This window comes from Mycobacterium sp. IDUB_19 (assembly GCF_055419445.1).
The window spans coordinates 1-47,211 of sequence record NZ_JBVAXR010000037.1 but is presented as its reverse complement, the minus strand read 5'-3'; the positions used below and the strand labels follow the sequence as shown (position 1 = coordinate 47,211).

The 47,211-nt window shown below is 66.6% G+C and carries 45 protein-coding genes; 29 read left to right on the top strand and 16 right to left on the bottom strand.

Annotated features, from left to right (window positions below; translation table 11 throughout):
- The 12 genes from ACZY0B_RS22495 to eccE form a co-directional block, all read left to right on the top strand.
- Positions 1-388 (top strand): PPW family C-terminal domain-containing PPE protein (locus ACZY0B_RS22495; protein ID WP_463766442.1); only part of this gene is annotated, 388 nt, incomplete at its 5' end.
- Between the two features lie 463 nt (positions 389-851).
- A complete protein-coding gene (eccA, locus tag ACZY0B_RS22490) occupies positions 852-2,705 on the top strand; it encodes a type VII secretion AAA-ATPase EccA (protein WP_463766441.1) in 1,854 nt (617 codons plus the stop codon).
- The gene (gene eccB, locus ACZY0B_RS22485) at positions 2,702-4,309 is read left to right on the top strand and encodes a type VII secretion protein EccB (protein ID WP_463766440.1); all 1,608 of its coding nucleotides are present in this window, start codon (positions 2,702-2,704) and stop codon (positions 4,307-4,309) included. The genes eccA and eccB overlap by 4 nt, the downstream gene beginning before the upstream one ends.
- Positions 4,306-8,310 (top strand): type VII secretion protein EccCa, encoded by a 4,005-nt coding sequence (gene eccCa / locus ACZY0B_RS22480; RefSeq protein ID WP_463766439.1) that lies wholly within the window; start codon positions 4,306-4,308, stop codon positions 8,308-8,310. Before eccB ends, eccCa begins: the two co-directional genes overlap by 4 nt.
- 46 nt (positions 8,311-8,356) lie before the next feature.
- Complete coding sequence (locus tag ACZY0B_RS22475; protein WP_463766438.1) at positions 8,357-8,665, top strand: PE family protein; 309 nt, start codon at positions 8,357-8,359, stop codon at positions 8,663-8,665.
- A gap of 2 nt (positions 8,666-8,667) precedes the next feature.
- Positions 8,668-10,152 (top strand): PPE domain-containing protein, encoded by a 1,485-nt coding sequence (locus ACZY0B_RS22470; RefSeq protein WP_463766437.1) that lies wholly within the window; start codon positions 8,668-8,670, stop codon positions 10,150-10,152.
- Between the two features lie 66 nt (positions 10,153-10,218).
- A complete protein-coding gene (locus ACZY0B_RS22465; RefSeq protein ID WP_463766436.1) occupies positions 10,219-10,512 on the top strand; it encodes a WXG100 family type VII secretion target in 294 nt (97 codons plus the stop codon).
- A gap of 32 nt (positions 10,513-10,544) precedes the next feature.
- Positions 10,545-10,835: a WXG100 family type VII secretion target gene (locus tag ACZY0B_RS22460; RefSeq protein ID WP_061558056.1), complete on the top strand. Its 291-nt coding sequence runs from the start codon at positions 10,545-10,547 to the stop codon at positions 10,833-10,835.
- 10 nt (positions 10,836-10,845) lie between these two features.
- Positions 10,846-11,724: an ESX secretion-associated protein EspG gene (locus ACZY0B_RS22455; RefSeq protein WP_463766435.1), complete on the top strand. Its 879-nt coding sequence runs from the start codon at positions 10,846-10,848 to the stop codon at positions 11,722-11,724.
- A gap of 82 nt (positions 11,725-11,806) precedes the next feature.
- Positions 11,807-13,222 carry a type VII secretion integral membrane protein EccD gene (gene eccD / locus ACZY0B_RS22450; RefSeq protein ID WP_463766434.1) on the top strand — a complete coding sequence of 472 codons (1,416 nt, stop codon included), beginning with the start codon at positions 11,807-11,809 and terminating at the stop codon, positions 13,220-13,222.
- Positions 13,219-14,628 (top strand): type VII secretion-associated serine protease mycosin, encoded by a 1,410-nt coding sequence (mycP, locus tag ACZY0B_RS22445; RefSeq protein ID WP_463766433.1) that lies wholly within the window; start codon positions 13,219-13,221, stop codon positions 14,626-14,628. The genes eccD and mycP overlap by 4 nt, the downstream gene beginning before the upstream one ends.
- Complete coding sequence (gene eccE / locus ACZY0B_RS22440; protein WP_463766432.1) at positions 14,625-15,635, top strand: type VII secretion protein EccE; 1,011 nt, start codon at positions 14,625-14,627, stop codon at positions 15,633-15,635. The genes mycP and eccE overlap by 4 nt, the downstream gene beginning before the upstream one ends.
- Here eccE and ACZY0B_RS22435 read toward each other — a convergent pair.
- Positions 15,622-16,824, bottom strand: a complete 1,203-nt coding sequence (locus tag ACZY0B_RS22435; RefSeq protein WP_463766431.1) for an alpha/beta hydrolase family protein — start codon at positions 16,822-16,824, stop codon at positions 15,622-15,624. The genes eccE and ACZY0B_RS22435 overlap by 14 nt on opposite strands.
- A 156-nt stretch (positions 16,825-16,980) precedes the next feature.
- Here ACZY0B_RS22435 and ACZY0B_RS22430 point away from each other — a divergent pair, with 156 nt between their 5' ends.
- Entirely contained in the window at positions 16,981-17,766 is a 786-nt protein-coding gene (locus ACZY0B_RS22430; protein ID WP_463766430.1) for a trans-aconitate 2-methyltransferase, read from the top strand.
- Positions 17,767-17,769: 3 nt separating this feature from the next.
- Here the strand turns inward: ACZY0B_RS22430 and ACZY0B_RS22425 are convergent, their stop codons facing one another.
- Positions 17,770-19,131: a sulfatase family protein gene (locus tag ACZY0B_RS22425; RefSeq protein ID WP_463766429.1), complete on the bottom strand. Its 1,362-nt coding sequence runs from the start codon at positions 19,129-19,131 to the stop codon at positions 17,770-17,772.
- Positions 19,132-19,196: 65 nt separating this feature from the next.
- Here ACZY0B_RS22425 and ACZY0B_RS22420 point away from each other — a divergent pair, with 65 nt between their 5' ends.
- Positions 19,197-20,066 (top strand): SMP-30/gluconolactonase/LRE family protein, encoded by an 870-nt coding sequence (locus ACZY0B_RS22420; RefSeq protein WP_463766428.1) that lies wholly within the window; start codon positions 19,197-19,199, stop codon positions 20,064-20,066.
- Here ACZY0B_RS22420 and bluB read toward each other — a convergent pair.
- Positions 19,982-20,743, bottom strand: coding sequence for a 5,6-dimethylbenzimidazole synthase (gene bluB / locus ACZY0B_RS22415; protein ID WP_463766427.1), 762 nt, complete (start codon positions 20,741-20,743; stop codon positions 19,982-19,984). The two genes, ACZY0B_RS22420 and bluB, sit on opposite strands and share 85 nt — an antisense overlap.
- A gap of 40 nt (positions 20,744-20,783) precedes the next feature.
- Between bluB and ACZY0B_RS22410 the strand changes: the two genes are divergently transcribed.
- Positions 20,784-21,068 carry a hypothetical protein gene (locus ACZY0B_RS22410; protein ID WP_463766426.1) on the top strand — a complete coding sequence of 95 codons (285 nt, stop codon included), beginning with the start codon at positions 20,784-20,786 and terminating at the stop codon, positions 21,066-21,068.
- Here the strand turns inward: ACZY0B_RS22410 and ACZY0B_RS22405 are convergent.
- A complete protein-coding gene (locus ACZY0B_RS22405) occupies positions 21,052-21,534 on the bottom strand; it encodes a hypothetical protein (protein ID WP_463766425.1) in 483 nt (160 codons plus the stop codon). The genes ACZY0B_RS22410 and ACZY0B_RS22405 overlap by 17 nt on opposite strands.
- A 68-nt stretch (positions 21,535-21,602) precedes the next feature.
- Between ACZY0B_RS22405 and ACZY0B_RS22400 the strand changes: the two genes are divergently transcribed.
- Together ACZY0B_RS22400 and ACZY0B_RS22395 are read left to right on the top strand one after the other, a co-directional pair.
- Positions 21,603-22,286 (top strand): phosphatase PAP2 family protein, encoded by a 684-nt coding sequence (locus tag ACZY0B_RS22400; RefSeq protein ID WP_463766424.1) that lies wholly within the window; start codon positions 21,603-21,605, stop codon positions 22,284-22,286.
- A 38-nt stretch (positions 22,287-22,324) separates the two neighbouring features.
- Positions 22,325-23,005: a L,D-transpeptidase family protein gene (locus ACZY0B_RS22395; RefSeq protein WP_463766423.1), complete on the top strand. Its 681-nt coding sequence runs from the start codon at positions 22,325-22,327 to the stop codon at positions 23,003-23,005.
- Positions 23,006-23,008: 3 nt separating this feature from the next.
- Here the strand turns inward: ACZY0B_RS22395 and ACZY0B_RS22390 are convergent, their stop codons facing one another.
- Positions 23,009-23,488, bottom strand: coding sequence for a nuclear transport factor 2 family protein (locus ACZY0B_RS22390; RefSeq protein ID WP_463766422.1), 480 nt, complete (start codon positions 23,486-23,488; stop codon positions 23,009-23,011).
- A 4-nt stretch (positions 23,489-23,492) separates the two neighbouring features.
- Complete coding sequence (locus ACZY0B_RS22385) at positions 23,493-24,113, bottom strand: TetR/AcrR family transcriptional regulator (RefSeq protein WP_463766421.1); 621 nt, start codon at positions 24,111-24,113, stop codon at positions 23,493-23,495.
- 38 nt (positions 24,114-24,151) lie between these two features.
- Between ACZY0B_RS22385 and ACZY0B_RS22380 the strand changes: the two genes are divergently transcribed.
- The 3 genes from ACZY0B_RS22380 to ACZY0B_RS22370 all read left to right on the top strand — a co-directional run bounded on the left by ACZY0B_RS22380 (position 24,152) and on the right by ACZY0B_RS22370 (position 27,945).
- Positions 24,152-25,381 (top strand): hypothetical protein, encoded by a 1,230-nt coding sequence (locus tag ACZY0B_RS22380; RefSeq protein WP_463766420.1) that lies wholly within the window; start codon positions 24,152-24,154, stop codon positions 25,379-25,381.
- 154 nt (positions 25,382-25,535) lie between these two features.
- Positions 25,536-27,467: an Hsp70 family protein gene (locus ACZY0B_RS22375; RefSeq protein WP_463766419.1), complete on the top strand. Its 1,932-nt coding sequence runs from the start codon at positions 25,536-25,538 to the stop codon at positions 27,465-27,467.
- Between the two features lie 91 nt (positions 27,468-27,558).
- Positions 27,559-27,945 (top strand): hypothetical protein, encoded by a 387-nt coding sequence (locus ACZY0B_RS22370; protein WP_463766418.1) that lies wholly within the window; start codon positions 27,559-27,561, stop codon positions 27,943-27,945.
- A 15-nt stretch (positions 27,946-27,960) separates the two neighbouring features.
- On the opposite strand, the gene ACZY0B_RS22365 is transcribed toward ACZY0B_RS22370, so the two are convergent.
- Positions 27,961-28,665, bottom strand: coding sequence for a DUF3060 domain-containing protein (locus ACZY0B_RS22365; protein ID WP_463766417.1), 705 nt, complete (start codon positions 28,663-28,665; stop codon positions 27,961-27,963).
- Positions 28,666-28,712: 47 nt separating this feature from the next.
- On the opposite strand from ACZY0B_RS22365, the gene ACZY0B_RS22360 reads away from it, so the two are divergent.
- On the top strand, positions 28,713-29,732 hold the full coding sequence (locus ACZY0B_RS22360) for an NADP-dependent oxidoreductase (RefSeq protein ID WP_463766444.1): 1,020 nt from the start codon (positions 28,713-28,715) through the stop codon (positions 29,730-29,732).
- Between the two features lie 116 nt (positions 29,733-29,848).
- Here ACZY0B_RS22360 and ACZY0B_RS22355 read toward each other — a convergent pair whose 3' ends face one another.
- Positions 29,849-30,490, bottom strand: coding sequence for a hypothetical protein (locus ACZY0B_RS22355; protein ID WP_463766416.1), 642 nt, complete (start codon positions 30,488-30,490; stop codon positions 29,849-29,851).
- Between the two features lie 117 nt (positions 30,491-30,607).
- Between ACZY0B_RS22355 and ACZY0B_RS22350 the strand changes: the two genes are divergently transcribed.
- Together ACZY0B_RS22350 and ACZY0B_RS22345 are read left to right on the top strand one after the other, a co-directional pair.
- Positions 30,608-31,027, top strand: a complete 420-nt coding sequence (locus ACZY0B_RS22350; RefSeq protein WP_463766415.1) for a MarR family winged helix-turn-helix transcriptional regulator — start codon at positions 30,608-30,610, stop codon at positions 31,025-31,027.
- Between the two features lie 180 nt (positions 31,028-31,207).
- Positions 31,208-32,041 carry a glycoside hydrolase family 16 protein gene (locus ACZY0B_RS22345; protein ID WP_463766414.1) on the top strand — a complete coding sequence of 278 codons (834 nt, stop codon included), beginning with the start codon at positions 31,208-31,210 and terminating at the stop codon, positions 32,039-32,041.
- Here the strand turns inward: ACZY0B_RS22345 and ACZY0B_RS22340 are convergent, their stop codons facing one another.
- Complete coding sequence (locus tag ACZY0B_RS22340; protein WP_463766413.1) at positions 32,042-33,544, bottom strand: glycosyltransferase family 39 protein; 1,503 nt, start codon at positions 33,542-33,544, stop codon at positions 32,042-32,044.
- Positions 33,545-33,637: 93 nt separating this feature from the next.
- Between ACZY0B_RS22340 and ACZY0B_RS22335 the strand changes: the two genes are divergently transcribed.
- Positions 33,638-33,943 carry a hypothetical protein gene (locus ACZY0B_RS22335; RefSeq protein ID WP_463766412.1) on the top strand — a complete coding sequence of 102 codons (306 nt, stop codon included), beginning with the start codon at positions 33,638-33,640 and terminating at the stop codon, positions 33,941-33,943.
- 5 nt (positions 33,944-33,948) lie between these two features.
- Here the strand turns inward: ACZY0B_RS22335 and ACZY0B_RS22330 are convergent, their stop codons facing one another.
- Positions 33,949-35,343 (bottom strand): amidohydrolase family protein, encoded by a 1,395-nt coding sequence (locus ACZY0B_RS22330; protein WP_463766411.1) that lies wholly within the window; start codon positions 35,341-35,343, stop codon positions 33,949-33,951.
- A gap of 138 nt (positions 35,344-35,481) precedes the next feature.
- Here ACZY0B_RS22330 and ACZY0B_RS22325 point away from each other — a divergent pair, with 138 nt between their 5' ends.
- Entirely contained in the window at positions 35,482-36,153 is a 672-nt protein-coding gene (locus ACZY0B_RS22325) for a GAP family protein (RefSeq protein WP_463766410.1), read from the top strand.
- A 15-nt stretch (positions 36,154-36,168) separates the two neighbouring features.
- Here ACZY0B_RS22325 and ACZY0B_RS22320 read toward each other — a convergent pair whose 3' ends face one another.
- Positions 36,169-36,942: a hypothetical protein gene (locus ACZY0B_RS22320; protein WP_463766409.1), complete on the bottom strand. Its 774-nt coding sequence runs from the start codon at positions 36,940-36,942 to the stop codon at positions 36,169-36,171.
- A gap of 60 nt (positions 36,943-37,002) precedes the next feature.
- On the opposite strand from ACZY0B_RS22320, the gene ACZY0B_RS22315 reads away from it, so the two are divergent.
- A complete protein-coding gene (locus ACZY0B_RS22315) occupies positions 37,003-38,493 on the top strand; it encodes a diacylglycerol kinase family protein (protein ID WP_463766408.1) in 1,491 nt (496 codons plus the stop codon).
- A 30-nt stretch (positions 38,494-38,523) separates the two neighbouring features.
- Here ACZY0B_RS22315 and ACZY0B_RS22310 read toward each other — a convergent pair whose 3' ends face one another.
- The gene (locus ACZY0B_RS22310) at positions 38,524-39,294 is read right to left on the bottom strand and encodes an alpha/beta hydrolase family protein (protein ID WP_463766407.1); all 771 of its coding nucleotides are present in this window, start codon (positions 39,292-39,294) and stop codon (positions 38,524-38,526) included.
- A 77-nt stretch (positions 39,295-39,371) separates the two neighbouring features.
- Between ACZY0B_RS22310 and ACZY0B_RS22305 the strand changes: the two genes are divergently transcribed.
- Positions 39,372-40,211: a carotenoid biosynthesis protein gene (locus tag ACZY0B_RS22305; protein ID WP_463766406.1), complete on the top strand. Its 840-nt coding sequence runs from the start codon at positions 39,372-39,374 to the stop codon at positions 40,209-40,211.
- 198 nt (positions 40,212-40,409) lie between these two features.
- On the top strand, positions 40,410-40,994 hold the full coding sequence (locus ACZY0B_RS22300) for a hypothetical protein (RefSeq protein ID WP_463766405.1): 585 nt from the start codon (positions 40,410-40,412) through the stop codon (positions 40,992-40,994).
- Positions 40,995-41,192: 198 nt separating this feature from the next.
- Here the strand turns inward: ACZY0B_RS22300 and ACZY0B_RS22295 are convergent, their stop codons facing one another.
- On the bottom strand, positions 41,193-42,047 hold the full coding sequence (locus ACZY0B_RS22295; protein WP_463766404.1) for a L,D-transpeptidase: 855 nt from the start codon (positions 42,045-42,047) through the stop codon (positions 41,193-41,195).
- 227 nt (positions 42,048-42,274) lie between these two features.
- On the opposite strand from ACZY0B_RS22295, the gene ACZY0B_RS22290 reads away from it, so the two are divergent.
- Positions 42,275-42,868 carry a S1 family peptidase gene (locus ACZY0B_RS22290; RefSeq protein WP_463766443.1) on the top strand — a complete coding sequence of 198 codons (594 nt, stop codon included), beginning with the start codon at positions 42,275-42,277 and terminating at the stop codon, positions 42,866-42,868.
- Positions 42,869-42,907: 39 nt separating this feature from the next.
- On the opposite strand, the gene ACZY0B_RS22285 is transcribed toward ACZY0B_RS22290, so the two are convergent.
- The 3 genes from ACZY0B_RS22285 to ACZY0B_RS22275 all read right to left on the bottom strand — a co-directional run bounded on the left by ACZY0B_RS22285 (position 42,908) and on the right by ACZY0B_RS22275 (position 47,052).
- Complete coding sequence (locus ACZY0B_RS22285; RefSeq protein ID WP_463766403.1) at positions 42,908-44,008, bottom strand: ferritin-like domain-containing protein; 1,101 nt, start codon at positions 44,006-44,008, stop codon at positions 42,908-42,910.
- 117 nt (positions 44,009-44,125) lie between these two features.
- Positions 44,126-44,929: a mycofactocin-coupled SDR family oxidoreductase gene (locus ACZY0B_RS22280; protein WP_463766402.1), complete on the bottom strand. Its 804-nt coding sequence runs from the start codon at positions 44,927-44,929 to the stop codon at positions 44,126-44,128.
- Between the two features lie 152 nt (positions 44,930-45,081).
- Entirely contained in the window at positions 45,082-47,052 is a 1,971-nt protein-coding gene (locus ACZY0B_RS22275; protein WP_463766401.1) for a DUF7159 family protein, read from the bottom strand.
- Positions 47,053-47,211 lie beyond the last annotated feature (159 nt).

Here is a 47,211-nt window from a genome sequence, read left to right as displayed (position 1 = left end):
CAGCGGTGCGCAACGCAAGGCTCCGGAGCCCGATTCCGCCGCGGCGGCCGCGGCGGCCGCGGCGTCGGCGCGGGAGCAGCGGCAGGCGCGTCGGCGCCGGCATGCGGCGATGAACGACCATCACCGCGGCTACCGTTACGAATTCTTGGACTCCGATGATGAGGCCGGTCCGGTCGTTGACGAGCAAGTCAGGGCCGGCGCAACCGCGGCGTCTGAGCGGGGAGCGGGTGCTCTGGGTTTTGCCGGGACGATCCGCAAGGACGCCGTCGAGGCGGCGGGATTGGCCACGCTGGGCGGTGACGGGTTCGGGGGCGGTCCGTCGATGCCGATGATGCCGGGTACCTGGCGACCCGACGAGCAAGGGCCCGGCGGCGAGGAGCAGACGTGAGCCTTCCCGCAAACGGGGGCGATACCTGCGCTGCCGGGAACTTTTCCGGCCCGATGGCCGACTAGTACGTGCGTGCTCGCTGAGCCGCCCTATTCACGGCGGTCGTTAAGTCACCCGACTGGTAAGGAGTTGCTGCCATGGCCGCGCCGGATTGGCTGCCACCCCCTCGAGCGGGTGCCCAGGTCGGCGCCGAGCCGTCAGCCTCCCCGGGATGCCCACAGCCGGACACACCTACGTTTGATAATGAAAATCATTACCATTAAGCTTAGCCGCCAAGAAGGTGCGGCCAATGCCACAACTGGAGAGGTGGACCGGTGATTGCGCAGAATGCCGTGGTCAGCGGCCCTTTGGGAGCCGGCGGGCAGCGCGTAGGACGGGTCCGGGAACCTCGACAGTTAGCTTATGCAATGCTAACTTCAGCAAGTTAAGTTAGGGGAGACTATCTTCATGGAAAAACGCGGCCGTGGAACGCGGTGAGAGTGGTGTGCTCGCAGTCCAGCCGGGCACTTCTCGGTTGGACAGCAGAGTCGATGGCGACGTCGTCAGCCGATTTGCTACGTGTTGCCGGGCACTGGGCATCGCGGTCTACCAACGCCAGCGTCCTGCCGATCTGGCCGCCGCCCGCTCGGGTTTCACGGCGCTGACCCGCGTCGCCCATGACCAGTGCGACGCATGGACCGGGCTGGCCGCCGCCGGCGATGCGTCGTTCCGCGTTCTCGAGGCGGTTTCGCGTACCGCGGCCACCTCAGGCGTATTGCAGCGGCAGGTCGACCTGGACCCCGGCGCCTTGGGCTTCCGCTACGACAGCGGACTGTATCTACAGTTTCGCGCCAACAGCCCCGACGACTTTCATCTCGCCTATGCGGCCGCGCTGGCAACGGCCGGGCGGTTTGCCGACGCGGATGAGATCGTCAACGGGCTCAGCGAGCGCCGCCCGAGCTGGCGTGAGGCGCGGTGGGTCTCCGTCGTCATCAACTATCGCGCCGAGCGGTGGTCCGACGTCGTCAAGCTGCTGACCCCGATTGTCAACGACTCCGACCTCGACGAGGCCTATGCGCACGCGGCCAGGATCGCCCTGGGTACCGCGCTGGCCCGGCTGGGCATGTTCGCCCCCGCGCTGTCGTATCTCGAGGAGCCCGAAGGCCCGGTCACGGTGGCCGCCGTCGATGGGGCGCTGGCCAAGGCACTCGTCCTGCGCATGCACGTCGACGAAGAGTCGGCGAGCGAAGTCCTGCAGGACTTGTACGCGGCACACCCCGAGAACGAACAGGTCGAACAGGCCTTGTCCGACACCAGCTTTGGGATTGTGACCACCAATGCGGCCCGCATCGAGGCACGCAAAGATCCGTGGGATCCGGAGACCGAGCCCAGCGCGGAGGACTTCGTCGACCCCGCTGCCCACGAACGCAAGGCCGTGCTGCTGCACGAGGCCGAACGCCAGCTCACCGAGTTCATCGGACTGGAAGAGGTGAAAAACCAGGTATCGCGGCTCAAGAGTTCGGTGGCCATGGAACTGGTGCGTAAGCAGCGTGGGCTCCAGGTTGCGCAACGCGCCCACCACCTGGTGTTCGCCGGACCGCCCGGGACCGGTAAGACCACCATCGCGCGTGTGGTCGCCAAAATCTATTGCGGGCTGGGCTTGTTGAAGCGCGAGAACATCCGCGAGGTACACCGCGCCGACCTGATCGGTCAGCACATCGGCGAGACCGAGGCCAAGACCAATGCCATCATCGACAGCGCGCTGGACGGGGTGCTGTTCCTCGACGAGGCCTACGCCCTGGTGGCCACCGGCGCCAAGAACGACTTTGGGTTGGTCGCCATCGACACGCTGCTGGCCCGCATGGAAAACGACCGCGACCGGCTGGTGGTGATCATCGCCGGATACCGGGCGGACCTGGACAAGTTCCTGGACACCAACGAGGGTCTGCGGTCGCGGTTCACCCGCAACATCACCTTCCCGTCCTACAACTCGCACGAGCTGGTCGAGATCGCGCACACGATGGCCGAACAGCGCGACAGCATCTTCGAGCAATCCGCGCTCGACCACATGGATGCCCTGTTCGCGAAATTGGCGACATCCACGACACCAGACTCCAACGGAATCGAACGGCGCAGCCTCGACATTGCGGGTAACGGCCGCTTCGTCCGAAACATCGTCGAGCGCTCGGAGGAAGAGCGCGAATTCCGGTTGGACCATTCAGAACAGGCGGGAACCGGTGCGTTCACCGATGAGGAGCTGATGACGATCACCGACCGAGACGTCAGTAATTCGGTAGAGCCGCTGCTGCGCGGCCTCGGCCTCTCGGTGCCGTCATGACCAACCCGGAGCCTCAGGACGAACGACGCTCGTTTTCCTCACGGACCCCCGTCAACGACAATCCCGACAAGGTGGTCTACCGTCGCGGATTCGTCACCCGCCACCAAGTGACCGGCTGGCGCTTCGTGATGCGCCGCATCGCCTCCGGAATTGCCTTGCACGACACCAGGATGCTGGTCGACCCGCTGCGTACCCAGTCGCGCGCGGTGCTGATGGGCGCGCTCATTCTGGTCACCGGCCTGGCGGGTTGCTTCGTGTTTTCGATGATCCGGCCCAATGGTCAGGCGGGCAACAACGCGGTGCTCGCCGATCGGGAGACCTCCGCACTGTATGTGCGGGTCGGTGACGACCTGCACCCGGTGTTGAACCTGACCTCGGCGCGGCTGATCGTCGGCAAGCCGGTCAACCCCGCCACGGTGAAAAGCAGTGAGCTGGACCGGTTTCCGCGAGGGAACCTGATCGGCATACCGGGTGCGCCGGAGCGCATGGTGCAGAACGCATCGCATGACGCGAACTGGACGGTGTGCGATGCGGTCAATGCGGCTGCCCAGGGTTCGCACGCTGTGCACAGCACGGGTGTCACCGTGATCGCGGGTATGCCCGACAGCAGCGGCGCACGTGCCGCCACGATCGCGCCCGGCCAGGCGATCCTGGTCGAGTTCACCGGCGATAAGGGCACCAGCACCTGGCTGCTGTGGGATGGCAAACGCAGCCAGATCGACCTGGCCAACCACGCGGTCACCAACGCGTTGGGTCTGGGTGTCGACGTGCCCGCACCGCGACCGCTCGCTGCGGGGCTGTTCAATGCGATCCCCGAAGCGCCCGCGCTGGCGGCGCCGGGTATCCCGAACGCCGGCACCCCGGCGAACTACGCGGTCCCGGCACCGATCGGTGGCGTCGTGACGTCCTATGCCGTCGACCCGGGCAGCCTGCGGCACTACGCGGTGCTGCCCGATGGCCTGCAACCGATCTCGCCCGTGCTCGCCGCGATCCTGCGTAACACCAATTCCTATGGCCTGGAACAACCTCCGCGGCTCGGCGCCGACGAGGTGGCCAAGTTGCCGGTGTCGCGGATGCTGGACACCACGCGCTTTCCCGACCGCCAGGTCGCCCTGGTCGACGCGGCCAAAGATCCCGTCGCCTGTGCCTACTGGAGTAAGCCGGCCGGGGCCGCAAGCAGCTCGCTGAGCCTGCTGGCCGGTTCGGCGCTGCCGGTGCCCGACGCGGTTCGCACCGTGAACCTGATCGGTGCTGGGTCCCAGGGAATCGCCACCCGCGTCGCCCTGGCACCGGGCACCGGTTACTTCGCTCAGAGCGTCGGTGGTGGAGCGACTTCGCCCGGCACCGGGTCGCTGTTCTGGGTCTCCGACACCGGAGTCCGCTACGGCATCGACAACGAGGCCGAGAACGGTGCCGCCGGACGTGGCAAAACCGTTGAGGCCCTTGGTCTAACCCCACCCCCCGTTCCTATTCCCTGGTCGATACTGTCGCTGTTCGCGACGGGCCCGACGCTATCTCGCGCCGACGCGTTGCTCGCACACGACGGCTTGGCGCCCGATAGCAGGCCCGGACGTCCGGTGTCGGCCGAAGGAGGACCCCGATGAGCCGACTGATCTTCGAAGCTCGCCGGCGCCTGGCGCCGCCGAGCACCCGCCAGGGCACCATCACCATCGAGGCGCCCCCCGAGCTGCCGCGAGTGATTCCGCCGTCGTTCCTGCGCCGTGCGATGCCCTACGTGCTGGTGATCCTGATCGTCGGCATGATCGTCGCGCTGGTCGCCACCGGGATGCGGGTGATTTCCCCGCAGACGCTGTTCTTCCCGTTCGTATTGCTGCTGGCGGCAACCGCGCTCTATCGCGGCAACGACAACAAAATGCGCACCGAGGAGGTCGACGCCGAACGCGCCGACTACCTGCGCTACCTGTCGGTGGTTCGGGACAACATCCGCACCCAGGCCGCCCAGCAGCGTGCCGCTGCGCAGTGGTCCCATCCGGAGCCGTCAGCACTGGCAACGGTGCCCGGATCTCGCCGTCAGTGGGAACGTGACCCGCACGACCCCGACTTCCTGGTGCTGCGGGCCGGACGCCACCATGTTCCGCTGGCCACCGCGGTGCGGGTGCAAGACGCCGTGGACGAGATCGATCTGGAACCGGTGTCGCACAGCGCATTACGCAGCCTGCTCGACACTCAGCGCACGGTTCGTGACGTGCCCACCGGAATCGACTTGGCCAAAGTCTCGCGGATCACCGTCTTCGGCGAACCGGACGAGGTGCAAGGAGCGTTGCGTGCCTGGATCGCTCAGGCGGTGACCTGGCACGACCCGACGGTACTGGGGGTGGCCTTGGCCACCCGCGATCTGGAGAACCACGACTGGTCCTGGCTGAAGTGGTTGCCCCACATCGACATTCCCGGCGAGGTGGACGGTGTCGGGCCCGCCCGGTTCCTGTCCACCAACGCCGACGAGCTGATCGCACTGCTGGGGCCCGCGCTGGCCGACCGGCCGGCGTTCACCGGCGAGCCGGCCGACGCGTTGCGGCACCTGCTGATCATCGTCGACGATCCCGACTACGACGTGAACGCCTCGGCACTGGCGATCGGCCGGGCCGGGGTCACCGTCGTGCATCGCACCACCACACCGCCGAACCGCGAACAGTATTCGGATCCGGAAAAGCCGATTCTGCGCGTCAGCGGGGGGGACGGCGGGGGCAGCCGAGCCGGGGTCATCCAACGCTGGCAGACCGGCGGCTGGCAGCCCTACATCGACAACGCCGACGGGCTCGGCGCCGACGAGGCCGCCCACCTGGCGCGTCAGTTGTCCCGCTGGGATTCCAACCCCACCCACACCGGGCTGCGCTCGGCGGCAACCCGTGGCGCCAGCTTCACGACGCTGGTGGGTGTTCCCGACGCGTCGCAGCTGGATGTGGCGACGCTGTGGGCACCTCGTCGCCGCGACGACGAGTTGCGGGTACCGATCGGTGTCACCACGACCGGCGAGCCGCTGTACTTCGACCTCAAGGACGAAGCCGAGGGCGGCATGGGGCCGCACGGCCTGATGATCGGTATGACCGGTTCCGGGAAGTCGCAGACCCTGATGTCGATTCTGTTGTCGCTGTTGACAACTCATTCGGCCGATCGGCTGATCGTCATCTATGCGGACTTCAAGGGTGAGGCCGGCGCCGACAGCTTCCGGGACTTCCCGCAGGTCGTTGCGGTGATCTCGAACATGGCCGAGAAGAAGTCGCTGGCCGACCGGTTCGCCGACACGCTGCGCGGTGAGGTAGCCCGTCGCGAAACGCTGCTGCGTGAGGCCGGCCGCCGCGTTCAGGGCAGCGCGTTCAACTCGGTCGTCGAGTACGAGAACGCGATCGCCGCCGGGCACGATCTGCCGCCGATCCCGACGCTCTTCGTGGTCGCCGACGAGTTCACGCTGATGCTGGCGGACTACCCGGAGTACGCGGAACTGTTCGATTACGTGGCGCGCAAGGGCCGCTCGTTCCGCATCCACATCCTGTTCGCGTCCCAGACGCTGGACGTCGGGAAAATCAAGGACATCGACAAGAACACCTCGTACCGCATCGGGTTGAAGGTGGCCAGTGCCAGCGTTTCTCGCCAGATCATCGGCGTGGACGACGCCTACCACATCGAATCGGGCAAAGAGCACAAGGGCGTGGGCTTCCTGGTACCCGCACCCGGCGCGGCACCGATCAAGTTCCGCAGCACCTACGTCGACGGCATCTACGAGCCGCCGCAGGCCGCTAAAACCCTTGTGGTGCATTCTGTTCCGCAGCCGAGGTTGTTCACGGCCGGGCGGGTGGAGCCTGACCAGGGCACGGTCATCACCGGAGCGGACCACGAAGAGCTGGCCGGACCGCCGCGCAAGCTGATCGCGACCATCGGCGACCAACTCGCCCGCTACGGACCGCGGGCACCGCAGTTGTGGCTGCCGCCGCTGGACGAGCCGATCCCGTTGACCGCGGTGCTGGCTCGTGCCGGGCTGCCGGAACGGCAATGGCGCTGGCCGCTCGGTGAGATCGACAAGCCGTTCGAGATGCGCCGCGACCCGTTGGTGTTCGACGCCACGTCGGCTTCCGGCAACGTGGTGATCCACGGCGGCGCGAAGTCCGGCAAATCGTCTGCACTGCAGACGTTTATCCTGTCCGCGGCCAGCCTGCACTCGCCGGGTGATGTCAGCTTCTACTGCCTGGACTACGGCGGTGGGCAGCTGCGCGCACTGGAAGACCTGGCGCACGTCGGCAGTATCGCCTCGCCGCTGGAACCCGAGCGCATTCGCCGCACCTTCGGCGAGCTCGAGCAGCTGCTGATTTCCCGGCAGCAGCGAGAGGCGTTCCGCGACAAGCATGGTTCGACACACGACGATGGCTTCGGCGAGGTGTTCCTGGTCATCGACAATCTCTACGCCTTCGCCCGGGACAATACCGACCAGTTCAACACGCGTAACCCGTTGCTGGCCAAGGTGACTGAACTCGTCAACGTCGGTCTCGCGTACGGCATCCACGTGATCGTCACCACCCCGAGCTGGCTGGAGGTGCCGCTGGCGATGCGCGACGGCCTCGGGCTGCGTCTCGAGCTCAAGCTGCACGACGCGCGGGACAGCAACGTGCGGGTGGTCGGGGCGCTGCGCCGCCCGGCCGACGCCGTACCGGCCGACCAGCCGGGTCGCGGGTTGACGATGGCCGCCGAGCACTTCCTGTTCGCGGCTCCGGAGTTGGACGCGCAAACAAACCCAGTGGCCGCGATCAACGCCCGTCATCCCGGTATGGCCGCACCGCCGGTTCGGCTGTTGCCGACCAACCTGGCCCCCGACGCTCTCGGGCCGCTGTATCGGGGAGCGGAGCAAGTGGTCATCGGTCAGCGCGAAGAGGACCTGGCGCCGGTCGTGCTGGACTTCACCGACAACCCGTTGCTGATGGTGTTCGGCGACAGCAAGGCGGGCAAAACCACGCTGCTGCGCCACATCATCCGCACCATCCGCGAGCATTCCACCGCGGACCAGGTGGCTTTCACGGTGCTGGATCGGCGGCTGCATCTCGTCGAAGAGCCGCTGTTCGCCGACAACGAGTACACCGCCAACATCGACCGGATCATCCCGGCGATGCTCGGGTTGGCCAACATCATCGAGTCGCGGCGGCCGCCGGCGGGCTTGTCGGCGGCGGAGTTGGCCCGGTGGAGCTACCAGGGCCACACCCACTACCTGATCATCGACGACGTCGACCAGATCCCGGATACACCGGCGATGAGTGGTCCCTACATTGGGCAGCGGCCATGGACCAGCCTGATCCCGGAGCTCAGCCAGGCCGCAGATCTGGGGCTGCGGGTGATTGTCACGGCACGGGCCACGGGCTCGGGGCACGCGCTGATGACCAGCCCGTTGCTGCGCCGCTTCAACGATTTGCAGGCAACCACGTTGATGTTGGCGGGCAACCCGCAAGACAGCGGCAAGATCCGTGGCCAGCGATTTGGCCGGTTGCCTGCCGGACGGGCAATTCTGTTGGGAGACAGCGAAAGCCCGACGTACGTTCAGTTGGTCAACCCGTTGGTTGGCGAGTCTGTTGTAGGGGGAGCCGACGAAGGTTTCGCCCGCTGATGGTGGTTAGTGAAACAGCAACAGAAGGACCACAGAAGGAGGGGTTATGACGTTGCGAGTAGTTCCGGAAGGCCTGGCGGCCACAAGCGCGGCGGTCGAGGCGCTGACGGCGCGGCTGGCGAGCGCGCATGCGGCGGCCGCTCCGGCGATCACCGCAGTGGTGCCGCCCGCGGCGGATCCGGTGTCGTTGACGACGGCCGCCGGGTTCAGCGCTCAGGGCCAGCTGCACTCCACGGTGGCCGCCGAGGGCGTGGAGGAGCTGGGCCGCGCCGGTGTGGGCGTGGGCCAAGGCGGGGCAAGCTATCTCGTGGGTGACACCGCGGCGGCCGCAACCTACGGCGTGGGCGGAGCCTGACAATGACCGCGCCCATCTGGATGGCTTCTCCGCCGGAGGTGCATTCGGCGTTGCTGACGGCCGGACCGGGACCGGGGCCGCTGTTGGCGGCTGCCGGTGCGTGGACCTCGCTCAGCACCGAATATGCCGACGCGGCAGCCGAACTGAGTGGGCTACTGGGGGAAGTACAAGCGGGTGCGTGGGAAGGGCCCAGCGCCGAACAGTATGCGGCCGCACATGTGCCATATCTGGCGTGGCTGATGCAGTCCAGTGCCGGCAGCGCCGGTGTGGCCGCCCAGCATGAGGTCGCGGCGACGGCGTACACCGGCGCCCTGGCGGCAATGCCGACGCTGGGGGAGTTGGCCGCCAACCACACCATCCACGGGGTGCTGGTGGGGACGAATTTCTTTGGGATCAACACGATTCCGATTGCGGTCAACGAGGCCGACTACGCACGAATGTGGGTCCAGGCCGCCACCACGATGAGCACGTATCAGGTCGTCTCCGATGCGGCACTGGCGTCGGCGCCACAAACGGACCCGGCGCCCAACGTGCTGCGTCCCGGTGCCGAAACCAACAACTTCTCGACCCTGGCCGCGCCGAACGCCCAGAACTCCGGCAACTGGCTGGACAACCTGCTCAGGCAACTGCGACAGTTCTTCCAGAACCTGTCCGACCTGATCCAGCAGTTCATGCAGGCCTTGGGGCCGTTCCTGGTGGCCAACGGGCCACTGCTGTTCTTCATCGCCTACGAGGCGTTTTTCATTCCGTTCGGTACTACGTTCTGGACCGTTTTGTTGATCTCACCACTCCTGATCCCGCTGGTCATCGGGATTGGCGCCTACCTTTACCTGCAAAATCCCGATGATCTACCGGACGCGGTGGTGCCGGTGGTCCCACCCGCTCTCGCGTCTCAAGCTCCCTCGATGCCGCCGGTGGCGGCCATGGCCCCGACGGCGCCGGCGCCCACGTCGGCCCCCGCGTCCGCGCCGGCCCCGGCTGCCACTGCCGCTCCCGCTCCGGCACCCGCCCCGGCCGCCGGAACGTTCGGCTACGTGGTGGCCGCCGGCGGCGATCCGGAAACCGGCTTCGGGCCGACGCTGGGTGGCCGAGGCGGGATCAAGGCACCGGCCGCGACCATCCCGGCCGCGGCAGCGGCGGTGCCGGGCCGGGCCACCGCGGCACGGCGGCGCAGGCGAGCCGCCATGCGCGACCACGGCGACGAGTTTCTGGATATGAACGTCGACGTCGACCCGGACTGGGGCGGCGCGGCCAATGAAGAGGAGCTACTGGCCGCCGCGATGGCTTCGGGAAGTGGAGCCGGACGGCTGGGGTTCGCCGGCACCGCACATAAAGACGCGGAGCTGCGGGCGTCGGGATTGGCCGATCTGGCCGGCGACGAATTCGGCAGCGGCCCGCGGATGCCGATGGTGCCGGGCACCTGGGATCACAATGGCGAAGGCCCGAGCGATCCCGATGAAGCGGGGGGAGGGGGCTCCGAAAGTTAGCAGGACAGTTAGCCACTCGTCAGCCAATGACCGTAATCGCAAGGGACGGAAGAGAAAGGAATCGTTATGAGTCTTCTGGATGCTCACATTCCGCAATTGGTGGCCTCGCAGTCGGCGTTCAGCGCCAAGGCGGCCGTGATGCGCAGCACGATCAGCCAGGCCGAGCAGGAAGCGATGTCGGCCCAGGCGTTCAACCAGGGTGAGGCCTCGGCGGCATTCCAGGCCGCACACGCCCGGTTCGTGGAGATGGCCGCGCGGGTCAACACCCTGCTGGATATCGCCCAGGCCAACCTCGGTGACGCGGCGAGCACCTATGTGGCCGCCGACGCCGCTGCCGCATCCGGCTACACCTCGTTCTGAGCCGACCACCCATAACCGCGAAAGGACTTGTGATGTCGCAGATTATGTACAACTACCCGGCGATGCTGAGCCACGCCGCCGACATGTCGGGTTACGCCGGCACGATGCAGGGGCTGGGTGCCGATATCGCCACCGAGCAGGCCGCACTGCAGAACGCTTGGCAGGGTGACACTGGTATGACCTACCAGGTTTGGCAGGCCCAGTGGAACCAGGCAATGGAGGCGTTGGTGCGCTCCTACCAGGCGATGGCCAGCACGCACGAGAACAACACCTTGGCCATGTATGCCCGCGACACGGCTGAAGCCGCCAAGTGGGGCGGCTAGTCCTCCCTCGATGAGTGTCGAGCCCAACGCCGTCGAGCTGACGGTCGAAAACGCGTGGTTCATCGCGGAAACCATTGGAGCAGGTAGCTTCCCGTGGGTTCTGGCGATCACGACGCCGTACCGCGATGCCGCGCAACGTGCCGCGTTCTGCCAGGGTCAGAAGGACGAGCTGACCCGGATGGGTCTGATGTCGCCAGACGGTGTCGTGAATCCGGCGGTCGCCGACTGGATCAAAGTGGTGTGTTTTCCTGACCAATGGCTTGATCTGCGCTACGTGGGCTCCGGCGCAGCCAGCGGTGCCGGCGAGCTGCTGCGCGGCGTCGTCGCGCGGCGCGCCGGTACCACCGGCAAGTCGTCTACGACCATCGTCGCGCTGCGCAGCGCGCAGCTGGTCACCTTTACCGCCATGAATATCGACGATGCCCGGGCGATGGTTCCGGTCCTCGGCGTCGGTCTGGGTCAGCGGCCGCCGGCCCAGTTCGCGGAGTTCAGCATGCCGGCGCGGGTCGGAGCCCGGGCCGATGAGCGGCTGCGCTCCGGCGCGCCGCTGACCGAAGTCCTTGATTACCTTGGTATTCCGGAATCGGCACGAACGGTGGTGGAGGCCGTTTTCACGGGTCCGCGTACGTACGTCGAGATCGTCGCCGGTTGCCATCGCGACGGGCAGCATGCCACCACCGAAGTCGGAATGAGCATCGTGGACACCACCGCGGGCCGGATCCTGGTCAGTCCGTCCCGTGCGTTCGACGGCGAATGGGTCTCGACCTTCGCACCCGGAACCCCGTTCGCGATCGCCGTCGCGATCGAGCACTTGACCGCCTGCCTGCCCGACGGCCACTGGTTCCAAAATCAGCGGCTGTCCCGAGATTTGTCCACCCAATACGCGTAACCACAACGAGATAGAGAGATAACACGATGTCCCAGGAACGGCCCCAGTCCAATTCGAGGGTCCGGTGACCTCCGGCGCCGTCATGCCGATCGTTCGCGTGGCTATCCTCGCGCACAGCAGGCTGACAGAAATTGCCCTGCCCGCCGAACTGCCGCTGCGCGAAATCCTGCCCGCGGTACAGCGATTGGTGGTCCCGACGGCCCAGAACGGCGATGGCGGCGATCCCGACGGTCCAGCGCGCGCCGGCGCGGTTGCCCAGCTGAGCCTGGCACCGATCGGGGGAGCGCCGTTCAGTCTGGACGCCAGCCTGGACACCGTCGGAGTCGTCGACGGGGATCTGCTTGCGCTGCAGCCGGTTCCGACCGGCCCCGCCGCGCCCGGCATCGTCGAGGACATCGCCGACGCCGCGATGATCTTCTCGACATCCCGGCGCAAGCCCTGGGGGATAGCGCAGATCCAGCGCGGTGCGCTGGCCGCGGCGATCCTGGTGGCCTTCCTGGGCACGGGCCTGGGCGTCGGCTACCGCGTGGCCACCGGTGCGCTGGCCGGACTGGTCGCGGTCAGCGTGATCGCGGCGGTGGCCGCGATCGCCGGTTTGTTCGTCACGCTGCGTTCCGAACGCACCGGGATGGCGCTGTCGGCGGCAGCGCTGGTTCCCATTGGCGCCGCCCTGGCGTTGGCGGTACCCGGAGGGTTCGGGGCGGCACAGCTGGTGCTGGCCGCTGCCGGCGTCACCGCGTGGTCGCTGATCGTCCTGATGGTGCCGAGCACTGAGCGCGAGCGGATCGTCGGCTTCTTCACCGCGACGGCGGTGGTCGGTGTCGGGGTGTTGTTGGCCGCCGGTGCCGAATTGCTCTGGCAGCTAACGATACTGACCATCGGTGCGGGCCTGATCGTGGCGGCTCTGTTGGTGACCATCGAAGCGGCTCAGCTTTCCGCACTGTGGGCGCGCTTCCCGCTGCCGGTCATTCCGGCACCCGGTGATCCGACTCCGTCGGCGCCGGTGCTTCGGGTGCTCGAGGACCTGCCTCGGCGGGTGCGCATCGGTGACGCTCATCAGAGCGGCTTCATCGCCGGCGCCGTGCTGCTCGGTGTCCTGGGATCGGTGGCGATCGCGTTGCGTCCCGAGTCGTTGAGCGGTTGGGGATGGTATGTGGTGGCGGCGATCGCGGCGACCTCGGTCCTGCGGGCCCGCGTGTGGGATTCGGCCGCGTGCAAGGCGTGGCTGCTGGCTCAACCGTTCCTGGTCGCCGGGGTCCTGCTGGTGTACTACGCCTCGACCGGACGTTTCCTCGCCGCACTGATCGCGGCGGCCGTGCTCGTCGTGCTGGTGGTGGCGTGGGCCGTAGTGGCCCTGAACCCGGGCATCGCCTCGCCGGAAACATATTCGCTGCCGTTGCGCCGGTTGTTGGGCTTTGTCGCGACCGGTCTGGATGCTTCGCTGATTCCCGTCATCGCCTACCTGGTCGGTCTGTTCGCCTGGGTGCTCAATCGATGATCCGAGCCGGATTCGCCTGTCTGAGCGCGGCGTTTGTCTTTTCGCAGGCCGTTATGCCGTGGGTCTGTCCACCGGCGTCCGCGATCAGCCAGCCGGTGGTCGACCCGGGCGTGCAGCCACCCAGCGGAGCGGCGGGCCCGGTGCAGCCGATGGAGCAGCGCGGGCCGTGCAGCGCCTCGGGCGTCATTGCCGGCAGTGATCCCGCAGCGGTGACACCCAGTCAGGCAATGCTGAATCTTCCTGCAGCATGGCAGTTTTCCCGCGGTGAGGGCCAGCTGGTGGCGGTGCTCGACACCGGCGTGCGGCCGGGGCCCCGGCTGCCCAATGTCGATGCCGGTGGCGATTTCGTCGAGACGACCGACGGCCTGACCGACTGCGACGGGCACGGCACGCTGGTCGCCGGAATCGTCGCCGGGCAGCCTTCCGCTGAGGACGGCTTCTCGGGCGTCGCACCCGCGGCACGCGTGTTGTCGATCCGGACGGGATCCGGCAAGTTCTCGCCGCGAACGCCGGGCGGCGATCCGATGGTGGCGCGGGTCTCCCTTGAAGTCGCGACGCTGGGCCGAGCGATTGTGCACGCTGCCGATCTCGGGGCCCGGGTGATCGACATCTCGGAGGTCACTTGCATGGCCGCCGATCGGCCCGTGGATCAGGCCGCGCTCGGTGCGGCGATCCGCTACGCGGCGGTGGACAAGGACGCGGTGATCGTGGCGGCCGCGGGCAACACCGGCTCGACCGGATCGGTCGGCGGCGGAATGTCGTGTGAGTCAAACCCGCTCACCGATCTCGGCCGTCCCGACGATGCGCGCAATTGGGCGGGCGTCACGTCGGTGTCCACCCCGTCGTGGTGGCAGCCGTACGTGCTGTCGGCGGCTTCCTTGACACCGGATGGGCAGCCGTCGAAATTCACCATGTCCGGGCCGTGGGTGGGCATCGCGGCCCCGGGCGAAAACATTGTGTCGGTGAGCAATCGCGACGGCGGCGGCTTGGCCAACGGGCTGCCCGACGAGCATCAGCAACTGAGCGCGCTCAGCGGCACCAGCTACGCGGCCGGCTACGTGTCCGGCGTCGCGGCGCTGGTGCGCAGCAAGTACCCCAACCTGTCCGCCGCCGAGGTGCTGCGCCGCATCACCGCGACCGCACACAACGGCGCCCGGGCGCCGTCCAACATCGTCGGCACCGGCAGCGTCGACGCACTGGCGGCCCTGACTTGGGAACTGCCCGCGCGCACCGGGCCGGCCGGAACGCCGGCGAAACCGGTCGCCATGCCTCCGGCACCGGCACCGAAAGACAACACCCCGCGGACCGTCGCGTTCGCCGGGACGGCCGCGCTGGCGTTGATCGTCGCGGCTGTGGGTGCCGCGGCAGCGATCGCCGCGCGCAGACGGAAGGAGACCACCTCGTGAGCTCGATCCCAATCCCGGGGAGCGCCCGAATCACCCTGGCTGCGCTGGCGATAGTGCCCGCGGCATTGGCCTACCCCTGGCACTCGACTCGCGACTACTGGCTGCTCGGCATCGCCGGCGCTGCCGTGATCGTGTTGTTCGGCTGGTGGCGTGGATTGCATTTCACCACGATCCTGGGGCGCCGGATTTCCATCATGGGCCGCCGATCCAACCCCACCAGCGAGCCCGACACTGGGTCACCGGTTGCCGCAAAGACAACCGCGTTGGTGCGGATCGGGCCGTCCACCGCCGACGGGGCGGTCTTCCCCCTGGAGCTGATCGCCGGCTATCTGGACCGTTACGGCATCCGTGCCGACAAGGTTCGTATCACGAGCCGTGACAACGCATCCGACACCTCGCGACGCGAGACGTGGATCGGTATCACGGTGTCGGCTGCCGACAACCTGCCGGCGCTGCAGGCGCGCTCGTCGCGCATCCCGTTGTACGAGACCGCTGAGGTCGCCGCGAGACGGCTCGCCGACCACCTACGCGAGATCGGCTGGGAGGCGAACACGGTCGCGGCCGACGACGTGCCGCGCTGGCTGACGGTCAACGCCCGAGAGTCGTGGCGCGCGGTGCAGCGCGGGAACTCGGATTATGTTGCGGCATATCAGATTCCCGTCGAATCGGCCCTGCCTGAGATGCTGGAGGCGATCCGGTCACAGTCCGCGCGCGAGACGTGCACCGCGCTGGAGATCGCCGCTTCGCGATCGGGAGGCCAGAACACGGTCGCGGCCGCGTGTGCCTTGCTCACCGACGGGCCACCGGAAGGTGGGCCGCCGGTGAACGGACTGACTCCGCAGCGCGGCAACCAAGGGCCGGCGCTGGCTGCGCTGGACCTGCTGTCCACGCAGCGTCTCGACGGCCACACCGACGCGCCCGCCGACTTGCTGGCGACCCTGGATTGGCCGACGCCGGTCGCCGGGGCACATCGGGCGGCGCGAACCGAGGCGGCTAGTCCAGCATAAAACCCTGCAGGAAGCTGGTCATCCGGCGCAGATAGTCCAGCTGACTCACGTGCAGCACATGACTGCCGGGAAACCAGTGCAGCGCACAGTGATCCCAGTGCTCCCAGAGCATGACGGCCTGTCCCGGAGGCGCCATCCGGTCGGCGAGGCCGGTGATGATCATCCGCCGGTCCTTGGAAAGCTGCGGCCGGTAGTTCAGCGGGCAGTGGTAGGCCAGCCCGGCGTTTAGCTCGTCGCGGTTGATACTGGACAACGCAAGTCCCAGGCCGACCAGCTTGTTGGCCGGGAACCACTGGTCGAACATCGTCGCCGGCGTGACGACCGGGCAGTTGGGAATGACGGCTGCTAGCCGGTCGTCGACCGAGGCCACCAACGCGGAGGTGTAGCCGCCCAGCGAAATGCCGGTCAGCGCAATGCGGTCCACTCCGGTGTGACGCAGATAGTCGACGATGGACCGAAAGTCGTGCACGGCCTGAGCCATCGATTCGGCAAAGCCGCTCAGCCCACCGGCGAAATAGCCGAAACCGCTGAACGGCGAGAACTTTTCGGCGCGCTGGCCGTGAAATGGCAACGTGTACAGCAAGACGTCGTAGCCGGACCGGTAGTACCACGGCAGCGAGAAGAAGCGGCCGTTCGCCAGATACGAGGACCCCATGAAGCCGTGGATGACGCACAGCGTGGGCCGCGGACCGTCGTCGTGGCGCCAATGCTGGGCGCGCACGATGTTGTTGGACCCCCAGGCATTCCAGCGCTGGCGCAGCGCGGGATTGATCGCCGTGAAGCTGCTGGGGAACGAAATGTTGTCGACGGTGCCGCGTGCGATCCATTTCGCGAGCGGACCCGCCGGCCGCGACGATACCCGCGGCAGTTCGGTGGGAGCCGGAAACGACTTCGCCGGGTCATGTTCGGTCGCCAGCTCGGCGTAGAAGTTCAGGTTGCTGCGCTCGCTGCCGGATTTGGTGTGGCGCAACGAAGTGGCGACAACGGCCGGCGCGGCCGTCGCGGCCAGCAGCGACGAGACCCAGGTGCGCAAGGCGACATCGCCGAGGGCCGACGCCGCGACCACCCTGCGTTCATGCGGTGACAGTGCCGAGAGCGGGGGCAACCCGTCGGCGCCGGGCGGCACATCGGCACCGGGAACGTCGGGAACTGGAATGGGCGGATCGATGGGATCAGTGTCGGGCGCCACGAGTGTCGATGCTATCCGGCCGGAATGGCGGATCCTGGGGGTTTGGCCGGTTTCGATGCAGATTCCGGGGCCACTCGGGCGATGCGGGGGCACCATACGGTAATACGGTTTGGTCTATATGGCCGACCAGCGGCGGTGTTGATCAGGAGGACCGACATGTGGGATCCAGACGTCTACCTGGCATTTGCAGACCATCGCAGCCGCCCGTTCTACGACTTGCTCTCCCGAGTGGGGGCCGAGCGGGCGCGCCGGGTGGTCGACCTGGGCTGTGGGCCCGGCAACTTGACGAAGTACCTCGAGAAGCGCTGGCCCGGATCGGCGATCGAGGCGATGGACACCTCGCCGGAGATGGTTGCCGCCGCCCGGGAACGCGGGATCGATGCCTCGGTCAGCGACTTGCGTGACTGGAAGCCGAAACCCGACACCGACGTGGTGGTCAGCAACGCCGCCCTGCATTGGGTTCCCGAGCACGCCGACCTGCTGGTCCGATGGGCCGGCCAACTGCCGGACCGATCGTGGATCGCGGTTCAGATGCCGGGTAACTTCGAAACTCCGTCGCATGCCGCGGTGCGGGCCGTGGCGCGTCGCGAACATCACGCAAAGACGCTGAAGGACATACCTTTCCGAGTCGGAGCGGTGGTCCAGCCGCCGGCACATTACGCCAATCTGTTGATGGATGCGGGCTGCCGGGTCGATGCCTGGGAGACGACGTACCTGCACCAGCTCAGCGGGGAGCACCCGGTGCTGGATTGGATCACCGGCACCGCACTGGTTCCGGTGCGTGAGCGGCTCGACGACGAGGGCTGGGAGAAGTTCCGCGAGGAGCTGATCCCGCTGCTGGACGACGCCTACCCGGCCCGGGCCGACGGCACGACGATCTTCCCTTTCCGGCGGGTGTTCATCGTCGCCGAGGTCGGCGGTGGCCGCCGCACCGACGGATAGGCGTCACTCTTCGACACCCCGGTCGGCCGCGATCGCCGATCGGCTGGTCGGCGTCGTGTGATGGATCTGTAGATACGTTTCGGTGTATCGCGTCGCGATGCGGCTCCCGGCGAAGTCCGACGGAATCACGTCGCCGGTGCGCTGGCGCCAATCATTAAGGCGGACAGCCAGATCGGCGGCAATCGCGTCCATACCCGAATCGCCATCGGTCAGCAGATTGGTGGTCTCGGTGGGATCGGTTCGCAGATCGTAGAGTTCGCGTTCCGGACGTGGCGCCTTGACGAACGGTGCGACCGCCAACCCCGACGGGCTCTCCTCGATGTCCCACGGTAGGTCCAATAGCGGGCGTGGCACGTAGTTCTCTATGTAGCTGTATTCCTTTGTGCGGATTGCCCGAATCGGATCGAACGAGTCGTGATAGGTCTTCATCGTGTACACCTGCTCACGCACCGGATCGGCCGGCGTCTCCGGCGCGAGCAGGACGTGGGCGTGCGAGACGCCCTCGACCTCGGCCGGCACGTCGAGGCGCAGCAGCTCCAGCAACGTCGGGACCAGATCGACACCGCTGAACAGCTCTTCGTAGACCCGGGGTTCGGGCGCCCGCCCGGTGGGTGGGCGCATCAGCAGGGCAACACCGGTCCCGGCGTCGTACAACGTGGATTTCGCGCGCGGGAAGGCCGGTCCGTGATCGGTGAAGAACACCACCCAGGTGCTGGCATCCAGGCCGGTTTCGATCAGCGTGTCCAAAATCCGGCCGACCGCGGCGTCGGCCGTGGTGATGGCGCCGTAGAAGTCGGCGAGATCGCCGCGCACCTCCGGGGTGTCGGGTAGGTAGTCGGGCAGATCGACGGCCGCGCTGTCGGCCGGCTCGTAGCGGTCCCGCGGGTAGGGACGGTGGGTTTCAAAGAATCCCGCCGTCAGCAGGAACGGTTGTTCACCGCACTGCGGGGCGTCGTTGCGCAGCCAATCCTGGACTTTCTCCACCACGTAGTCGCAGTACGAGTTCGACACGTCGAACTCGTCGAAGCCCAGTCGCTTCGGGTAGGAGGTCTCGTGCTGCATACCGAATAGTGCTGAGTACCAGCCTGATTCGGATAGTATCTGGGGGAGGGTCTGGACTCCGGCGCGGTATTCCCAGCCGTGATGGGCGAGGCCGACCAGCCCGTTGCTCTGCGGGTAGCGGCCGGTGAAGAACGACCCCCGCGACGGCGTGCACAGCGGCGCGGTGGCATGGGCCCGGGTGAACAGGATGGAATCGGTGGCGAGCTGGTCCAATCGCGGGCTGTCGACGTCCGGGTGACCGTAGGCGCCGAGATAGCGCCCGAGGTCGTGCCAGTGCACGATCAGTACGTTGTCGCCCGTCATTCGCCACGCCTCTCCACCGCTGGATGCGCCGGCGGCGACGATACCCCACTTATCGGGAGGGACCCATGGACACCTTGATCGCCGGCCTGGGGCTGCTGGAGTCGCCGCGTTGGCACGATGGCCGGTTGTGGATGGCGGACTGGACGGCGGGACTGATTCGCACCCTCGACCCGGCGGGGCGGGTCGAGGTCGTGCTCGAACATCAGTCCTTGCCAATGTGTTTCGACTTCCTGCCGGACGCGCGGGGGCTGGTGCTGACGTCGAGCTCGTCGCCGGCATTGCTTCGGCTGTCCGCGGACGGGACGTTGTCGCGGTATGCCGACCTGTCGGTGCTGTCACCGCACGGACCCAACGACATCGTGATCGACGGCCGCGGCAACACCTACGTCAACAACGTCAACTTCGACTTCGCCGCTGGTCCGCCCGCCGGTGACCCGGCTCCCGGATTCGTGGCGCTGGCCGGCGAGGGGAGCGCCCGGGTGGTCGCCGACGACCTGGCGTTTCCGAACGGGATGGCCGTCACCGCGGACAACGCCACGCTGATCGTGGCCGAGTCGTACCGGCACCGGCTGACCGCCTTCGACATCGGCGCCAACGGGTCGTTGTCGAACCGCCGGGTGTGGGCGGAGCTGGGGGATCACTCACCCGACGGCATCTGCCTGGATCGCGACGGCGCCGCCTGGTATGCCGACGTCGCCGATCGCTGCTGCGTGCGCGTCCGCGAGGGCGGAGCGGTGCTGGATCGGGTCCAACTCGATCGCGCGGCGTTCGCCTGCATGCTCGGCGGCAACGATCGCCGGACCCTGTTCGTGGTTGCCGCGCACTGGCCCGGCCCGCAGGACCTGATGAGTCACACCGACTGGGACGGCACCGTGCTGGCCGTTCCGGTGTCCGTCCCCGGCGCGGGCTGGCCGGGCCGCGGGTCCGGCGGCTGACCCCATTGGTTCTCGGAGACGAACTCCGACAGCGGTCGCGCGTGGGTCCACCCGTCGAGCTCCAGCGCCGGCCGATCCGGAAACTCGGGCACCGGGCCCACGCACAGGATCGCCACCGGCTCGGCGCCGGCGGGCATTCCCAGCAGTTCGGCCAGGGGTTGCGGATCGAACAGCGAGACCCAGCCGACCCCAAGGCCTTCGGCCCGGGCCGCCAGCCACAGGTTCTGGATCGCGCAGGACACCGACGCGAGATCCATCTGCGGCAGGGTGCGCCGGCCGAAGATGTGGACGTCGCGATTGTCGGCCAGCGCCACCACCAGAAGCTCGGCGCACTCGAGAATGCCCTCGACCTTCAGCCGCAGGAACTCCTCGCCTCGCGGTCCCAGGGCTTGCGCGGTGCGCGGGCGCTCTTCGTCGACGAGGGCGTGAATGCTGCGACGGACCGCGTCATCGGTGATCCGGATGAAACGCCACGGCTGCATCAGCCCGACGCTGGGCGCGGCGTGCGCGGCCTGTAACAAGCGGGCCAGCACCTCCTCGGGCACCGTGCTGCCGGGCAGGAAACGGCGCATGTCTCGCCGTTCGGCGATCACCCGGTAGACGACGCGACGGTCCGGTGGGCTGAACGCATGTTCGCTCACTGCACTGTCAGGGGACTCGCCAGAGGAGAATGGCATTAGCGTCAAATCTATCAACGGCAAGCAAAGGGAGCGTGCAGTGAAGTATTCCGACGTGCTCAACCAGCTGCCCATGGACCGCGGCGCCCCGCGGGTCTACGGCGAGCCCTATGAGACCGCCGACGGTGTCACCGTGATCCCGGTGGCAAGACCGCTCGGCGTCTTTGTCATCAGCGAGGGCAAGGCAACCTGGGTGCCCGCCGTCGACGCGAATCGCGTTGCACTGATCGGGGTGCTCACCGGTCTGCTCGCGGCGGTCATCGGCAGCCTGGCCGTGCTCCGTCAGCCGCCGTGGCCGCGGATGACTTTCACGGAGAATAGGTAACGCCGACCGCGCGGACGATGCAGTCCGGCGTCATGTCAAAAGTCAACGATCGCCGCGGCAGTCCGCTCAGCACGTCTGCCGGGATCTCGGCCTTGTAGACCAGCGAGAGCTCGCCGCTGAACTTCTCGTCAACCTGCGCGACGTCGACGTTGACCTCCAGCCCAGTCGACGAGATCTCGGCCGTGGCCGCGCCGGCCGGTGCCGCATCCCAGGGCACGTCGACGGTCACGCCGGCCAGCTTCGGCAGCATCGACAGCGTGGCGAGCACCCGTTGTCTGGTGAGCGCCACCGAGCCCGTGTAGTAGGCGACGCTGTGCGGCAACCGCACACCGGGGATGACGCCGCTGAACCGCCTGGTCACCGCGACGTAGTCGGCGAGATAGAGCAGGCCCTCCGCCTCGACCTGAGCATGCAGATCCTCGGGTAGCTTGCCGATGCCGAGCAACCTGCGGACAAAGACCGCCATGACGCCAGTATGACTCGGAACCGGGAGGGGTCCACCAATCCGCGTGGTGACCCTGGTATCGCTTAGGGATGACCCGCAGCCGGGCCGCCCTGGCCATCTCCCTCGCTGTAGTGGCCGCGGTGGTCTACGCGTTGCTGTGGGTCGGTTACTCCCGGAATTGGGGATGGCTGCATTGGATCGATTGGTCGTTGCTGAACGCCTCGCACGACGTCGCGGTCAAGCATCCGGCGTGGGTGCCATTCTGGGATGCCGTGTCGTTCGTGCTGGGTCCGCAGCCACTGCGGCTGCTGGCTGCGGCGGCTGCGGTGGTGGCGTTGGTGCGGCGCAACGTGCGCGCGGCGCTGCTGCTGGTGGCCTGCGGCCTGCTGAACGGGTATGTGTCGCTGGCGGCCAAGGGGCTGGCGAATCGTCCGCGACCGTCGACCATGCTGGCGCCCGTGCCCCAGACGTCGTTTCCGTCGGGGCACGCGTTCGAGACGATGGCCGGCTGGCTCGCCCTGCTGGCCTTCGTGTTGCCGTTGATGAGCTGGGCGGTCGGCCGCGTCGCGATCGCGGTGAGCGCAGTCTGCCTGGTCTTGGTCGGGATTTCCCGGGTCGCCTTGAACGTGCATTACCCGTCCGACGTGTTGGCCGGCTGGGCGCTGGCATATCTTTACGTGCTGGTGTGTCTGGCGGTGCTCCGGCCTAAGCCCGTGGCGCGCTGGGCTTTTCGTAGGTCACAGGGCCGTGACCCAACCGGGTCTAAAGCTTGACTTGACCCTGAGGTCGGTGTCGCCTGACGATGGAAGGTATGCGCCGACTGCTAGCTCCGCTGTGTGCTGTGGCGTGCTTCCTTTGGGTATCGCTGATGCTCGCGCCGATCGGAAGTGCCGCCCCGGCGGTCACCTCGGCCGGGACCCCGTGGTTCGCGAGCTCGGTTGGCAATGCCACACAAGTGGTTTCGGTCGTCAGCACCGGCGGCTCGAACGCGTCAATGGACATCTACCAACGCACCGCCGCCGGCTGGCAGGCGCTGCGCACCGGCGTCCCGACGCACGTCGGCTCGGCGGGCATGGCACCGCAGGCCAAGAGTGGCGTTCCGGCCACACCGATGGGCGTGTACAGCCTCGACTCCGCGTTCGGCACGGCGCCGAATCCCGGTACCGGGCTGCCCTATACCCAAGTCGCCGGCTCCAACTACTGGTGGAGCGGCGACGACCATAGCCCCACCTTCAACTCGATGCAGATGTGCCAGAAGGCGCAATGTCCGTTCAATACGGCCGACAGCGAGAACCTGCAGATCCCGCAGTACAAACACGCGGTCGTGATGGGCGTCAACAAGAACAAGACCCCGGGCGGCGGCGCCGCATTCTTCTTCCACACCACCGACGGCCAACCCACCGAGGGTTGCGTGGCGGTCGACGATGCTCAGCTGGTGTCGATCATGAAATGGCTGCGGCCCGGCGCAGTCATCGCGATCACCAACAAGTAACTTTCAGTCGGCGCTGTTGATGGCGCGACCGGGTTTGAGCGTGAAGTTCAAGCCCTCCAACGACATTGTGGCGTCGTAGGTTCGGTCGTAGCCGGTGCCGCTGATCTTCCAGCCGCCGTCGGTGCGCCGGTAGGTGTCGCGGTAGAACGCCGCACCGATCAGCATGAAATTGAATTCGGCGACCATGACCCTGTCCTGCAGATACCAACTGCCCGTTGCGGTATCGCCGTCGACGATGATCTCCGGATGGGTCACCCGGTGCTCGGTGATGACGTTCGGACCCAGCGACGTCCGCATGTACTCGACCAAGTCGGCGCGGTTGGTGAAGTGCAACTCGTTACCGATCGACGGCCCGTAGTCGGCCTTGATGTCCTCGGCCAGTGTGTCGGTGAAGTCGTCCCAGTGCTTGGTGTCCAGTGCGCGCAGATAGCGGTATTTGACTTGCTTGATGGCTTCGATGTCGGCCAGATCGTCGAGGGTCATCCCGTCATTGCAGCACACGGGTGACCATGTCGATCAGGGCCCGTCGTTCCACGCTCCAATCGATGGCCGTCCCGGTGACCATCTGGGCCAGTACCACACCTCGCAGCGTGGCCCAAATCACCTCGGCCACACCAGAATTCGTCGGATCTGTAGTGATCAGCCGGCCGAGTTGGGCGATCGCGGAGTTCATTTCGAGCAGGTGCCGCCGGGAGGACTGACCCAGGCTGCCGCGGGTGGCCCGCAGGATTTCGAAGGCGGCCAGCGACGTCGGACTGCTGTAGCAACTCCACGCGGTGTCGATGACGACCTCGATGCGCTGTTGCGGCGGTAGTTCGCTGACGTCGGCCGACGACAGGCTCTCGATCAGTCTGTCCACTCCGTCGTCGACGACGGCCATCAGCAGGCCGTTGCGATCCCCGAAGTGGTATTGGATGACGCCCCACGTGACGCCGGCGCGTTCGGCCACGTGCTTGGCGGTCGCGGCGGCGAAACCTTCCTCCTGGATGCAGCGGACCGTCTCGTCGATGATCTTCGCGCGGGTGTCGTCGCCACGCTTGCGCGGCGCGCTGGTGCGCCGGGTCGGACTGACCGAGCGCCCGGGCGTCTGGCCTGCAGCAATGGACATTGTTGACTTTATAACATAGTCGAGTCTATTTTTGTGGCGTGAGCAGCCCCTCGCGATACGCGCAATTGTCCCGTGAGCAGCTGGCCGTCCTGGTTCCCGAACTGCTGCTGATCGGGCAGCTGATCGACCGATCCGGAATGGCCTGGTGCATTTCCTCGTTCGGCCGCGACGAGATGGTGCAGATCGCCATCGAGGAATGGGCGGGCGCCAGCCCCATCTACACCAGGCGCATGCAGCAAGCGCTGAACTACGTGGGCACCGATGTGCCCACCATCTTCAAGGGCCTGCAGCTCGACATCGGCGCCCCACCGCAATTCATGGATTTCCGGTACACCGTCCACGACCGATGGAACGGCGAATTCCACCTCGACCACTGTGGCGCCCTGCTCGACGTGGAACCCATGGGCGAGCAGTACGTGTTCGGGATGTGCCACACCATCGAGGATCCGACGTTCGACGCCACCGCGGTGGCGACCAACGCCCGGGCCCAGGTCCGCCCCATCCACCGCCCGCCGCGAACGCCGTCGGATCGGCATCCGCACTGCGCGTGGACCGTTATCATCGACGAGTCCTACCCCGAAGCGCAGAGCATCCCGGCCCTGGACATCGTTAGCCAAACCCAGGCTGCGACATGGGAACTCGGCGCCATCGACCCCTCGGACGAGGGGCAGGCGGATTACTCGGGTCCGCTGCTCTCCGATTTCGACTTTGCCGCCTTCTCGCATTCGGCCCTGGTCCGGATGGCCGACGAGGTCTGCCTGCAGATGCACCTGCTCTATCTGTCGTTCGCGATCGCGGTACGGGCGCGTGCCGCCGACGAGGCCGAAGCCCTCGGCGTCTGCACCCGCGGCCTGATCGGTATCGCGGGCCTGGCCGCCGAACGCATTCACCACGCCCTCAAACTTCCGGGCGGAATCGAAGGGGTGCGCCGCGTCCTTGAGTTGCACCCGCTGTGCAACCCCGTGGGCTACGTTGCGGCAGAGCTGGAGTCGAACCGGCTACACGTCCGACCGTCGCCGGCGCACGACGACGCTTCCTGGATCTCGTTGTGCTCACCGGGATCCGTTCAGCCGCTGCAGGCGATCGCCACCGCGGTGGAACCGCACGTCGAAGTCCGAGTTAGCGGAACGGCCACCGACTGGACCGCGGAACTGGTCGAAACCGACACTCGCACCGAGGAACTGCCAGAGGTTTCGGTGGTCAGAGTCAGTGGCGGAGCGACATTCCAGTTCGAGCCGAGGCGTTCGCTGCCGCTCACCGTGGTCTGACGCGCAGCTTTTTGTCAAGGGGTTTGTGGTACCACTTCGGTGTCACAACCGCATCGAGCGGATACCAATGGCATTGCGAACCATCGGCTTTCCGCGTGTCCGCGGCTATCGTTAACGCTGGCCACCGACCCCTATAGACGAAAGTATTCGCTCTATGTACGACCCACTTGGGTTGTCGATCGGAACCACCAACCTGGTCGCAGCGCGTAGCGGAAACCCGCCGGTATCACGTCGTGCGGTATTGACGCTGTACCCGCACTGCGCGCCGAAAGTTGGTCTCCCCGAAGAGGACCCGAACCTCGCTGAGCCCGGCATGTTGATGACCGGGTTCGTCGACCGTGTCGGCGATTCGGTGGCATTGGTGTCCGGCGATGGCTCCGCTCATGATCCCGACCTGTTGATGGTCGAAGCGCTGGACGCGATGGTGCTGGCAGCCGGCGCGGACGCGGGTTCCTCGGAGATCTCGATCGCTGTTCCGTCGTACTGGAAACCCGTTACTACGCAGGCATTACGCAACGGATTACGAACACATCTGGGTTTCGTACGAAGCGGTATGGCACCGCGCCTGGTGTCGGATGCGATCGCGTCGTTGACGGCGGCGAACGCCGAACTGTGCCTTGCCGCAACCGGCGTCGTCGGATTGCTTGATTTCGGCGGGTCGGGCACGTCGGTGACGTTGGTAGACCTCGCGGGTGATTTCAAACCGCTCAGCGCCACAATGCGTTACACCGACTTCTCCGGTGACGAGATCGACCAGGCGCTGTTGCTCTGCGTGTTCGAGGAGCTGGGACACGGGAGCGGTATCGACCCGGCCAGCACCGCCGCGGTCGGACAAATCGTCCGGCTCAAGGAGCAGTGCCGTACCGCCAAAGAGCAGCTATCCACCGAACGGGCAACGGAATTCGCGGCTGAACTCGGCGGCCGCCGGGCCACCATGAAGTTCACCCGCGACGAGCTGGGTGACTTGATCCAGGACCGGCTCACCGGACTCATCTACGCGTTCGACGACATGCTGTGCCGGCACCGCAAGGGCTGGAGTGACCTTTCGGCGGTGGTGACCGTCGGCGGTGGCGCCAGCATTCCTCTTGTCAACGAACGCCTTTCGGTGCACAGCCGCCGACCTGTCGTGTCACCGTCGCAACCCGCATCCGCGGCCGCCGCCGGCGCTCTGCTGCTGGCCGTGCGCGGTGAAGAACTCGACCTGCGCACCCGCACGTCCGTCGGCTTGCTCGCCGCGTCGTCGGGCAGCGACATCATCGAACTGCCCGCCGGCGACCTGTTGGTGATCGACGAGGAAGCTCTCACCGATCGCGAGTTGGCCTGGTCGCAAACCGAATACCCCGGCGATATCCGGGTGCCTTACACACCCGAGGCCTTCGACGAAGAAAGCAACCCCGGCGGCTGGTCGATGCGCCTGAACGTGATCGACGCACCCCGGGAACGGGCGTGGCGGCGGGTGCGGCTGTCGCAGTTGGTCGTCGGGATGTTCGCGCTGGTGGCCATGACCGCGGTCGGTGGTGTGGCGTACACGTTGACGGGAATTGAAAACCGCCAGGCTCCTCCGGTGCCCTCGGTCGCCCCCATGCCGCTGCCACCGGTCAGCACGCTGATGCCCAGTCCTGCTCCGCCCACAGCGGTGCCGCCACCGCCGACCGCCGCGCCGGTTCCCAGCTCGGTGCCGCCCCCACCGGAGCCGCCTTCGTCGCCTCCGCCGCCACCGGTCGTGGTGACCACGCACCCGCCACCGGTTTACACCACACACCGTCCGCCGCCGCCACCCCAGACGACGACTGCGCCGCCGCCCACGACGGACATGACGACCCCGACCTCCGAGCCGCCACCGCCGCCGCCCACGACGACACCGACCACCACGACGACGGTGCCGATGACCACGCAGTGGATCCACGTTCCGCTGCTGCCGGTGCCGATCCCGATCCAGGTGCCGGCAAGTCAGGCGCCCGCAAACCCGGCTCCGCAGTATCCGGCCCAGCAATATCCCGGGGAGTATCCGGGCGGCGGGTATCCGGGTGGCGGATATCCCGGCGGCGGGTACTCGCAGAACCCGTTCCTGGGCCCCGGCTACTAGCGGGTGGCGTTCGGCTGGGAGCAAACTCCGTGGCGGATCGCCCCGCACTGGCGCACACTGGGACTAACGCTACGAGCTGCAAGGAGGCCGCGTGGGCGAGTACGGAGCGTTCGGATTTGATCCCGACGATTTCGATCGGGTGATCAGGGAGGGCAGCGAGGGGCTGCGCGACGTTTTCCAGCGGATCAGCAGGTTTGCGGCCGCTCCGGGTGCCGGGACGGGTTGGTCGGCATTCTTCGACGACCTGTCACGTCGGCCCCGTTCCGGGCCGGAAACCGCCGGCGAAGCCGGTGACGGCGTCTGGGCGATCTACACCGTGGACGCCACAGGTGGCGCGCAGGTCGAGCAGGTGTACGCCAACGAGCTCGATGCGTTGCGGGCTAACAAGAACAATGTCGATCCGAAGCGCAAGGTGCGCTTCCTGCCGTACGGCATTGCGGTCGGCGTGCTCGACGACGATTCGGACGAGCAAACTTAAGCCGACTGACGTACCTCAGCCCTGCGTGACGGTGTTGTCGACACCGGAGTTGGAGATCTTCGGCGCGCCCGAGTGAAACGTCACATGGTTGCTCATGCCGGACGCGTCGATCGTGTCGACTGCGTCGACGGTGACCGAGTTCTGCATGCCGGACACCGTCAGGCTCGCACAGTGGCCGGTGATCACGATCGTGTTGGTAATCCCGCTGACGGTGACCACGTTGTCGTTGCATGCGATCGTCTTGTTCTCGTTGATGCCGGACACGTTGAGTGGCGCGCCTTGCGGCGGCAGCGGCGATGTCGAGGGGCCGGAACTGGGTGTCGCACTGGTCGACGACCGCGGGCTGCGCGTCGTTGTTCGCGGCGTCGTCGTCACGGGCGTGGTGGTCACGCCCGAGGAGTTGATGATTGACCGGACACCGGAAAGTTGATGTGCGGCAAAGGCCGCGATGCCACCCGCGAGAGCCAGCACACCGATGACGATGATCGTGCCGAGGATCCACCACATCCGGTTGCCCGAGGGCGGTTTCGGCGCAGGCCCGCCGAAGGGACCGCCATAGCCGTACATCGGCGGTGGTGGCGGCGGTGGTATTGCGCCTGGTGGTGGCGGGTAGGCCTGAGCGCCCTGCGGCACATCGCCCAGTTCCGAAGCGCGCGCGGTGTCAGCCAGCGGGCGCTCCAGGTCCCGAATCCGCTTTTCCGGGTCGTCCTGCGATTCCATGGACAGATGCTCCCATTGGATGGCCGCTAATGGGTAGTTTCAGCAGCGTGCCCGACATGCCGAATCGCCAGATCCTCCTTCGTCGCCGCCCGACCGGGCTGGTTACGCCCGACGACACCGAGCTGATCACCCGGCCGGCACCGGAGCCCGCCGACGGTGAAGCACTGGTCCGGACCACCTACGTCGGGCTCGACGCCGCCGTGCGGACCTGGCTGAACGACCAGCCCGGCTACCTTCCGCCGGTGCAGCTCGGCGAGGTGATCCGGTCGGCCGGCATCGGCGAAGTCGTCGCGTCGCAGTGCGACGCCTACGCGGTCGGCGACGTGATCACCACGCTGACCGGTTTCCAGGAGTACGTGATCATCCGCGACGACCTGTTCAGCACGCCCATCCCGGGTGAGGAGGACCAGCTGGCGATCATGTCGGTCTACGGGCCGACCGGTGCCACCGCCTACTTCGGCATGACCGACATCGGTAAACCGAAAGAGGGGGAGACGGTGGTGGTCTCGGCGGCCGCGGGCGCCACCGGATCGGTCGCCGGGCAGATCGCCAAGATCGCCGGCGCCCGGGTGGTGGGCATCGCGGGCGGGCCGGAGAAATGCCGCGCGGTGGTTGAGGACTTCGGATTCGACGCGTGCATCGACTACAAGAACGACGATCTGCCGGCCGCGCTGAAGCAGCACTGCCCCAAGCGGGTCGACGTCTACTTCGACAACGTCGGCGGGCCGATCCTCAACGCGGTGCTCGGCCGGCTCGCCGCCAACGCCAGAGTCGTGCTCTGCGGCGTCATCTCCAGCTACCTGACCGGTGAGCACCCCGGGCCCGCCAACTACGTCAACCTGCTGTCGAAGACCGCGCTGATGCAGGGATTCAACGCGCTCGACCAATGGGGCCGCTTCGACGAAGCCTTTGCCTCACTGCGTCAATGGGAGGCCGAAGGCCGGCTCAAGCACCGCCAGACCATCTTTCAAGGCATCGAGTCGTGCGTCGACGCGCTCAACGGGCTCTTCACCGGCGCCAACATCGGCAAGACGTTGGTCAAGATCAGCGAGCCCGCGTCCACGTAAGAAGGTTGGCGGCGACTGTGTGACCCGGGCTTCGAGTGTGCGCCCACGGCGGCCTCACCCCGCGTGTCGCCGCCCTACACGCACACGCAACGCCGTGGGGGCACCCTCGCCGCGCGCTAGTCCTCGCCGAGAACGCGGTGCAGCGTCTTCTTGGCCTCGCGCAGGGCGTCCAGCACCTTGGTCCGGGTCTCGGCGAGCTTTTCCTTCTGCTCGTCGGTGCCCGTCCAGGTGATCGTGCGTGCCAGCCCGGCGATCTCGAACATTTCCCTGCGGATCTTGAACACGTCGCCGAACTTGGCCGCCCGCCCCAGGAAAGCATGCGCGGTTTCGCTGCTGACGCCGCGCCAGGCCAGCAGGTTCTTGCCCAGCTCGGTCAGGGTTGCCACGCCATTGTCGACGGTCACCACGCCGCGGCCGGCGAGCAGTCCGATGGCAAGCTCTGCTATGTCGTGCGGAGGGGTAAATGCTCCGCCGGTTGCGTCGGATACCCGTTGCACGATTTGCGCGGCATCAGCCGGCCCGTCGAGCAACAGCGCCGCGGTGACGAACGCCGCGCGCTTCAGCGGCGGGCGACCACCGGGACCGAATCCGGGGCCGCCCGGTCCGCCATGCCCCCAGCCGTGCTTACCCCAGCCACCGCCGAAACCACCTGGGCCGCCCTCGAAACCGCCCGGGCCGCCAAAGCCGAAGCCGCCTGGGCCACCGCCGAAGCCGCCTGCGCCGGGTCCACCGAAGCCGCCGAAAAATCCACCAGACATCTGAAGTTCCTTTCCGTACCTGATTATCAACTTCCTTGATACCACCGACAGTGGGGATGTCAACTAAATTGATGGTTGCCTGCAGTGCACCGGTCTGCGCATGCCAGCATGTGGGGCATGAGTCCTTCCCGCGATGAGCCTTTGGGGTTCCTGTTGTACCGAGTGATGGCATCGCTACGGCCCCAGGTGGCCGCGGAGCTCAAGCCGCTGGGGCTCGGCCTGCCGGAATTCGTGTGCATGCGAATCCTGGCCAAACACCCCGGCCTTACCAGTGCCGAGTTGGCCCGCGGTACCAACGTTTCTGCGCAGGCGGCCAACCAAGTGCTGCGCGCACTCGAGGACCGCGGCGCGCTGAGCCGTCCCGCTTCGGCTCCGGCCGGCCGGGCGATGCCGGCACGGCTGACGCGGCGCGGCAACGCCCTGCTGAAGCGCGCGGGCACCGCCGTCGAGGCGGCCGAACAGCGAATTCTGACGCGGCTGACCGCCGAGCAGCAAAGTCAGCTCAAAGAACTGCTTTATGCTGCGGGCGCCCCTTGAACCCAAAGCGGCCTACCCCGCGGAAATGCTGGTCGACTGGATGCGCGCCTTTCAATGTGCTGGGGGCAGGATGCGTACCATCGGCGCGCATGGTTGTATAACACCGTTTGCGAGAGTTGGCCGCGGGGGGAGCCGTGCCGAGTCGGACGCCCCGGCTTTAGCGATTGGTGGTAGGTGGATATGGATCGTCGCCGCATGTTGTTGACGAGCGGGCTCGGCATGCTGGCGGCGGCGGCGTCGATGCCGCTCCCGGAAGCCGCGGCGCACCCCGCACCGCCGGACGCGCCGGCCGCCGGCCCGGGTGGGCCCTACCTCTTCTCCGACGAGTTCGACGGACCCGCGGGCTCGGCTCCCGACCTGAGCAAGTGGACGATCCAGACTTGGCAGGACGACGTGTACCCGCCGGTCGCGGGGATCTACCGCGACGACCGCCAAAACGTGTTCCAGGACGGCCACTCCAACCTCGTCCTCTGCGCCACACACGATTTTCTGAGCAACACCTACTACAGCGGCAAGCTGCGCGGCAACTGGCGGGGCATGATCAACACCACCTGGGAAGCGAAGATCAAGCTGGATTGTCTGACCCCCGGCCTGTGGCCTTCGTTTTGGACGGTCAACGAGGACCCACTGCCCGACGGCGAGGTCGACATTTTCGAGTGGTACGGCAATGGCGAATGGGCCCCGGGGACCACGGTGCACGCGGCATCCAACGGGAAGACCTGGGAAGGCAAATCGATTCCCGGCCTGGTAGACGGTGCCTGGCACACCTGGCGAATGCGGTGGGATGAAAAGGGATTCGCATTCTCACGCGACGGCGCCGAGTACTTCAAGGTTCCGCCCAAGCCCATCCATGTCGCCGGCAACCCGCCGGAGGACATGCGGTGGCCGTTCAACAATCCCGGCTACTGGATGACGCCGATGTTCACGCTTGCCGTCGGTGGTGTCGGCGCCGGTGACCCCGCCGCGGGCGTTTTCCCGGCCAGCATGCTGATCGACTACATCCGCGTCTGGTGATCACCGCGTCGCTTTGAACACCTGAACAAGGTTGAACTGCCAGCGCTCGACGAGCCGGAAGCCCAGGTCGTGCGGGACCGCGAAGGCCGGTGTCGCTCCGTAGCGCGGCCCGGGCGGCAACGCCGAACCCTGCTCGTGGGCGGGCAGCGATTCGTCGGCCTGGGTGATGATCCAGACGACGTGGCAACCGCTGAGCGGTGTGGCGACGACTTCCGGGATGAGGTTGGTGTCGAAGACGTCCTTGCGGTCCGTTGCCCGTTGCCACAGGGTGAGGTCGATCAACTTCCGGTAGGCGTCGGGGCGCGCCGCCATCAACGGCCGCATCGGTGCGGGCATAAACGTCACTGTGTCGTTAATCAGTAGGCAATCGCCCGGCGCCGCCTTGGCGGTGATCAGATCGGCCACCTGGCTGTAGTCCATCCCGTACTTGGCGTACGGGCTACGTTGCACCCGAAGGTAAGTCGGGGCCGCAGCGACAGCGAATCCGGTGACGAGTGCCACCGCCACCCACGGTTTGGCCGCCAATGCGCCAATGCAGACGCCCAGGACCAGTGCCATCGCCGGCGCGGTGAAGCACAAGTAGCGCGGCGTGTAGATCGGATGAAGCATCGCCGACCACGCCACGATCAGGGCGGTCGGTATCAGCAGCCACGCAATCGCTAAGGTCAGCAATTGCCGTTCTGCCGCAACCAGTTTCACCGATGTCCAGCGCCACACGGCAATTGCTGCCGCGATCACCAGTGCCGACAACACCGCGAACGGCGGGCTTCGCTCGAAGTATTGCTGAACCGTCACGTCTTCGATTGTTCGGTGCCCGATCGGTGCGACCCAACTGATCTGATGCACCTGTCCCGCGGCCACGACCAAGAACGGCGCCACGGCACAACTCGCCAGAACGGACGTGACGACGAAGGAGGCGACGACCGTTCGCGTGCGCAGGAAGGCGCACACGAAGGCGAGGTGCACCAGCACCAGCAGCACCAGATATATATCGAACACGATCGAAACCACTTGGGCGACAACGTAAGCCACCCAGACCCAAGTGTTGTGACGACGGGTGGCGTAGACGAACAATACGGTCAGCCACACCGCGGCCATCATCGAGATCGCGTATGGGCGGGCTTCGATGCCTGCCCACGTCGACCTCGGCAACACCGCGCAGATAACCCCGGCGGCCACCGCCACGGTGCGAGAGGAGAACTGGTTGCCCAGCACCACCACTCCGGCCGCGGCGCCCCCGACGGCCAGACCGCTTGGCGCCCGAGACCAGAACTCGGTGGGTGGGACGATCTGGAACCAGCCATGCATCAGCAGGTAGTACAGGCCGTGGACGGCGTCGACGTCGCCGAGCATCTGCCACAGCTGGCCAAGCGAACGACTGTAGGCGGCCGAAATGGTCGCGGCCTCGTCGTACCAGAAAGAGGGACGGCCCGCGCCGGCAAGGCTTACCGCGGTGGCCAGTACTCCGACGATCAGCGGGTCCAGCACGCGACGCCCCGACACACCGTTATGGTGCCAGACGCAAACCCGGACTCGGCCGAGTGGCAAATGAACGGACTCGACCTAAGGTCCATTGTTCGAACGTATGATCGAACAATGGGGTCGCTCGCGTCGATCGGATACAACGGGCAGCCGGTCCGCAGCCCGTTTCGGGTGGTGCGTCCGCCGATCGCCGTGCTGATCGATCTGACGGTGCTTTTCCCGCGCGAGCCGCACCGCTCGGGCAGGTATCAGCCCAATGGCCTGCAGCTGCACAAGGTCGTCGAGGGGCGGCTGAGCTGCTGGGGCCTTTGCGAGCAGGGCGACTGGTGGGGGCTGGTGACCTATTCAATTGTGTACGGGTCCAAGCAAAGAGGCGTGACGCACTGGATACCGGCGTGGACGCTGCGCCGAAAGGGCTAGGACGGTTACAGCCGGCGGCCCTGTATATAGGTGCCGGCGATCGATGTTTCGCGCGTTCGCATCAGCAACCCGAACAGTGTCTGGTCCCGGGCCATGGCCGGGTCGTCGGAGCGCACGCCCTCGGTGATCACGGCCCGCAGCGCCGGCGTGCGGTTCGGGTCGACGACAACGAAGTCGGCCTCCTTGCCGACGTCGAAGTTGCCGAAGCGATCCTCCATGTCGAGCGCGCGGGCACCGCCGAGCGTGCCGATGAACAGCATCTCGGCCGGATGCATGGACGCGCTCGCATCGCCCGGCTCCCCGATGTGCACCTTGAAGGCCGCGGCGAGCACCTGCGGAATCGGCCACTCGTCCCCGCCGCCGAAATCCGTTCCGGCAGCGATGTTTACCCCGGAAGCAACCGTCCGGCGCCACGGCATGGTGCCGGATCCGAGGAACTGTTGCGAGACGGGACAGTGTGCGATGGACGTGCCGGTCTCCGACATCCGCCGCAACTCCACGTCTTGGCAGTGCACCGCGTGCGCCATGATGCTGCGCCGCCCGAGCATGCTCGGGCCGCCCGCTTTCGAGCCGGGCAGAAACTTGCCGTCATAGGTGTCCAGGTACGAGTCGACCTGATAGGTCTGCTTGGTCGTATCGACTTCTCCGGTGCCCGGGCGGTCGTTCTCGTTGAGGTGAGTGTGGAAGTACACGCCGCGATCTCTCACCGAGTCATACAGTTCGCCAAGTCTTTTCAGCGTCTCGCTTGTTACCGCGATGGCGAATCGCGGTACCAGCGCCACATGTAGCCGGGCGGTCTTCGCGTTGCCGGTGTCCGCCCCATGCCACTTGTTGATCTCTTCGCGGGCCAGCCGGATCGCGTCGTCTTCTGACGTCATCAACGGCTTGGCCGCCGGCGGCCCAACGGTCTGGATGCCGCGACCGCTGACGATCCGCAGGCCGCGACGCGCGGTTTCGGTGAACAACGCATCCTGCGCCTCGGGAAACGGCGAGCCGAAGACCATGGCGGCCGTCGTCCCGCTCGCGATGCGGCGATCGCAGAACTCGACCGCCGCCCGCTGTGCGAAGTTCCGGTCGGCGAAGCGGGCTTCCGAGGGATAGATGCAGTTGTTCAGCCATTCCAGCAGCTGCCCACCGTTGTACGAGTCGCCCGCAAAGGTTTGCGGGAAATGAACGTGGGCGTCGACGAACCCCGGCAGCAGAAACCCCGGCCGGTGATCTGTCACGGGTGTTGATCGGAACTTCAGAGGGACACCGGCGCGGTCACCGCAAAAGGCGATCCTGCCGTCGTCCCCGACTACTAGCGCACCTTCTGGGATGGACACCAATGCGTGGACGGCTTCGGATACCAGCGGAGAGCCGGCAAGGTGAAAAATGTGCCCAAGGTGGATCCGAGCCACGCGTTCTTCCCCTAGTGTCTTGCTCGAAGGTTGCGCTGCAATCACATACAACCACCTAGGCGTGTTCAGCGAAGCCCGGACAGCGAGCGCACCGCGTTCGGTGGCCCGGCGACGATGTCAACGAGAGGATTGCTGCCCGTGGCTGGAAGCTGGAGCTCGCTGTTACCCACACTCGTTCCGCTGGCGCTGGTCATCGCCGTCTCTCCGCTGTCGATCATCCCGGCTGTCCTCGTGCTGCACGCGCCACGGCCGCGGCCCGCCGGGCTGGCTTTCCTCGGCGGGTGGCTGTTCGGGCTGATGGCACAGACCGTGCTCTTCGTCGCGGGCTCCGGTGGGCTCGGCGATATGCACAAGTCGACACCGACATGGGCATCCTGGCTGAGGGTGGTACTCGGGTCCGCCCTGATCTTGTTCGGCATCTACCGGTGGGTGACCCGGCATAGTCACACCGAGTCGCCGGCCTGGATGCGTTCCTTTAGCACCATGCGCCCCAGGCGCGCGGCCATCACCGGGCTGGTGCTGACCGTGGTCCGCCTTGAGGTGCTCCTGATGAACTTGGCGGCGGGCTTGGCCATCGGCACCAGCGACCTCGACCATGTCGACAAACTCAGCGCCGGCATCGTCTTCGTCGCCGTGTCCGCGTCAACGGTCGCGATCCCCATCTTGGCCTACGTGGCCGCGGGTCACCGCCTCGACGATTTCCTGGAACGCGTCAGAGACTGGATGGAGAAGAACAATGCCGCACTGATGGCGGCAATCCTGGTCCTGATCGGTTTAATGGTGCTCCACAACGGAATTCGCGCTTTATAACCGGTGCACTGGCGGTTACAGGTAGCCGCCATCGGCCAGGCCGGCCTGCGCTTCGAGCCGGTTTGTCTTGCCAAACAGCCTGTCGCGGATCACTTCCCAAATGTAGGCGGTGATCATGCGCGAGTGGCCTTTGGCGGCCCACTGCTGGGAATGCAGCTCCTCGTGGTGCAGCACCCGGTCGAGCGCCAGATTGCTCTCCAGCGGCCGGCCCTTACGGTCGGTATACCACGCGTGCCCGGACTCGATGATTTGACGGAGCCGCCGGGCAGGCCCGGTGGAATCTTTGACGTCAACCGAGACGTTGACCATGAAGATGTCGCCCCACGCCGTGCCGCCCTGCTGGCTGAACAGCTGCTGGATCCGGTTGCCGCCGAGTCCCATCAGCATGCCGTTCGGGGTGGTGACGAGGCGCCCACCATTGCGGTACACGAACCCGACGTCCTGGTCGTAACTCCAGCTGTTCGCCTGCTGGCGATCGGCAATCCGCCGGACCTCATCGGCGGAGTATGGCGTCTCGGGGAAGTCGGTGGGCCGGCTCGTCGGGCCGCCATAACCGGTGCCCGCGTTGAGGATGTAGGTCAACAACGTCGCGCCGCGCGCCTCGTCGCCGGTGGTACCCGGTGGAATGAGAAAGAACGACTTGCCATCCGGGTCGTTGATCTCCGCCATCTTCTCGAGGACCCGAAAGCTGTCCGGCGTGACGCCGTGCTGACCGGCGATCGCGTTGGTGACTGCCCCCGCAACACCCAGACGTTCGGCGTTCGCCAGCCACCTCTGGTGATAGTCCACTGCCGCCCGCCTGGTCATAGTGCGTCAATTCTTATCAGTCGCAACGTTAGGGTGTAGCAAATGAGCAGGGGGCCTTGGCAGCGCGCGCGTGGAATCAAGCAGATCACCCGGGGTCTGGGCACCCTCGATCGCGAGTTGTTCGTCGCGGTGGCCGAAACCCCCACCCCGCTGCTCGACACAGTCATGCCTCCGCTGACCCGAGCGGCCGACCATTCCAAGCTGGGGTTCGTCATCGCCGGCGGACTGCTCGCAACGAGGAAGCCGGCCGCGCAGCGCGGTGCGACGCGTGGACTCGTGACGCTCGGTGTGACGAGCCTGTTCACCAACCAGATCGCCAAGCGAATTCGCCGGCGCCCCCGCCCCCTCTACGACCAGGTGCCGGTGGTCAGAAGGGCACGCCGTCGCCCGACGTCTAACTCGTTCCCATCGGGACACTCGGCCAGCGCGGCCGCGTTCGCCGTCGGTGTGGGCCTGGAGAATCCGCCGCTGGGCTTCGGGCTGGCCTTACTGGCCGGCCTGGTCGGATTGTCGCGAGTGGCAACCGGCGCGCACTACCCCGGTGATGTCATCGCGGGGTTCGGCATCGGCGCCGGGATCGCCGTGCTGGGCGGGCGGCTGGTCCCGCCGGTCGTCGAAACCGCTCTGCCACAATCGGAACCGCTGCGCATCGAGACGCCGGAAAGGCCCGATGGCTCGGGCGTGGTCCTGGTGATCAATCCGGCGTCGGGCAGCGGCACCGGCGCTCGCGTCGTCGACGAGGTTCGTGCCGAGTTGCCGAAGGCGGAGATCGTGGAACTCGGTCCTGACGATGACCCCGAGCAGGTGATGCGCAGCGCCGCGGCCCGGGCCGAGGTGCTCGCGGTAGGTGGCGGCGACGGCACGGTGTCCACCGCCGCGGCGGTCGCCGTCGATGCGGGGCTTCCGCTTGCGGTCTTTCCCGCCGGCACACTCAACCACTTCGCAAAGGACATCGGCTGCGACACCGTGGGCAAGACCGTGGATGCCATCCGTCGCGGCGTTGTGGCCCGCGTTGATCTGGTGTGCCTCAACGAAAGTCGGACTGTGATCAACACCGCCAGCATCGGCGCGTATCCGGCATTCGTGCAGCAGCGCGAAAAGCTGGAGAAGCGCATCGGCAAGCCAGTGGCCGGCTTCTACGCGATGCTGCACACACTGCGCAGCGATCAACCCGTCCGCATCCGCTATGACGACAAGACGCTGCTGACTTCGCTGTTCTTTCTTGGCAACTCGCTGTACCTGCCGACCGGGTTCGCCCCGTCTCGCCGCACCCGGATGGACGACGGCCTGATCGACGTGCGCATCCTCGAAACGGGTCGCCGGTTCGCCACCGCCCGGATCCTGACCGCGCTCGTTTTCGGACGGCTGCAGCGCAGCCCGCTCTACCACGAGCTCCAGGTGCCCGAATTCAGCTTCTCGGCCGTCGATGAGCCGACGGTCGTCGCCCATGACGGTGAGGTCGGCGACGAATACCGTGAGGCCAGCTTTACGGCGAAATACCGGATTCTGCCGGTGTTTCGCCCGCTTCGCTGAGGGTCGCTGCCGCGAATTGCGTTCTGCAGGCTAGCTTCCGGCTTCGATCCCCAGGTAGGCGTCGGCCCAGGCGCCGATGATCCGGCCTGCCCGATGAGCTTGGCCGCGGGCGGTGAGCAGGTGATCGGAGCCCTCGAGTGAGACGAAGCTGCGCGGGTGGTGGGCCATGCGGAAGATCTCGCTCGCGTTCTCGATGCCGACCGTGTTATCGGTGGGCGAGTGCAGGATCAACAGCGGCAGCCGCAAGCTTTTGATCTTGTCGTGCAGCGCAGCCGCACGGACATCCTCGACGAACGCCCGCTTGAGAATCAGCTTGCGTCCGCCAACCAGCCATTCGACGCTGCCCTCGGATAAGCAGCGGTCAACCACCGCGTCGTAATGCTTTTCGACGTGGCTGGGGTCAAACGGCGCAGCCACCGTGACGACCGACCGCACGCCCGGCGACCGCATCGCCGCGGCGATGACCGCGGCGCCACCCCAGGAGTGCCCGACCAGGATGTCGGCCGGCGTCCCGCGGTTGACCATGAACTCGCAGGCCGCGACGATGTCGTCGGTCTTGACGGTGAACGACCCGTCACCCCAGTTTCCGTCCGACCCACCGAGACCCAGCGCGTCGAAGCGCAGCATGCCGATACCGTCCGAGGCCAGCTGTTTGCAGATCCGCGCCGCGGCCGGACAGTCCTTGCCGAGGGTGAAGCCGTGCGCAAACACCCCCCACCCGCGCACTGCGGAGTCCGGGACCTCGATGATCCCGGCCAGGTTCGCGCCGGTGGAGCTTTGGAACGTGACACGTTCGCCCATAGTGGAGATCTAACTATGCGGCGCCGATGGCGCGCGTAATGTCTCGCTGTCGAACCGAGCGGGAGGTTGCCGTACAGATGAAGCTTCTCCAGGCATTGTGTTGGGTCTTGCTGGCCCTCACGCTGCTCGCCGTGGGGGTGATGGCGGTGCGGCCGTCGCTGGCTGCTCAAGCCGCAGCTGCCCAAGCCGGCTTGCTCATCCTGTTCGTCGTCGTCCATGCGTGGCTGGGCTACACCTTCCGCGGCATGGCCGCATTCGTCGTCATCGCCGGCGTTGTCTCTTTCACCATGGAAGCAATCAGCATCGCGACCGGGTTTCCGTTCGGCTCCTACACCCATCACATGCCCGGTGTGAAACCCCTCGGCGTCCCGCTCGCGGTCCTGACCGGCTGGATCATGTTCGGCTGGCTGGCCTGGGCGCTGGCTCGGGTGATCATGCGGCCGGTGGCCGCCGTGGCTGTCGGTGGCGCCGAACGCTTTACCACCCCCCTCGTGGGGACGTTCATTCTCGGCGGCTACGACCTTGTGTACGACCCCGTCGGGGCGACGGCACACAACTGGTACTCCTACGACCACCCGACCGGTGCGCTGGGTGTGCCACTGACCAATTACTTCGGCTGGCTTCTCACCGGCTGGTTGATCTTTCAACTCGTCGCGCTCGTCGAAACCAGATTCCCGGGGCGGCCCGTCACCGGAAGCCGCAGTTACTGGCTGCTGCCATGCCTGTTCTGGCTTTCCACCACCGCCCAGGTCTTCAACAGCCTGATCCATCCGACCGACGGCGTCGTGGTCCGGGGCGGCAAGACCATTGTGATCGCCGACGTATACGAATCATGTGCATCAGCAGCGCTATTCACCATCGTCCTGACGGGGATCATGGCGCTGGTGCGCCTGTACAGCCAACGGTTGCCGCGCTGAGTCGCCGTCCCTTTTGCGTTGGCGCGGCGCAGTATTCGCGCGACCGAGTTGTGATGCCGTCGTGACGTCACCATTTGGAAACGGCGCGGTGCGGCGCGCGTCGTGTTCTACATGTGCCACTAACAATGGGGGCGTCGTCGAGGGGCGACTTGGGTCGGCTATGTGGTTCTGCTGCGTGAATGAAGGAGTTGGACGTTGATGACGATCTTCGATCGATTCAACATCGGAGTTGTTGCTGGCGTTGGGTTGTGCGGTGCCGCCATAGCGTTGAGCCCGAACGCGGCAGCCGTCCCATATATGACAGGCGGCGGGGCATGCATGTACGGGCAGTCGGGCGAGGCTGCCGCTCCTGCTGCCGGTGGACCGGTGGGCGCCGGGGGAGCGGTGGCGGCGGGCGGACCCGCGGCGGCGGGCGGACCCGCGGCGGCATGCAGCGCTCCACTGACCGACATGGCCGGTGTTCCGCTGGTGGTGCCAGGTCCGGGGGTTGTTCCGATTCCGGCTGGCGCTCCGCTGATTGCGCTCGGGCCGCCGATCCCGGCCGGTCTTCCTCTGCCGTTGGGTGCTCCATTGCCGTTGGGTGCGCCTCCGGTGCCGATCGCTGCTCCGTTGCCGCTGGGGGCTCCGCTGGTTGCCCTGGGTGGGGTCGCGGATGCCATTCCGGTGGCCCCACTGATTGACATGTCTGGCGTGAAGGACGCGCCGACCGGTCCGGCGCCGGCCGGCGGGCCGGTGAACGGTCAGCCGGTTTCACCCGGTCCCTCGCCGGTGCACGGAGGCTGATTCCCGATCGAATTGAATGACCCGCTGGGTTACGCCCAGCGGGTCATTTTCGTTGTGGGGGATGAGGTCTCAACGTTTGCGACGTATGCGCATTCCCTTACCGAGTGTGAATCCACGGCGGGAAATCAGCGAAAATCCCACCCTCACTGCACACTCGACGCCGAGGCGCACCACCAGAGGCAATGCGCGACAACGGTATTACGACGAGGGAAGTTCGTTGGTGCTCTCGCGCACGACTACCGGGTCGCCGACGTTGACCGTGTTGTAGTACCACTCGGCGTCCTCGGGGCTCAGGCTGATGCAGCCGTGGCTGACATTCTCCAGGCCGAGTGAATTGACCGCCCACGGAGCTGAGTGCACGAAAAGGCCGTGGTTGCTGATACGAACGGCATAGTCCACCGTGAGGTTGTAGCCGTCGGGGGCATCGACGGGGATGCCGACGCTGCTCGAATCCATCTGTACAGAGCGCTCTTTGGACAGAACTGTGTACGAGCCGATCGGCGTCGGGTACTCGGGTCTACCCATCGAAGCAGGGAGCACGCCTTGTTCGCCGAAGTGCGGACGGTGGTGCGGCGCCGGTAGCGACGACGGCGGTGCTGACTCGACTCCGTCGATGCTCACGGTGAAGGTGTGCTCGGAGATGCTGGCAATACCGATGACCCGCGGGCCCGTCTTGATCTCCGTAGGCTGGCCTTCCACGGTGAGCGCTATCGTGCTGTGCGCCGGCCAGTAACGGTCCGGAACCCACTGCACCACTTTGTTGTCGAGCCATTGGTACTTGCCGGTCATCGCGGGCGTCGACGTGATCCCCAGGGCGTGTTCGGCCGCGTGCCGGTTGGTGACGGGCGCGCGGAAGGTCACCACCACGGGGTGCGCCACACCGACGGCCTGGCCGCGTGCCGGCAGCAGCGATGCGATCGGGTACGCGTAGGACTGGGTCGCCGACGCCAGGCTCACGTCGGTCGGCACCGGCAGACTTACCACGGCGGACCCCGCGACCACACTCGCGCCGATTCCGATGACAGCAACGGCACACCGAATATCCGCGCGCATGACCCCAATTCCCTTTAACTGACAGAGTTGCAATAGGAATGGTAAAGCTGCGCTGAGCTGGGGAAGCGCAAGGGCGCGTTAGTAATTGATCAAGTGTTGGTCACGATTTGGCCACAGCGGGCCGATATGTAAACGTGATGTCGGGACGCGGTCCTGACACATCAGCAGAGGAGAGCGAAGTGCCCGGTGGTTGGCTTCGAGGGGTCGGGCTGGCAGGTGCCACGGTGATGACCGCGATGGCGTTCGCGGGTGCTGCGCTTGCAGCGCCGCCTGCGGCACCGGGAATCCAGGTCAGTGATGGAATCACCAAGTGCACAACGGGTTTCGCGGCCCAAGGCGGCGACGGTAGCTACTACCTGTTCACCAGCGGGCATTGCAACCACGGCGCGCCGTTCACGTACGACGAGAACGTCCCGCTAGGCACAGTCACCGCCAGCGAGGAAGTGGGCGACCTACGAGACGCTGCGATCATCCGCCTTGACCCGGGCGTCGGCGCGCCGGTGGGTGATGTCGGCGGCCAGCCTGTCCGGGGCGTGTTGAGCGCTTCCCAGATCAAGGCGGGGATGCCGTTCTGCAAGGTCGGTGCGATTACCGGTGAGACCTGCGGCGCCATCAAGAGCATCGACGGCGAAGTCATCGAGGCCGGCATCTTCGCCCAGCCCGGTGACAGTGGCGGTCCCGGTTACGTGAAGAACGCGGACGGCACCGTGACCGCCGTCGGCATCGTGATGTCCACGTCGCTCGCGGGTGACCCCAACATCACCTACTTCGTCCTGGTGCAGCCGCTGCTGGGCAGATGGGGTGTGCGGATCGTCGGCTGACTACGGCGTCAGCCTGCTGTTGGTGCGCCTGCCGAGCCGTTAGCTCGCGCCCGCCGCGATCACCTCGTCCACCTCGAGGGCCCGGTCGGCCATCTCGGCGTGTGCCTTGTCCAGCGCGTCGGCCTGATCCTCATCGGCCTTCATTAGCGCCTCGATGTCAAAGCCGGCCATGTCGAGGACACCCATGTCCGAGAAGGCCTTCTGCACCTTGTCGCCCCACAACCCGATGTCCTTGACGATCGGCACGATGCGGCTGAACAGGTGCGAGCGAAACTGGATCATCAGCGGCGACGTGTCGACCCATTCGGCACATGCTTGGACGTCAAGGCCGAGGGTCTCGAAAACCTCCTCGCCGCGGAACCGGTCGCGCATCAGGTAGCAGGCGTCCACGACAAACTCTTCACGCTCGTCGCGCTCGGCTTCGCTCAACGCAGAGTAGTAGTCCTTCAACGAGATTCGGCCAAAGGCGACGTGCCGGGCCTCGTCCTGCATGACGTAGGCAAGCACCTGCTTGGCCAGCGAGTCCGGCTGCGCCATGTCACGCAGCACCCCGAACGCGGCGAGGGCGAGCCCTTCGATGAGGACCTGCATGCCGAGGTAGGGCATGTCCCAACGCGAGTCGCGCAGCGTGTCTTCCAGCAGGGACGTCAGGTGTTTGTTGATCGGGTAGACCAGGTCGACCTTCTCCTGCAGGAATCGCGAGAACGCCTCGACGTGACGGGCCTCGTCCATGGTCTGGGTGGCCGCGTAGAACTTCGCGTCCAAGTCCGGGACGACCTCGACGATCTTGGCCGCGCACACCATCGCCCCCTGCTCGCCGTGCAGGAACTGCGAGAGCTGCCAGGCCTGGAAGTGCTGGCGCATCTCGGCGCGCCGTGCGTCGTCTGCGGCGTTCCACATTGGGCTGTTGAACAGCGGATGGAATTCGTCGGGCAGTCCGATGGGATTCATCGGGTCGACGTCCTGTGCCCAGTCGATCCGCGACTGGGCATCCCACTGCTTGTCCTTGCCCTTTTGGTACAGGGAGAGGAGCCGGGCACGCCCCTCGTCGTACTCCCACGTGAAGCGCGCGTCACCGGCGCTGGGGACCTCCCATGAATACGGCACAGGCACGTCCGTGTACTTGTCTCTCGTGGTCATGAGTTGCCGCCTTTCCGCCCGGTGTGACCAGTGGTCATGTGATGGCTATCACAGTGCACCGCGTCGGGCGGCGCGTCAACCCTGGTTATTGATCGCGGCCCGCCCGACGAAAATCCGTCAGTGGATGCGCGCGCTGCCGCCGAGGCCGATCTCGAGCACGCTTCCGGTAATGACCCCGGGGTCGGTGACCAGATACAGCACGCCGCGACTGACGTCCTCGGGTTGCAGCCAGGGTTGAGGTATTGGGTTGGCTTTCATCATCCGGCGCACCAGATCGTCGGGGATGTCATCACTTCCAGCCGGTTGCACCATCGGTGTTTGCACGGTGGTAGGGCAGACGACGTTGATCGTGATGCCGTCCTTGGCGACCTCTAAGGCGGCCGATTTTGCGAGGCCGATGACACCCCACTTGGTGGCGTTGTATGCGGCCAGTTCGGGGATGCCCATGCGGCCGCCCATCGAGGAGGTCACGACGATCCTGCCGAACCGCTGCTGCCGCATCACCGGTATGGCGGCCCGCAGGGTGTGAAATGCGCCGGTCAGATTCGTGTCGATCAGCTGTTGCCAGACCACGTCGCTGACGTCTTCCAGTAGCCCGGTGCTGACGATTCCGGCGTTGGCCACCACGACGTCGAGGCTGCCCAGGTCGGCGACCGTCTGCCTGATGGCGGCGCCGACCGCGGCCGAATCGCGCACGTCCAGGGTGAGCGGTAAACAACGCCGGCCCAGCGCTTCAACCAGCTTCGTCGTCTCCCGTAGGTCGTCCTCGGTGCCCAGGGGGTAGGTCAGGTCCGTCATTGCATCGGGGGCATCGGCGGCCACGATGTCGGCTCCTTCGGCCGCTAACGCCAACGCGTGTGCGCGCCCCTGCCCTCGAGCCCCGCCGGTGATCAAGGCCACGCGTCCATCCAAAACACCCATGCGGGTAGACGCTACCTGCAGATAGTGGATGAGATGTTTGCGGGTCCGCTGTACGGTGCCATGAAATCGATTGCTGCGGAATATATTTCGTTGCGGCACTGGCGGACAAGGTCGAAGTTCGACAGTGGTGCGTCAAAACGTGTCAGAGCCTGCTACCTGTGGCTGCCACTCTCGCTGCCGCTAGAGCTGCTGCCGCTGCTGCTGCTGGAGCTGCCTCCGCTGCTCTCGCTGCCACTGGAGCTGCTGCCGCTGGTGGAGCTGCCTCCGCTGCTCTCGCTGCCGCTAGAGCTACCGCCACCGGTGGAGCTGCCACCACTGCTGACTTCGCCGCCACTGGAGCTGCTGCCGCTGGTGGAGCTGCCGCCAGCCGAAGGCGTGCCGCCGCTGGGGCTTTCACCACCGCCGGCTGTCCCGCCGCCCGAAGGCGCGCCCCCGCCGCCGCCCGAAGGCGCTCCGCCGCTCGGACTTTCACCACCGCCGGTTGGACCGCCGACAGTAGGCCCGCCGCCGCTGGGGGTTTGACCACCGCCGGTTGGCCCGCCGTTGTTGGGGGTTTGACCGCCACCGGTTGGCCCGCCGCCGGGAGCGCCGTGGCCGGGGTTGGGGCCGTCAACGGGTCCTCCGCCGTGTGGCCCACCGCCGCCGGGATTGCCGTGGACAGGACCCGGGCCGCCATCCGGCGCACCGCCGCCGGGATTGCTGTGGACAGGACCCGGGCCACTAGCCGGCCCACCGCCGCCGGAGTTAGGCGGCGGGCTTTGCCCCGGAGGAAGTCGGTGGGGTGGCGGCGAGATCGGTGGGGGGACGTGGATCGGCGGCGAAATCGGTGGAGGGACGTGGATCGGCGGCGGCGCCTCGACCACGGGCGGGCTTGCCGGCAGGTCGGGCAGCTGAACCGGCGGCACGGGAGCCGGTGCGATCGGCGGGACGAACACGGGAACGGGCACGGCCGGCGGCGGGGGAACGGGGGCCGCCGGGACTACAACGGGCGGTGCCGCGGGAACCGGAGCCGCCGGTGGCGGTGCGACTAGGGGTGGGCTCAACGGCGTCGGCGCCACCAGCTTCATAGCGGCCACTTGGGGTGCGGGTGCGAATACCTGCTGGACTGGGGCGATGATGCCCTGGATGGGGGCGGGCAACGAACCGACAGTCGTGCGGATGCCGAGCGACAGGGCGATCTCTAGGGCCAGCGCCGCGCTGAAGCCGGCTACTGCCACTGCAGTTCCGACCAGCAGGCCCGGCCTAGGACGGGCCTCGCCGTCACCTGGAGCGTCCATGACGACAGTGGGGGCATCGGCTTCATCGTCGACCACGGCGCTGTAGGCAAGGTCGTCTTCACCGAGCTCGGCGTGGGTGATGCTCAAGTACTCGGGCAGGGCAGACACGTCGACCGCACCGGTGCCGGGGTCTTGTGCGTAGGCCAGCGCAGCAGTCGACGACGTGAGCGCATTCGCGGACGCCAGGGCCGCGCCTCGGGCCAGTGCCGTCTCCGGTTCTTCCGGCACGTTCACGGTAAGCGACGTCGCCTCTTCTAAGCGCCGCCTGATCGGGGTGATGTCGACGCCGGAGCCGACCACAAACAGGCCGCCCGGCGGCGTTGGTAGCTCGTCAAGCCCGGCGACCAGCTCCACGAGCTCGGCGGTGACCATCTGCCCGGACGCTGTATCGAGCCGTTCTTCGTGGACATCGTCGATGGAACCGTCCGAGGTCTCGACAATAGCCAACGTCGCGGTGTCGGGCTCCACGAAAAGCACTGCAGTGCGCTCGTAACCCATTGCCCCGCCGACGAATTGGGTCAATGCGGTCGCGGCCAGAAACGCCGAGACCAGCATCACGTTCTCAATCTTGTGAGCCGCCAGCGCGTCGCGCATGGCTGCGGCTTCGAGCTGGTCGGTGCATGCCACCCCGATAGAGTCCAGTTCGAGTCCGGCGCCGGCGGCGTCTTCGCGGGTGCACATGATGGCGGCGATCACTCGATCAGAAGCGCTGACGGTGGGCGAGTCGTCGGCGGCAGTGATGGGTAACTCGGTCTCGTCTATCGTTGCGCCGTCGGCATTTTCGCCTTGCAGCAGGACCATTTGAACCGAGGTCGGCGCCATCGAGACTCCGAGCACGATGTCCATTACCCACGCCTCCCAACATCTCGGCAGCCGGCCACGGTCTGGACGTAATGAGCCACGCGGCTCGATGAACTGATCGTCACCGGGGAAGCTGTGTCAGGATCCTGCGGACGTTGTGTGGGCGTTATGAAGCCAAGGCGTCGGTAAGCCCGGGAACCGGGC

What these genes read in the sequence shown, in the direction of transcription:
- eccB (WP_463766440.1), top strand. Translation starts at nt 2,702, where the DNA reads ATGACCAACCCGGAGCCTCAGGACGAACGACGCTCGTTTTCCTCACGG.
- eccCa (WP_463766439.1), top strand. Translation starts at nt 4,306, where the DNA reads ATGAGCCGACTGATCTTCGAAGCTCGCCGGCGCCTGGCGCCGCCGAGC.
- ACZY0B_RS22475 (WP_463766438.1), top strand. Translation starts at nt 8,357, where the DNA reads ATGACGTTGCGAGTAGTTCCGGAAGGCCTGGCGGCCACAAGCGCGGCG.
- ACZY0B_RS22470 (WP_463766437.1), top strand. Translation starts at nt 8,668, where the DNA reads ATGACCGCGCCCATCTGGATGGCTTCTCCGCCGGAGGTGCATTCGGCG.
- ACZY0B_RS22465 (WP_463766436.1), top strand. Translation starts at nt 10,219, where the DNA reads ATGAGTCTTCTGGATGCTCACATTCCGCAATTGGTGGCCTCGCAGTCG.
- ACZY0B_RS22460 (WP_061558056.1), top strand. Translation starts at nt 10,545, where the DNA reads ATGTCGCAGATTATGTACAACTACCCGGCGATGCTGAGCCACGCCGCC.
- ACZY0B_RS22455 (WP_463766435.1), top strand. Translation starts at nt 10,846, where the DNA reads ATGAGTGTCGAGCCCAACGCCGTCGAGCTGACGGTCGAAAACGCGTGG.
- eccD (WP_463766434.1), top strand. Translation starts at nt 11,807, where the DNA reads ATGCCGATCGTTCGCGTGGCTATCCTCGCGCACAGCAGGCTGACAGAA.
- mycP (WP_463766433.1), top strand. Translation starts at nt 13,219, where the DNA reads ATGATCCGAGCCGGATTCGCCTGTCTGAGCGCGGCGTTTGTCTTTTCG.
- ACZY0B_RS22430 (WP_463766430.1), top strand. Translation starts at nt 16,981, where the DNA reads ATGTGGGATCCAGACGTCTACCTGGCATTTGCAGACCATCGCAGCCGC.
- ACZY0B_RS22425 (WP_463766429.1), bottom strand. Translation starts at nt 19,131, where the DNA reads ATGACGGGCGACAACGTACTGATCGTGCACTGGCACGACCTCGGGCGC.
- ACZY0B_RS22420 (WP_463766428.1), top strand. Translation starts at nt 19,197, where the DNA reads ATGGACACCTTGATCGCCGGCCTGGGGCTGCTGGAGTCGCCGCGTTGG.
- bluB (WP_463766427.1), bottom strand. Translation starts at nt 20,743, where the DNA reads ATGCCATTCTCCTCTGGCGAGTCCCCTGACAGTGCAGTGAGCGAACAT.
- ACZY0B_RS22405 (WP_463766425.1), bottom strand. Translation starts at nt 21,534, where the DNA reads ATGGCGGTCTTTGTCCGCAGGTTGCTCGGCATCGGCAAGCTACCCGAG.
- ACZY0B_RS22400 (WP_463766424.1), top strand. Translation starts at nt 21,603, where the DNA reads ATGACCCGCAGCCGGGCCGCCCTGGCCATCTCCCTCGCTGTAGTGGCC.
- ACZY0B_RS22395 (WP_463766423.1), top strand. Translation starts at nt 22,325, where the DNA reads ATGCGCCGACTGCTAGCTCCGCTGTGTGCTGTGGCGTGCTTCCTTTGG.
- ACZY0B_RS22390 (WP_463766422.1), bottom strand. Translation starts at nt 23,488, where the DNA reads ATGACCCTCGACGATCTGGCCGACATCGAAGCCATCAAGCAAGTCAAA.
- ACZY0B_RS22385 (WP_463766421.1), bottom strand. Translation starts at nt 24,113, where the DNA reads ATGTCCATTGCTGCAGGCCAGACGCCCGGGCGCTCGGTCAGTCCGACC.
- ACZY0B_RS22375 (WP_463766419.1), top strand. Translation starts at nt 25,536, where the DNA reads ATGTACGACCCACTTGGGTTGTCGATCGGAACCACCAACCTGGTCGCA.
- ACZY0B_RS22365 (WP_463766417.1), bottom strand. Translation starts at nt 28,665, where the DNA reads ATGGAATCGCAGGACGACCCGGAAAAGCGGATTCGGGACCTGGAGCGC.
- ACZY0B_RS22355 (WP_463766416.1), bottom strand. Translation starts at nt 30,490, where the DNA reads ATGTCTGGTGGATTTTTCGGCGGCTTCGGTGGACCCGGCGCAGGCGGC.
- ACZY0B_RS22350 (WP_463766415.1), top strand. Translation starts at nt 30,608, where the DNA reads ATGAGTCCTTCCCGCGATGAGCCTTTGGGGTTCCTGTTGTACCGAGTG.
- ACZY0B_RS22345 (WP_463766414.1), top strand. Translation starts at nt 31,208, where the DNA reads ATGGATCGTCGCCGCATGTTGTTGACGAGCGGGCTCGGCATGCTGGCG.
- ACZY0B_RS22335 (WP_463766412.1), top strand. Translation starts at nt 33,638, where the DNA reads ATGGGGTCGCTCGCGTCGATCGGATACAACGGGCAGCCGGTCCGCAGC.
- ACZY0B_RS22315 (WP_463766408.1), top strand. Translation starts at nt 37,003, where the DNA reads ATGAGCAGGGGGCCTTGGCAGCGCGCGCGTGGAATCAAGCAGATCACC.
- ACZY0B_RS22310 (WP_463766407.1), bottom strand. Translation starts at nt 39,294, where the DNA reads ATGGGCGAACGTGTCACGTTCCAAAGCTCCACCGGCGCGAACCTGGCC.
- ACZY0B_RS22305 (WP_463766406.1), top strand. Translation starts at nt 39,372, where the DNA reads ATGAAGCTTCTCCAGGCATTGTGTTGGGTCTTGCTGGCCCTCACGCTG.
- ACZY0B_RS22300 (WP_463766405.1), top strand. Translation starts at nt 40,410, where the DNA reads ATGACGATCTTCGATCGATTCAACATCGGAGTTGTTGCTGGCGTTGGG.
- ACZY0B_RS22295 (WP_463766404.1), bottom strand. Translation starts at nt 42,047, where the DNA reads ATGCGCGCGGATATTCGGTGTGCCGTTGCTGTCATCGGAATCGGCGCG.
- ACZY0B_RS22290 (WP_463766443.1), top strand. Translation starts at nt 42,275, where the DNA reads ATGACCGCGATGGCGTTCGCGGGTGCTGCGCTTGCAGCGCCGCCTGCG.
- ACZY0B_RS22285 (WP_463766403.1), bottom strand. Translation starts at nt 44,008, where the DNA reads ATGACCACGAGAGACAAGTACACGGACGTGCCTGTGCCGTATTCATGG.
- ACZY0B_RS22280 (WP_463766402.1), bottom strand. Translation starts at nt 44,929, where the DNA reads ATGGGTGTTTTGGATGGACGCGTGGCCTTGATCACCGGCGGGGCTCGA.
- ACZY0B_RS22275 (WP_463766401.1), bottom strand. Translation starts at nt 47,052, where the DNA reads ATGGACATCGTGCTCGGAGTCTCGATGGCGCCGACCTCGGTTCAAATG.